Source organism: Shewanella sp. SM71, from assembly GCF_025653905.1.
GTDB classification, from domain to species: domain Bacteria; phylum Pseudomonadota; class Gammaproteobacteria; order Enterobacterales; family Shewanellaceae; genus Shewanella; species Shewanella oncorhynchi.
On the sequence record NZ_JAKKRW010000026.1, the window covers coordinates 1 to 57,671 of the forward strand.

The 57,671-nt window shown below is 44.8% G+C and carries 54 protein-coding genes and 8 pseudogenes (1 of these 62 running past the window's edge); 30 read left to right on the forward strand and 32 right to left on the reverse strand.

What is annotated here, in order from left to right:
- Positions 1-93: 93 nt before the first annotated feature.
- From L5L97_RS20105 to L5L97_RS20120, 4 genes are all read right to left on the reverse strand, one after another.
- Positions 94-1,221 carry a hypothetical protein gene (locus L5L97_RS20105; RefSeq protein WP_263143514.1) on the reverse strand — a complete coding sequence of 376 codons (1,128 nt, stop codon included), beginning with the start codon at positions 1,219-1,221 and terminating at the stop codon, positions 94-96.
- Positions 1,221-1,817 carry a hypothetical protein gene (locus L5L97_RS20110; protein ID WP_263143517.1) on the reverse strand — a complete coding sequence of 199 codons (597 nt, stop codon included), beginning with the start codon at positions 1,815-1,817 and terminating at the stop codon, positions 1,221-1,223. Before L5L97_RS20110 ends, L5L97_RS20105 begins: the two co-directional genes overlap by 1 nt.
- A gap of 557 nt (positions 1,818-2,374) precedes the next feature.
- Positions 2,375-3,472, reverse strand: coding sequence for a ParB family protein (locus tag L5L97_RS20115; protein ID WP_263183687.1), 1,098 nt, complete (start codon positions 3,470-3,472; stop codon positions 2,375-2,377).
- Positions 3,472-4,671: a ParA family protein gene (locus L5L97_RS20120; protein WP_263183689.1), complete on the reverse strand. Its 1,200-nt coding sequence runs from the start codon at positions 4,669-4,671 to the stop codon at positions 3,472-3,474. Before L5L97_RS20120 ends, L5L97_RS20115 begins: the two co-directional genes overlap by 1 nt.
- 165 nt (positions 4,672-4,836) lie before the next feature.
- Here L5L97_RS20120 and L5L97_RS20125 point away from each other — a divergent pair, with 165 nt between their 5' ends.
- Positions 4,837-5,067 carry a hypothetical protein gene (locus tag L5L97_RS20125; protein ID WP_190273090.1) on the forward strand — a complete coding sequence of 77 codons (231 nt, stop codon included), beginning with the start codon at positions 4,837-4,839 and terminating at the stop codon, positions 5,065-5,067.
- A gap of 659 nt (positions 5,068-5,726) precedes the next feature.
- On the opposite strand, the gene L5L97_RS20130 is transcribed toward L5L97_RS20125, so the two are convergent.
- The gene (locus tag L5L97_RS20130) at positions 5,727-6,458 is read right to left on the reverse strand and encodes a hypothetical protein (RefSeq protein WP_012197907.1); all 732 of its coding nucleotides are present in this window, start codon (positions 6,456-6,458) and stop codon (positions 5,727-5,729) included.
- A 446-nt stretch (positions 6,459-6,904) separates the two neighbouring features.
- Positions 6,905-7,087 carry a ribbon-helix-helix domain-containing protein gene (locus tag L5L97_RS20135; protein WP_263183696.1) on the reverse strand — a complete coding sequence of 61 codons (183 nt, stop codon included), beginning with the start codon at positions 7,085-7,087 and terminating at the stop codon, positions 6,905-6,907.
- Between the two features lie 118 nt (positions 7,088-7,205).
- Between L5L97_RS20135 and L5L97_RS20140 the strand changes: the two genes are divergently transcribed.
- The 23 genes from L5L97_RS20140 (at position 7,206) to traI (ending at position 33,751) form a co-directional block, all read left to right on the forward strand.
- Positions 7,206-7,463, forward strand: a complete 258-nt coding sequence (locus L5L97_RS20140; protein WP_012197905.1) for a hypothetical protein — start codon at positions 7,206-7,208, stop codon at positions 7,461-7,463.
- A gap of 101 nt (positions 7,464-7,564) precedes the next feature.
- The gene (locus L5L97_RS20145; RefSeq protein WP_263183698.1) at positions 7,565-7,765 is read left to right on the forward strand and encodes a TraY domain-containing protein; all 201 of its coding nucleotides are present in this window, start codon (positions 7,565-7,567) and stop codon (positions 7,763-7,765) included.
- Positions 7,766-7,824: 59 nt separating this feature from the next.
- Positions 7,825-8,196, forward strand: a complete 372-nt coding sequence (locus L5L97_RS20150) for a hypothetical protein (RefSeq protein ID WP_131525431.1) — start codon at positions 7,825-7,827, stop codon at positions 8,194-8,196.
- A gap of 3 nt (positions 8,197-8,199) precedes the next feature.
- Positions 8,200-8,502, forward strand: a complete 303-nt coding sequence (gene traL / locus L5L97_RS20155) for a type IV conjugative transfer system protein TraL (protein ID WP_263183700.1) — start codon at positions 8,200-8,202, stop codon at positions 8,500-8,502.
- 41 nt (positions 8,503-8,543) lie between these two features.
- Entirely contained in the window at positions 8,544-9,110 is a 567-nt protein-coding gene (gene traE, locus L5L97_RS20160; protein WP_263183701.1) for a type IV conjugative transfer system protein TraE, read from the forward strand.
- Positions 9,110-9,925, forward strand: coding sequence for a type-F conjugative transfer system secretin TraK (gene traK, locus L5L97_RS20165; RefSeq protein WP_263183702.1), 816 nt, complete (start codon positions 9,110-9,112; stop codon positions 9,923-9,925). Before traE ends, traK begins: the two co-directional genes overlap by 1 nt.
- A complete protein-coding gene (locus L5L97_RS20170; protein ID WP_263183704.1) occupies positions 9,922-11,445 on the forward strand; it encodes a TrbI/VirB10 family protein in 1,524 nt (507 codons plus the stop codon). Before traK ends, L5L97_RS20170 begins: the two co-directional genes overlap by 4 nt.
- Before the next feature lie 20 nt (positions 11,446-11,465).
- The gene (gene traV / locus L5L97_RS20175) at positions 11,466-11,921 is read left to right on the forward strand and encodes a type IV conjugative transfer system lipoprotein TraV (RefSeq protein WP_263183705.1); all 456 of its coding nucleotides are present in this window, start codon (positions 11,466-11,468) and stop codon (positions 11,919-11,921) included.
- A 3-nt stretch (positions 11,922-11,924) separates the two neighbouring features.
- Positions 11,925-14,513, forward strand: a complete 2,589-nt coding sequence (gene traC / locus L5L97_RS20180) for a type IV secretion system protein TraC (RefSeq protein ID WP_263183706.1) — start codon at positions 11,925-11,927, stop codon at positions 14,511-14,513.
- 1 nt (position 14,514) lies between these two features.
- Entirely contained in the window at positions 14,515-14,886 is a 372-nt protein-coding gene (locus L5L97_RS20185) for a TrbI F-type domain-containing protein (RefSeq protein WP_263183707.1), read from the forward strand.
- Positions 14,883-15,587: a type-F conjugative transfer system protein TraW gene (gene traW, locus L5L97_RS20190; RefSeq protein WP_263183708.1), complete on the forward strand. Its 705-nt coding sequence runs from the start codon at positions 14,883-14,885 to the stop codon at positions 15,585-15,587. The genes L5L97_RS20185 and traW overlap by 4 nt, the downstream gene beginning before the upstream one ends.
- Positions 15,574-16,581, forward strand: a complete 1,008-nt coding sequence (traU, locus tag L5L97_RS20195) for a conjugal transfer pilus assembly protein TraU (RefSeq protein WP_263143029.1) — start codon at positions 15,574-15,576, stop codon at positions 16,579-16,581. Before traW ends, traU begins: the two co-directional genes overlap by 14 nt.
- Positions 16,582-16,603: 22 nt before the next feature.
- Positions 16,604-17,338 (forward strand): type-F conjugative transfer system pilin assembly protein TrbC, encoded by a 735-nt coding sequence (trbC, locus tag L5L97_RS20200; RefSeq protein WP_263183711.1) that lies wholly within the window; start codon positions 16,604-16,606, stop codon positions 17,336-17,338.
- Positions 17,335-19,152, forward strand: coding sequence for a type-F conjugative transfer system mating-pair stabilization protein TraN (traN, locus tag L5L97_RS20205; RefSeq protein WP_263183715.1), 1,818 nt, complete (start codon positions 17,335-17,337; stop codon positions 19,150-19,152). Before trbC ends, traN begins: the two co-directional genes overlap by 4 nt.
- Positions 19,149-20,024 carry a type-F conjugative transfer system pilin assembly protein TraF gene (gene traF / locus L5L97_RS20210; RefSeq protein ID WP_263183717.1) on the forward strand — a complete coding sequence of 292 codons (876 nt, stop codon included), beginning with the start codon at positions 19,149-19,151 and terminating at the stop codon, positions 20,022-20,024. The genes traN and traF overlap by 4 nt, the downstream gene beginning before the upstream one ends.
- A 14-nt stretch (positions 20,025-20,038) precedes the next feature.
- Positions 20,039-20,476, forward strand: a complete 438-nt coding sequence (trbB, locus tag L5L97_RS20215; RefSeq protein WP_263183720.1) for a type-F conjugative transfer system pilin assembly thiol-disulfide isomerase TrbB — start codon at positions 20,039-20,041, stop codon at positions 20,474-20,476.
- 9 nt (positions 20,477-20,485) lie between these two features.
- On the forward strand, positions 20,486-20,638 hold the full coding sequence (locus tag L5L97_RS20220) for a hypothetical protein (RefSeq protein ID WP_263183722.1): 153 nt from the start codon (positions 20,486-20,488) through the stop codon (positions 20,636-20,638).
- Positions 20,635-22,023: a conjugal transfer protein TraH gene (locus L5L97_RS20225; RefSeq protein ID WP_263183725.1), complete on the forward strand. Its 1,389-nt coding sequence runs from the start codon at positions 20,635-20,637 to the stop codon at positions 22,021-22,023. The genes L5L97_RS20220 and L5L97_RS20225 overlap by 4 nt, the downstream gene beginning before the upstream one ends.
- Before the next feature lie 2 nt (positions 22,024-22,025).
- Positions 22,026-24,839, forward strand: coding sequence for a conjugal transfer mating-pair stabilization protein TraG (traG, locus tag L5L97_RS20230; protein WP_263183727.1), 2,814 nt, complete (start codon positions 22,026-22,028; stop codon positions 24,837-24,839).
- 37 nt (positions 24,840-24,876) lie between these two features.
- The gene (locus L5L97_RS20235; RefSeq protein ID WP_263183728.1) at positions 24,877-25,410 is read left to right on the forward strand and encodes a hypothetical protein; all 534 of its coding nucleotides are present in this window, start codon (positions 24,877-24,879) and stop codon (positions 25,408-25,410) included.
- A 2-nt stretch (positions 25,411-25,412) separates the two neighbouring features.
- Positions 25,413-27,539, forward strand: a complete 2,127-nt coding sequence (gene traD, locus L5L97_RS20240) for a type IV conjugative transfer system coupling protein TraD (RefSeq protein ID WP_263183731.1) — start codon at positions 25,413-25,415, stop codon at positions 27,537-27,539.
- A gap of 13 nt (positions 27,540-27,552) precedes the next feature.
- Positions 27,553-27,732: a hypothetical protein gene (locus L5L97_RS20245; RefSeq protein WP_006087381.1), complete on the forward strand. Its 180-nt coding sequence runs from the start codon at positions 27,553-27,555 to the stop codon at positions 27,730-27,732.
- A 58-nt stretch (positions 27,733-27,790) separates the two neighbouring features.
- Positions 27,791-33,751: a conjugative transfer relaxase/helicase TraI gene (gene traI / locus L5L97_RS20250; RefSeq protein WP_263183734.1), complete on the forward strand. Its 5,961-nt coding sequence runs from the start codon at positions 27,791-27,793 to the stop codon at positions 33,749-33,751.
- Positions 33,752-33,771: 20 nt separating this feature from the next.
- On the opposite strand, the gene L5L97_RS20255 is transcribed toward traI, so the two are convergent.
- From L5L97_RS20255 to L5L97_RS20330, 16 genes are all read right to left on the reverse strand, one after another.
- Positions 33,772-34,131 carry a hypothetical protein gene (locus L5L97_RS20255; protein WP_006087379.1) on the reverse strand — a complete coding sequence of 120 codons (360 nt, stop codon included), beginning with the start codon at positions 34,129-34,131 and terminating at the stop codon, positions 33,772-33,774.
- A 558-nt stretch (positions 34,132-34,689) separates the two neighbouring features.
- The gene (locus L5L97_RS20260; RefSeq protein WP_263183738.1) at positions 34,690-34,917 is read right to left on the reverse strand and encodes a hypothetical protein; all 228 of its coding nucleotides are present in this window, start codon (positions 34,915-34,917) and stop codon (positions 34,690-34,692) included.
- Positions 34,918-35,039: 122 nt separating this feature from the next.
- On the reverse strand, positions 35,040-36,068 hold the full coding sequence (locus L5L97_RS20265; RefSeq protein ID WP_263183739.1) for an ArdC family protein: 1,029 nt from the start codon (positions 36,066-36,068) through the stop codon (positions 35,040-35,042).
- A gap of 528 nt (positions 36,069-36,596) precedes the next feature.
- On the reverse strand, positions 36,597-36,935 hold the full coding sequence (locus L5L97_RS20270) for a type II toxin-antitoxin system HicB family antitoxin (RefSeq protein ID WP_263183741.1): 339 nt from the start codon (positions 36,933-36,935) through the stop codon (positions 36,597-36,599).
- Complete coding sequence (locus L5L97_RS20275; protein WP_263183742.1) at positions 36,932-37,177, reverse strand: type II toxin-antitoxin system HicA family toxin; 246 nt, start codon at positions 37,175-37,177, stop codon at positions 36,932-36,934. The genes L5L97_RS20270 and L5L97_RS20275 overlap by 4 nt, the downstream gene beginning before the upstream one ends.
- Positions 37,178-37,297: 120 nt before the next feature.
- Positions 37,298-37,483 carry a hypothetical protein gene (locus L5L97_RS20280; RefSeq protein ID WP_263183743.1) on the reverse strand — a complete coding sequence of 62 codons (186 nt, stop codon included), beginning with the start codon at positions 37,481-37,483 and terminating at the stop codon, positions 37,298-37,300.
- Positions 37,480-38,208, reverse strand: a complete 729-nt coding sequence (locus L5L97_RS20285; RefSeq protein ID WP_263183744.1) for a hypothetical protein — start codon at positions 38,206-38,208, stop codon at positions 37,480-37,482. Before L5L97_RS20285 ends, L5L97_RS20280 begins: the two co-directional genes overlap by 4 nt.
- A 650-nt stretch (positions 38,209-38,858) precedes the next feature.
- Positions 38,859-39,080 (reverse strand): hypothetical protein, encoded by a 222-nt coding sequence (locus L5L97_RS20290; protein WP_263183746.1) that lies wholly within the window; start codon positions 39,078-39,080, stop codon positions 38,859-38,861.
- 68 nt (positions 39,081-39,148) lie between these two features.
- Complete coding sequence (locus tag L5L97_RS20295) at positions 39,149-39,493, reverse strand: hypothetical protein (protein WP_263183749.1); 345 nt, start codon at positions 39,491-39,493, stop codon at positions 39,149-39,151.
- Between the two features lie 168 nt (positions 39,494-39,661).
- Complete coding sequence (locus L5L97_RS20300; RefSeq protein ID WP_263183753.1) at positions 39,662-41,527, reverse strand: ParB/RepB/Spo0J family partition protein; 1,866 nt, start codon at positions 41,525-41,527, stop codon at positions 39,662-39,664.
- 363 nt (positions 41,528-41,890) lie between these two features.
- Positions 41,891-42,199: a hypothetical protein gene (locus L5L97_RS20305; RefSeq protein ID WP_263183755.1), complete on the reverse strand. Its 309-nt coding sequence runs from the start codon at positions 42,197-42,199 to the stop codon at positions 41,891-41,893.
- A gap of 146 nt (positions 42,200-42,345) precedes the next feature.
- Positions 42,346-42,528, reverse strand: a complete 183-nt coding sequence (locus L5L97_RS20310) for a hypothetical protein (RefSeq protein ID WP_263183756.1) — start codon at positions 42,526-42,528, stop codon at positions 42,346-42,348.
- Positions 42,529-42,541: 13 nt separating this feature from the next.
- A complete protein-coding gene (locus L5L97_RS20315; RefSeq protein ID WP_012197931.1) occupies positions 42,542-42,802 on the reverse strand; it encodes a DUF2442 domain-containing protein in 261 nt (86 codons plus the stop codon).
- Positions 42,765-43,001, reverse strand: a complete 237-nt coding sequence (locus L5L97_RS20320) for a DUF4160 domain-containing protein (protein WP_012197930.1) — start codon at positions 42,999-43,001, stop codon at positions 42,765-42,767. The genes L5L97_RS20315 and L5L97_RS20320 overlap by 38 nt, the downstream gene beginning before the upstream one ends.
- 81 nt (positions 43,002-43,082) lie before the next feature.
- Positions 43,083-43,265, reverse strand: a complete 183-nt coding sequence (locus L5L97_RS20325; RefSeq protein WP_048908703.1) for a hypothetical protein — start codon at positions 43,263-43,265, stop codon at positions 43,083-43,085.
- Positions 43,266-43,334: 69 nt separating this feature from the next.
- A complete protein-coding gene (locus tag L5L97_RS20330) occupies positions 43,335-44,000 on the reverse strand; it encodes a tyrosine-type recombinase/integrase (RefSeq protein WP_012197929.1) in 666 nt (221 codons plus the stop codon).
- A 210-nt stretch (positions 44,001-44,210) separates the two neighbouring features.
- On the opposite strand from L5L97_RS20330, the gene L5L97_RS20335 reads away from it, so the two are divergent.
- Positions 44,211-44,453, forward strand: a complete 243-nt coding sequence (locus tag L5L97_RS20335) for a hypothetical protein (protein ID WP_263183758.1) — start codon at positions 44,211-44,213, stop codon at positions 44,451-44,453.
- Positions 44,454-44,694: 241 nt separating this feature from the next.
- On the opposite strand, the gene L5L97_RS20340 is transcribed toward L5L97_RS20335, so the two are convergent.
- The 3 genes and pseudogenes from L5L97_RS20340 to L5L97_RS20350 form a co-directional block, all read right to left on the reverse strand.
- Positions 44,695-44,880 (reverse strand): hypothetical protein, encoded by a 186-nt coding sequence (locus L5L97_RS20340; RefSeq protein WP_263183759.1) that lies wholly within the window; start codon positions 44,878-44,880, stop codon positions 44,695-44,697.
- Positions 44,881-44,914: 34 nt separating this feature from the next.
- Positions 44,915-46,191 (reverse strand): annotated as a pseudogene (locus tag L5L97_RS20345) (Y-family DNA polymerase).
- Positions 46,179-46,593, reverse strand: a pseudogene (locus L5L97_RS20350) (S24 family peptidase). Before L5L97_RS20350 ends, L5L97_RS20345 begins: the two co-directional pseudogenes overlap by 13 nt.
- Positions 46,594-47,141: 548 nt before the next feature.
- Here L5L97_RS20350 and L5L97_RS20355 point away from each other — a divergent pair.
- The 3 genes and pseudogenes from L5L97_RS20355 to L5L97_RS20365 all read left to right on the forward strand — a co-directional run.
- Positions 47,142-47,845 (forward strand): annotated as a pseudogene (locus L5L97_RS20355) (transposase); the annotation flags it as partial.
- A 106-nt stretch (positions 47,846-47,951) separates the two neighbouring features.
- Positions 47,952-48,296, forward strand: coding sequence for a hypothetical protein (locus L5L97_RS20360; protein WP_263183762.1), 345 nt, complete (start codon positions 47,952-47,954; stop codon positions 48,294-48,296).
- A 105-nt stretch (positions 48,297-48,401) separates the two neighbouring features.
- Positions 48,402-48,908 (forward strand): annotated as a pseudogene (locus tag L5L97_RS20365) (IS3 family transposase); the annotation flags it as partial.
- Between the two features lie 7 nt (positions 48,909-48,915).
- On the opposite strand, the pseudogene L5L97_RS20370 reads toward L5L97_RS20365, so the two are convergent.
- The 5 genes and pseudogenes from L5L97_RS20370 to L5L97_RS20390 form a co-directional block, all read right to left on the reverse strand.
- A pseudogene (locus L5L97_RS20370) lies at positions 48,916-49,065 on the reverse strand (IS110 family transposase); the annotation flags it as partial.
- Between the two features lie 129 nt (positions 49,066-49,194).
- A complete protein-coding gene (locus tag L5L97_RS20375) occupies positions 49,195-49,797 on the reverse strand; it encodes a hypothetical protein (RefSeq protein WP_263183763.1) in 603 nt (200 codons plus the stop codon).
- A 157-nt stretch (positions 49,798-49,954) separates the two neighbouring features.
- Positions 49,955-50,637 (reverse strand): annotated as a pseudogene (locus L5L97_RS20380) (IS5/IS1182 family transposase); the annotation flags it as partial.
- A 72-nt stretch (positions 50,638-50,709) separates the two neighbouring features.
- Positions 50,710-51,633: a phosphatidylinositol-specific phospholipase C gene (locus tag L5L97_RS20385; RefSeq protein ID WP_263183766.1), complete on the reverse strand. Its 924-nt coding sequence runs from the start codon at positions 51,631-51,633 to the stop codon at positions 50,710-50,712.
- Positions 51,634-51,778: 145 nt separating this feature from the next.
- Entirely contained in the window at positions 51,779-52,432 is a 654-nt protein-coding gene (locus L5L97_RS20390) for a hypothetical protein (protein WP_263183768.1), read from the reverse strand.
- Positions 52,433-53,040: 608 nt separating this feature from the next.
- Here L5L97_RS20390 and L5L97_RS20395 point away from each other — a divergent pair.
- Entirely contained in the window at positions 53,041-56,157 is a 3,117-nt protein-coding gene (locus L5L97_RS20395) for a M9 family metallopeptidase (protein ID WP_263183769.1), read from the forward strand.
- 330 nt (positions 56,158-56,487) lie between these two features.
- A pseudogene (locus L5L97_RS20400) lies at positions 56,488-56,907 on the forward strand (IS4 family transposase); the annotation flags it as partial.
- 204 nt (positions 56,908-57,111) lie between these two features.
- Here the strand turns inward: L5L97_RS20400 and L5L97_RS20405 are convergent.
- Both L5L97_RS20405 and ltrA read right to left on the reverse strand, forming a co-directional pair.
- A pseudogene (locus L5L97_RS20405) lies at positions 57,112-57,566 on the reverse strand (IS3 family transposase); the annotation flags it as partial.
- Positions 57,567-57,646: 80 nt separating this feature from the next.
- Positions 57,647-57,671, reverse strand: partial view of a group II intron reverse transcriptase/maturase gene (gene ltrA, locus L5L97_RS20410; protein WP_411568960.1) — the end only. 1,499 nt of this gene lie beyond the right edge of the window; only the last 25 of its 1,524 coding nucleotides appear in the window; its start codon lies off the right edge, out of view; it ends in the stop codon at positions 57,647-57,649.

The window sequence follows — 57,671 nt, forward strand, 5'->3', positions numbered from 1 at the left end:
AGAGTGATTCACTCGCTCATTTTTGACAACGCCCGCATTTGCGGCTGATTTGGAGCGCAGCGGAAAACCAGTATCAACATGCGTTTGTTAGGGCTAAAAGACTGACTTATTGAGGATGACATTTGCATCATAACCCGTACTAAAAGGACGGAGTTCCTCATAAATTGCTTTAGCTAAGTCTGAAACTTCATTTGTAAGAATTTCTAATGCTTCAGTCTTATTTTCTTCATTAAATATTTTTCGGCTACCATCAGGAACATTGAGAGTATCACGATAAGCTTTTACAGAATTAAGAAAAGCTAAATGCGCTCGAGTTTTCTCCACAAGCGCCAACTTCATGTAGCTAGGTACATTTAAATCTGCATTCATATGAAATGCGATTGCGGCCAAATCATAGCTACTCAAACTTTTCACAGTTCTCTTTTTGTAGTCAGGCATATCAGCAATCATGTTCTTTAATAGTCTGATTACGGATTTCAAATTTCCAGCGTACAATGAATCTTTATCATTTATCATTTTTATGTGGGTAAACGGATAATTAAGATGAAATTCATGATTTGACTTATGATATATTTTAATACCTCGGTCGCTTTCTTGGTCTGAACGCTGATATTTTGTTGTATCAAACCAAATGGCAGGAACAATATCAACCTTCCGTTTCAAGCTTCCACCTTCTAAAGCAATTGACTTATTCCCAGAAATATCCACTTCTGCTTTGGGAAAATTAACGGGCAGAATACGTTCTGATTTTGACCTCACATCTTTAACAATATCAATTAAATTTCTAGGATCTGTTGCTGGAGAGTATCTATTTGGATTAACCTTCGGAAGTTCAATATTTACAGGATTAGTAACAATAATCAGCATATCAACATCGGAATGCCCTTTAATATGAATATCTAAAGCCACTGAGCCTTGAAGCCGTTTTGTGACTGTTTCACCACTATTCTGCAAGCTGTTCATAAGACTGTCAGCAACTCGATTACCCTCGCTAATAGATACCTTAGTAGATGCAGGTTCAACAGCGGCCATTGCGCCTATTGTGTATTTGACACCAGCGACTTCATTCAGGCTTTCAAATGATTCTGATTTCCTGACATCGACTCCACGCTGTATTGCATTGTTGGCAGACAAAGATTCCATAGACTCATAAATAGCTCGTTCACGAGTTCCTTGTCTGCGCTCTTTTAGCGATTTCAATCGCTTTTCAAAATCAATCATTATTTAACCCTTTTTAAATTCATTACACCAAATGTCTTTCTTCCTGCACTATTGAAATAGGAGGCTTTGCCAACTGTAAGTTCTTTATTAAATTCAACTTCGCAGTAACCTTTATGAGAATTTAATTCGTGGCTCTGCTCTATTTCTGGCTCATTTTTATAACTATATGAGAGAAGCCAGCCACCTGTTGGACCGAATCGCTTAGAAAGCGTTGCCGTATAACTTACGCTTTGACTGTTTTTTGTTTTTAGGTGTATTTGAATGTTCTTCCAAGTTTGCTCAATTCCGATAGATCCTTCCCAGTCGTATTTAGTAGTCCCATCATCATTTAGCGTTTGCCCCTTTAGCTCCCATGTCCCATTTATGTTTGGCACTTCAAAAAATGAAATTTTCCATACCCATTTATTGAATATCCAGTGGAGCAAAAAATATACTAAACCAGTGGTAATTGTTGCTTTTGTAAATGCATCAATGCCACTTAGATTACTAGCAATAGCAAATAGTTGAGAGATCCCACCTGAGAGGGCAATAGATAGAAACCCCAACCACCTTCCAATAGCAGATCTATCATGTCCAAATACAGCATAATCGTGCATAAATTTCTCCGTGATTTAATCGGGGCACTAACATCTTAGATCACTTGTTGGACTTGGCGGCTACCACATCCATGTCAATTGGTATAAATGATGCTATAGAATTTTGCTTTTTTGCGGAAGCGGTTTTTTATACCGTTTGATCTGTCTCTCAAAGTTCATCTGAGTTAGAACCGACCATAATGGCGCCACTCTAGATGTTGGGCCTGCTAGGGCGGCGTGACAAGCTGTGGTAAATGGCAACAGCAGCGGTAAGTCTATCAATTATCTCCATTTTATTACCCGTCATCCTGCGGCTCTCTTTGCCCCACTGTAGGGGGGATTGCCCAAACCGGTATCTGCGCAGTAGTGCAAATAACTCAGTCGCAACTTTTGTACACCTCGGTTCGAGTCTCATACAGCAAAATAATCAATAACAGTAGATAATTCGGAGTTATCTACTGCTATAAATCGGCAATATTAAATATGTAGCTAAGGCGTTTTAGTATGTAAGAAGTGTACTTATTACATACCATGATCGAAGAAATAATCAAATTAGAGTGACGTAAAACAAAATTTTTTTAAAAATCAGATGTTGTGTTAAATTTATTTTTTTTCAAAACATCTGCAATAGCAACATCTAACTGCTGTTGAACATCTAGAGACAATCGTCCAAATTCATAAGCGAAGTTTCGCCCTTTGATACGCTTTCTTGCATAAATGCCAGAGCTGTCAAATGTCGCAATATTAGTAACGCTATCCAGTACTTTATTTTTCATATCCTTAGCAATCTGAAGTTCTGCTTTTATCGCTTTGGTGATAGCTGATTTACGTTCTTCCCTTGAATATTCAGCCTGAATAATGACAACTTTTTTAGTCAAATCATTGATGAATGATAGTAATTCATCTTCAAATTCATATGCTTCCATAACTTTATTCAGCAAAGCGTAGTCAGTATGTGACAAATCATTAGCCACAGGAAAAAGCTTCACCAAACGTTCATCGACCTTAGCGGCTTTTAAAGCTTTACTAACACCAGCCTGACTCATTCCAAGTTGAGCTGCTACTTCAGCCTGTGTAATCTTAGGATTCGCCTTTTCCAAAGATAAACATTGTTGGCCAATTTCACGTAGGTTATGTTCTTTTGCGGTTTGGAGTTGTTTAGCTAGAGCTTTAGCATCTGAAAGTGAAATATCATCTTTAGTTACCAATATGCGAAATATATCAACTTCACCATTTTGCAGTAAAAACCAAGCTCTGCGTCGAGAACCATCTAGCACATCGAGTTTACCATTCACTTCTCTAGCGACGGCTGGGTAAAATTGCTGGAAGGCTAATGAATCGAGATCTTGTAGAGAATCTGCATTTAATAATGCCTGGTCACGCCCGTTAACATCAAAAGTCACATAGGTACTATCGCGAACTTGTTCATATGATAACGTTGCTTCGGTAAATGTAGCGGTAGCACCAGAAGCTAATTGCCATAAGAAACTTTTACCTACAGATTCAAGACCAAATAGATTTTGAAGAGATAACGTAACGTCTTCACTTACTTTTTCTATTTCAGTTGTAATTTGGCGTTTTAAAGATTCAATATTAGCTTTGGCTGCATTTATTTGTGCTTCTTCTGCACCAACAGCATTGCCTAGAGGGCTCATTACCCCACGTTTTTTAGCCATTATGCTTGCTCCTGTTCACGCCAGACGTTCACAATATCTCTTAGGACTTGGCTGGTTACTTCATAACAATTTTGCTGTGCACTTTGGAACGTCGCTTTACTCTTAGGGTATTCACTCTTAGACATATCAAACACGGTAGAAAGCAACGAAGATGACTGACGAATAGCTTCACTATGTTTAAATTCATTTGAGTACATATAAGGCGCAAAATGATCGTATAAACTATTCATTAGATCGGTTGTAGTAGCGCTATCACGATGATTTGTAATTAAAATCTTCATAAAATCATAACCACGATGATTAGCATTAGCCAATAAAGCCCACACTTGAGGGATATAACTAAAATAGGAACAAGTAGCATCAATGTCGTTTTCTGTGATGGACAACGGGAAAACTACACTGGTAGCAGCAAAATATGCATTATAAGTTGCATACCCTAATGAGGGAGGGGTATCGATAATGATGATATCAAATTCATCTTGAACAGCATTGATGATCGTGTTCAAAAGAGAGTAAGGAGACTTTAACTTTTGACCAAATACTTGTTCATGAAACCAACCTTCAATAGCTCTATCACTTTGTGATGCCGGCAAAATACGGAGATTAGGTATAGTTGTAGGTAAGAATGCGTTTGAAACGACTTGTTCAAGAGTCTCACCTTCATCTAGATCAAAATTATTCATCATGAGATCGCCTACAGATAAACAACCTTCTAGATCCGCTTCTGGTGCGTAATACATGGACAAAGTAGCTTGACCATCCATATCGATAAGGCCTACCCGATACTCTTGATGAAACTCAGTAGCCAAGCCTGAAGCAATTGTTGCAGCAGAAACGGTTTTACCAACACCACCTTTTTGATTTTGTATAACAATAACCTGCGTTTTCTGGTTATCACTGCGCTTAAATTTAGATGCTTTACGCAAGTTTTCTGGCAGCAAATCTCGTAACTGATACATTTCTTCTATGTTGATTAGCCATTGAGAATCTTCATGCCGCCTTGGATCAAAATCCGCTGTAGATACATATTTATCAAGTGTTTTTGCGTCAATATCCAAATAGGTAAAGGCTTCTGCCCGCGTAAATTTTCGCAACTCTTTCCGGTGATTAGACAATAAGCGTTGGTTACGTCGCTTAATATAGGCATCAGCCCCCATTTTAAGCACTTGAAAAGTCTCTGTAGTCTGCATGCTATCCATGAAATCCTCCTTAAATAATTAAATATAAGTGTATACCTTAATATTTAAGGTGTATACTCATATTCGATGGAATCACTATTTTAAAGGTAAAAGTACCTGAATTTGGTCAGACTGTTAATGTGGCCAAACAACGAAATACGGAAGTTGAGGGTATTGAAATGAGAAATGATGGATAAAAATACGGCCAATGATGATGGTCAAGATCATCACTGGCCTGTGCCACAACCTAGAATAAAGGTAACTAAACTTATGTCACAATTTCAGTATAACCAAATTGAAAAAGCGCGTCTAATTGACTTACCAATGATCCCATCGGGATTGTTGATTCAATGGTTAGTAACGAAACCTGATTGGTTACAACAGCGAGTATTTAAACAACTAACACTTCAACAATAAACCATAGAGAGCAGGGATTAAGTTCCTGCTCTTTAATGCCAGGTCTAAATATCTTTATCAATTTTAAACTTTCTTACTCTTCGCTCATACTCAAGTGATCTTACAATAAAATGGTTCAACCATTTTATATGAATCAACTCCTCTTGCTTTTGGAAATCTCAGTTTTACTCCGTTTCTTCGCTACTTTGGCACTTAGCTTGCTAATTCCTTCTGCTAGACGCTTTTTCTTTAGCGACTGACTATACAGCGCGTTTGAATTTTAACGGTCGTAGACAAAATTTACTTACAGCACTGCTTTTAGATATCGCCCCTAGCGTTAGCTAGGAATTGGCGAGGCATTATGTGTTTAGTGGATTTATCCACTGCTTTTGATTCCTTTTAATAAGTTATCTTTTACTAATAAGTAAGCTCTTAAAAGAAAAAAGCTTTTGGACTCCCGAATTTTACTCCTTTTTCTTACTCCCAATTTAATAAGGATATACATACCTTATCCACAAGAGATACGAACCTATGAGAAAAACATACGAAATAACGTCAATCACTATCAGAGAGAGATGAAAATTTAGTGAAATTTAAGCCTTTAACTAGCAAAATTAGCTGTTATTTATCGTTGGGGTAGGGAAGGGCGCCGCCATATGACGGTAAGCTTAAAACAGCGATTAATGCGTACTGGGGGGATTAACGTTAGAGGAGAAAAACATATCTGCCGTAAATCGTTGCCTCAATGGCAGCTGCCGCTTGAAGCAACGCCACGTAAACGATAAACCATTATCAAGAGCTTTCTGATACGAAAACTTAATTTGCGCTCTTATATCATCGGAATAAACACCGATCGATTGCAAAAATTGAGGTGATAGCCACTTATAAGCAGCGCGAGAACGAATCGTACCTTCTTCATCGGCTTTTTTAACTTCTTGAACCAGGTAGACGCCAGCAAGTTTAAGCATATCTATAAAACGATACCAAGTTGAGCTTGGTATCGCTTCACCCCAGCGCTTAGCATGAGCAAGCATGAGTGCATCATGGCTGGTAGGATCGAACCCTATGTTTTTAGCTTTACCCACTTGCCCACTCATAAGATCGCATGTAGTTATCAACGTAACTGATATCTCAAATAGCTTTCTCTTAGTACGTTCAGACATTGTTCGTGATACGCCACCATTATCAACGTCTAACTTTCGGCTATAAATCAGCCGGCGCGCATTGTTGATCACCACATTAAAATATCGAGGTAAACGGCTACCTTTAAGTTTAAAACCGTCAAGACTAGCTTTATAGGCATTCGAGCCCACATCATGCTTATTATTTTTGACATGAAGAGCAGCCGCGCGTTTTTCGTTTCGTAGTCTCTGACGCTTCTGACGTGCTTTATCTGCGTTAGATTTTTGCATGAGACACTACCACAACGCACGCACGAAAAGATGATCTCAAGATCAACTGACGCTGGCATATGGGGTTTAAGTGTCTCAAATTTTGGTGCTGCAAAGGTACGCAGCCATTGAAATAATTAGGCATTATATTGATTCCACATGTTTTAGGGCTGTTTGAATGGTTAGTTCAAACATTGCTGATCACTATAATCTGATCGATCGCAAAGATCAACGATCTTTCAATGGCTTGAATTTTAGGCACAAAAAAGCCGACCCATGTGGTAAGTCGGCTTTGTTGTCGAATGCTTCACGTCAGGGAACCACCCCCAACACACTCTAATTTTGAAAAATACACTACATAGAAAACTATGTAGTAGCGTGCTATGTAATGCACTTTTGCTTCAAAATCTACTTCGTATTTTAATAGCTCATCAAAAAAATTGCAAGGCCAATGCAAAACAGATCAACTATGCATCTGAATCGGGGTCGAATTGCAATTTCTCCTTAACAGCCTCAACAGTTAAAGCCGTAATTGTTTGATATTTACCATCTTTTACTGCTTGGTCCATCAATTCTTTAAGTTTCTTTGGGCACCTAAATGTCACAAGCTCAGTTTTAGACGAAGTAGGAGGGTTATAATTTTTTTTCATAATAATTCATTTTGTATTGACCACCCTACTGTAATACAGTAAGTTTCTGTAATACAGTAATCTTGTAATTTTATTCATGATAGAACATATCGATTTTTCAATAAAGAAGTAAAAAATTATGCCTCTAAATAAAAGCGAGATCACTATTTTCCGCGAGTTGTTCCCAACTCTTACGCAACGGCAGCTGGAAGTAATGAAGGATTTTTCACTAGGGATGACGCCATCTCAATTACAAGCCAAAGCTGACTGCTCACGCACTGCAATTGAACGGCACCTTGCAGATCTTAGAGCTGAATTTGGATGCACATCATCTAATGAAATTAGAACAATATTTTTGAATAAACTATTAATACAAGTATTACGTAACTCAATTTAAATCATATTTCAAGTTAGGAATTTCCTAACTAATAACGAGATCTGTTTTCATTTATTATCTTCGCCGCGATAGTCGCACAACTAGATATAAATGAGGATTACATGTCCGATGGGAAAATTAACAAAAACCACTCAAGAATAACAGTCGTTCTTGAAGGTGATTATCACCATAAATTAGTTAATTCATGTGAACGCTCAGCACGTAGTAAACGAGCTGAAATACAGCTTCGAATTGAACATAGTTTATTAACTTTTGTCGATGCTCCACCCAAACCAATTAACCAATTAACCAACAATGATTAAACAAGTAATTATATTTAATTACATAAATCTCACCTAAATATATACAAAGGAAGTGTTATATGACCACCAAAACCCAACAACCTAGCGCACAACAAAGTGAAGTAAACGAAGAAATTCTAAGACTCGCAAAACATATACCCAGTGATAGCACCATATTTATAATGCGCTGCACCTTCCTATTCATCATTTGTGTCGTCGCTACCTTGCTGTTGTCTTGGGATGTACATGCTGCAGACCCGTTTGCACCGGCTAAATCAGAAATTGTTGACACAGTTGGCACCGGCTCAACTGCACAGTTCGCCATTCTCGTCGTGGGTTTATGTGCCGCTGCGATTACTGGCTTTTTAACCAAAAACTGGGGCGCAGCTATTGGGGCTTTTGTCGTTGGTATGATCTTCGTCAACGTGGCCTTAAAGGTTGTAGGTCTATAGACCGTGGATAACCCCACTCAGTTTTTTAGCATCCCTAAACACCTCAACAACACCCCTACGCTATTAGGGTTCGCGATGGATGAACTGGCCCCTGCCCTAGTGTTTTTTGGTGTGTTGTTCATGATGAATCACGCGCTCATTGGCATGGTACTAGCCTCATCATGGTTTTTAGGGATGCGCAGAATGAAATCGCAATACGGCATGAGCGTATTACGCCTCACCGCTTATTGGTACGCCCCAGCAGAATTTAGCGCTTCATTTTTAAAACGAACGCCTGCGGCATGTCGCCGCTATTGGTTACGTTAAATGATGTGAATTAGGGGGCCAATCCCCCTAAGGATGCTCCCATGTTACAAAAGAACAAGATCGACTTTATCCGCATTGCAAAATCCCTCAACACGCTTCTGTTAATCGGCTTTACCGTTGCCATGATCAGTAACACAGTCCTAGCAAGTATTGTATGGAAGGCTTACTTCAATAAAAGCCGCACCGTTGTGCCACCGACCATCAGCGCTGCCTTTACCGTATCAGACACGTCTATAGATGAACCGTATTTACAGCAAATGGCCGAATACTTTGCCTTTCTAAAACTCAATGTCACACCCGCTTCGGTAGACCATCAGTACAAGCAGCTCGCAACCTATATCGATGAAGCTGATTGGCATCAAATGCAACCTTTACTGGTTGAAGATGCAGCCATGATTAAAAAACAAAACATCAGCAGTCACTTCACCATCAATGAAACCCAAATTGCCCTTGATGATCGTCTCGTCAAAATAACGGGCACGTTAAACAAATATGTGGGCAAACGCGCGCTAGAACCCGAAACCATCAGCTACATCATTGCCATGAATTATGACCATGGCCAACTGTCGCTCAAAGCCATTAAGAAAGTGCAAAAGGACGTTAAATAATGAAGATTGCTAACCCACTTGTTTTCGCAGCCTGCGCGCTTTTTCCTATGAGCGTGTTAGCGGCAAATACGCCCCCAAAACACTACGGATTCAATGACAGCGAAACGGTTCCTATTGAGCTGTCGAGTGTTGATATCAACCGCTTAGTCGTTGAAGGTGACAAAATCACCTCGATTGATTGCCCCGAAGGGTTTTGTGTTGTCACGGGCACTAAATCGGATAAATCCGGTGCAGCGCGCGTTAACCTCAATCTGGCCATGCCATTCACCGCCTATGTATCAACTGAAAAGGGCAGACATTTCGGCTTATTCATCAGCCCTAAAGCCATTCCTGCCGTGACCTCCATCTTCACAGCAGAACATTATCGCGAAGAACAGCCCTCCGTTTTCGATAAGAAAACCCCTTATCCAACCATGATGACCGAGTTCACCGCGCAAATGATCCGCTACCTGAACACAGGCAAACCGATTGACGGTTATCGTGTGCATGTCGTCAATGGTGGCCTTGAACGTACCACAGTAAACAGTGAGCCTAGAGGCACGGAAACATCTATCGATGACGCGATGTTTATCCGCTTAAATGAGCAAATGCCCAAACCGAAAGGACTGACAACAGAGCCCACCGTTGTGTTCACCGGCAAGCATTTCAACGGCATCATTTATCGCGTAACCAATCACGCAGCACTCCCAGTCACCCTCACCACGGCGCAGTTCTACTCCCCAACGACGCGCGCAGCGGCATTATCTACATATGATTTAGCGCCACAACAGACAGGCCACTTATTCATTGTGTCTGGTGGGGAGAGCATGCAATGAAGCAACTCCTGGACTACTTCAAGAATGATCCCGAGGCCGACTTTGAGCAAGGCAGTGCCTTAAATGAAGCCAATAAAAAACGCAATTGGGTGATTGCAGGGGTGGGGGCCACGGTACTCGGTGCCCTCTATTTAGCTGGCGACGCCTATATGTCTGCCCCTAAACGTGCTCCTGAAACAGCAGCGGGTAATCCTATCGATTTTGGTGCCGTGATTGATAAAGATTTCACCGAGAAAGACAATCAGTCTGCACTCACCGCACAACAAATTGCCTTAGATAAGCAGCAGAAAGCGATTGATAAAATGCTGAAAAGCATGGAAGCCATTGAGCGCAATAATGAAGCTAATCGACTTGATTTAAAACGTAATTTAGAGACGTTCCAACTGACCATCACTGAAAGAATTGATGATAAGATTAATGCCGCTACCGCAAATGCAATACAGCATAGCAATGTCACCGATGATTTTGCGACGGACGGCATCGATGCATCAGCCTATCCGGTTAGGCAATCCACACGCTACTTGGGTGAACAAACGCTGCCGCCACGCCCAAGCGTAGGTGACGGACAAAGCTATTCTGCCCCCTATCAAGGCGGCGCTATCCCGCCACCTGCAACCCAAAATGGCATCGATTCCTTTGCACTAAATTGGGAAACGCCAGACCAAAACCTGCCCAAAAAACGCACCCCTGAGAACTATGTTCCTGCAGGTTCATTTGTGACAGCTGTCGTTACTGGCGGCGCAGATGCCAATGCGGGTGTGAATGGCCAAGGCGATACCGTACCAATGGTATTCCAAACCATTAACCAAGGTGTACTGCCTAACGGCAAGCCCTCGAAACTCAATAACTGCACGGTATTGGGCGCAGCTTACGGCGAAATCTCATCGAGTCGCGGCATTGTGCGCACCACTCGCCTCAGCTGTATTTTTGAAGATGAAATCATCGACATTCCCGTCGAGGCGACCGTATTTAACTATGGCCGCAATGGCATTCGCGGTACTGCCATTATGAAGAACGGCAAAATCGTTCAAATGGCGGGCATTAGCGGCATTTTGACGGGCATTGGTGAGACAGGTAAAGCACTGAGCCAAACCACATCGAACTCAGCGCTAGGGTCAACTTCAAGCGTCAATGGCAGTGATGCACTGCTCAACTTAGCCGGCAGTGCCAGTTCAAGCGTGGGTAGCAAGCTTGCTGATTACTACATCAAATTAGCTGAGCAATACCACCCGATTATTGAGCTCAATCCGGGCAATACCGTCAACATCGTTTTCTTGAAAGGCTTCCCGCTCGATCCGGTTGGCATTCAAGAATACGAAGAAGCGCTCGCGCAGCAAGCCCAAAATCCTGTCAGTGCCACAGCGCAAATCCTCAACACCATCAGCAACCCACTGTTAGAACAGATGCCAGGGAATATTAAGCCGCAGGCCCAAGGCACAAACACGCCGACACCACAGCAGCAATATAACCAACAAGGCCAGCGCCCCCCTGTTAACTCAGCCTTTGGCCGTGCGAACTAATTCAGTTAAGGAGTGACATTTTGAACACAATCATGAGCAAAAACGCATTACGTAACACCGTTATGATGGCACTGGCTTCATGGCTATTAAGTGGCTGTGCAGCAGGGCTAGATAGTGACTATTCCTGCGATAAAGTCGGCGGCATCAATGGCTGTACTAACATGATGGAAGTGAGGCAACTCACTGACAGTGGCGTGTTCAATCAGCCACAAGCACAAAGCCCTGCGGTGACGGCCTTAAGCGGCCAAAGCGCAACAACACTCCCCAAGCTTGCGAGCCAACAACAAGATTTCATCCCTTTGCCACGCCGCGACCGCCACGGTGTACCGCTGCGCACCTCTGAGTCAGTCCAAAAAGTAACAATATTCCCCTACCTCAATGAGCAAGGTGATTACGTTGATACCAGTGATGTGTACATCGTGGTCGATAAGAGCCGTTGGACGGGTCGCCCTGCTAAATACATCAAGCAGGATTAAGCCATGAAACAACGTATTAAAAACGATCTCGGCGCACTCTATGCCAGCAGCAAACATCAGCACAACCATCTGCATCATGAATTGCCCTATCGCATTTATGATGATGCTGAACAAGTCTTTGAAAATGCTAATTCGCTTGGCTTTGGCTTTGCCATTTCGCTGTTTGGCGGGGCAAATGACGACTTGATCAAAACCATGAACGCCTTAGTGGGCACACTGCCAGAAGGCGACAAATGGCATTATCAATTCGTCACGGTGGGTAACAATCAAGTCGGTGAACTCATTGAGCAAAATCAAGCGCTGCTCAGTGGCCGCAATGCCATTTGCGATAAATTTGCCTCAAATGAAGCTATCTATGCCAAGCACAGCGCCACCAAAGGCTTTGGCACCAAGCTCAGCAGTGCTTACCACTACGATTTAAAGAACACCAAAGGGTTTTTCTTTGTTTCAACCACCGAAGACATGCCCGCACTGCTGGATATGCGTCTTGGCGTTGAGTCAGAACTCGCGCAAACAGGCATGCACATTCGCCGCTTAGGCGCTGACGATCTGATTGAACATTGCCGCGAGCATTTAAATTTCTCGCATCAACAAGATCGCGTTTCGCCCGCTAAATATAACGAATATCAACCATTAAACACCCAAATTCTCAGCCCTGACAGTGAGTTCATCATTAATCGTGATTCGGTCAATATCCGTCACACACCGATGAAATCTGATAACAGTGTCGATACCACCTTAATCAATCTTGGCCTTAAGGGGCTGCCGAACGACTTTCGGCTATATGCGTTTCCAAACTGCATTGCCTCACTCAGTTACACCATGAACAGTGTTCAATGCCCTTACCGTGTCAGCGTGTCTTTTTATATTAATAAAACCGGCGAGCAAACAACGCGTAATGACAGCAAAATTAGCTCTTTGACGAAAACGGTCGGTTCACCAATGCGACTGTTGATCCCCAGCGCCGCGGATGAACTGGCTGAACGCAAGGAGATACAAAAAGGACTCAGCTCACACGCCTTTAAAATCACCACCATGACATTGAATGTCACCCTGTATACGACCGAAGAGAAGCACCGCCACGACACCTCAAAGGCGATTGCGACATTTCGCACCGCAGGCATTGATTTAATCCGAAACAATAAACTGCAAGGCATGTGCACCCTGTCCACACTTCCGTTTTCAATGAGCGAAGGCTTTATGAAAGACAGCCAAAAAGCGGGTCTGTGTTTCATGATGAAAACCTCAAATTTGGTCAACTTTTTACCGATTGTTGCAGACTACAAACGCTTATCAGCAGGGTTACTCTTGCCAACCATGCGCCATCAAATTAGCTATTTCGATCCGTTTAACTGCGGCAGTGATAACTACAACATGGCGATTACGGGCGGCTCAGGGGCAGGGAAGTCATTCTTCATGCAAGCCTTGGTGAAATCCATTTTTGCCAAAGGGGGCAAGGCATGGATTTTAGACAAGGGTCAGAGTTACAAAAAACTCACTCAAACATTAGGCGGCGTCTATCTCGATAGTTCACAGATTTTCCTTAACCCGTTTACCCACTTAGGCAAAGTATTAAGCGTGCGGGATGCGGGCACCTTTGGCCCTATCCTCGATGAGGAAGGTCAAACCATTGATCCCATCACCGAAGTGTTGGGAAACATCACCGCGCTTATCGCCACCATGGCATCACCTGATGAAAAGCTCACCGGATTTCAGACGGCATTACTCGGCGATGCTATTTTGCTGGCATGGCAAAAATGCGGTAACGACACGCTGATTGACGATGTGCAAAAGGCACTCTATGACATTGCCGCGCAAAAAAATGACGATACCCGTATCAGTGATATCGCCGCGCAATTAAACAAGTTCTGTTCAAGCGGTATTCATGGCGCGATTTTCAATAAGCCCTCGATGCTCGATCCCAATATCGATATCACCACGCTTGAACTCGATGGATTTAAAGGCGAGCTACAACGTCCAGTGATTTTCGCGTTGATGGTGACGATTAGCCAACAAATGTACTTATCGGGCCAACGTTCTATTCCGAAAATCTGTGTGATTGAAGAAGCGTGGTCACTCATGAGCGGCGCGAATGCGCAAAGTAAGGATTTCATCAACGAAGGTTATCGCACAGTGCGTAAGTTCGGCGGCAGCTTTGCCACAGTAACGCAAGGCATGAACGACTTCTTTGCCAACGCCGAGGCCGAAGCGGCACTGAACAGTTCAGATATTCATATCACCTTGCGCCAAGGTGATGGCTTTGGGGATTTCTTGAACAAGCATCCTGACCACTTCTCGCCCTTCGAGCAACACATGATCAAGTCATTCCCCCGCGCCAATGATGCGGGTCATTCCTGCGTCATGCTCAAAGCGGGCGGGCTAGTGTCCTTTCACCGGATTTTTGCCGATCCATGGTCGCGCGCCATGCTCTCAACTGAACCCAAAGAGTTTGAATATTGCGAAAACTTGATTAAAGGCGGCATGCCGTTACTCGATGCCATTGAACTGACAGCCCAACATTTCTATCCCGATGATATGGCCCGCTTTGATGCCATTTTGTCCGCCGCAGCAACCCACAAAGAGGCCGCATAAAATGGAAAAAACCATCATACAATCAATTTTATGGCTGGTGACGCTGGGCGTCATGATCACCCTCTGGGTGACGCGCGAACCCAGTGTTGTCGAGTATGACATTAACGAAACCGTGGCCAGCTTTCACCAATCTATCGGTCAAAGCGAGCTATCCGACGAACAACGCGAAAAAGAAATCACGCGATTTACCCAAACACTCGATGATGTGGTGCAGCAATACGCCATTGATAACCATGTCGTGGTGTTAGTCAGCCCCGCCGTCGTCAGTGGCGCCGTGAATGTCACCCAAGAAATTCAGCAGTCACTACTGCAAACCCTTCAAGCGCAAAACAAGGCGAACCGCGCCCAAGCGAGCGAGGTCACGGCTAAATGAATAAATTCGCGCTTCTGATGCTAGCACTATGCCCACTCTTACCACTCAAGGCTGCGTCCATCGGCACCGTGGGGCTGGTGTTCCCCATAGCTGAAATTGACATGCTGCAGTGGATTGAAAACCGTCTGCAGACCTTAGAGAAAACGGGTGAGCTAGACAGTATGCGCGAGCAATTCCAAGAGAATGTCAAAGCCGGTGTTAAGCGCCCTCGTCCAGTTGGACTTATCACCACTAAAACACCAGAAGTGTTTTTAGTCGATCCCACTTTAACGCTGGCCAAAGATATCAATGATGCTAATGGCAACCTGATTTATCCCAAAGGGACGCGCGTAAACCCATTTGACACCAAGACATGGCCAGCATTGCAAAAAGCCAACGTCGGCAAGTTTGAGTTCAGTAAAACGCTGGTGTTTTTTGATGGGGATGATGTGCAGCAAGTGTTATGGGCCAAAGAGTTTGCAACAACCCATGACAAGCCACACACCATCAAATGGATTTTAACGGGCGGCGAACCCGAAACACTGCATGGCCAATTAGATGCGCGCGTTTACTTTGACCAGCAAGGAAACCTCAGCCGCGCATTAACACTTAAGCGCGTTCCGAGTGTCGTTAAGCAAGCAGGGGTGATGTGGCAAGTGCGCGAAATAGATGTGTCAAATTTCCCCGTATTCATGGAGGAAACAAACCATGCGACACATTAAACCTGCGCTGCTATTAGCATTATTAATGGGAGTCATTCCCGCACAAGTCAACGCGCAAGCGGCCTGTACGGGCACGTTCGTTAACCCGATGACCGACATTTGTTGGTCGTGTATCTTCCCGATGACCATTGGCAGTGTGCCTATTATTCCTGGGAGCCTACCCGATACGCGCAACCCCGTATCACCCATTTCATTTTGTCCCAAACCGCCGCCTATTTTTATGCAAATTGGCTTGAATATCGGCTACTGGGAGCCTGATACCTTAGTGGACGTGACGCGCGTTCCTTACTGCATGGTCAACATGGGCATGAAGCTCGACATGAGTAATTCCCCCCAAATTGGCGGTCGCGTTACAAGTCGCGATAACGATGCCAGTGATGGCGCGTTTTATCATGGGCACTGGTACAAATACCCTGTGATCTATTGGCTGCAAATTATGCAAAGCGCAGCCTGTATGGCCACGGACAATTTTGATATCGCTTACCTAACAGAGATAGATCCACTGTGGGATGACGATGAGTTGTCTTTTATTCTCAATCCTGAAGCCATCTTATTTGGCAATATCGTGTCACAACTCGCTTGTGCCACCGAAGCCGTGGCCACTTCGACAAACAGTGTGTTGCCCTTTGATTTTCTGTTTTGGTGTATGGGCTCACAAGGCAGTGCTTACCCCCTGACTGGCACCACCAATTACCGCGACACGCCAATTCAGGCGGGTACGTTGATTTTAGAGCGCTTGAACTACAAATTGCATCGCCAAGGCATCGTTTGGGAATCCCACGGTGAAGATGGCGCGATTTGCTATCAAACGCCGATGCCCCTCATGCCCAAATCCCGCTATCGCTATCAAATGACCAACACCATACCCGATGCGCTATGGGCGCACCCTTACACCACGACAACGGTGATCTGGGAAAGTGGCCACGACAACCCTGTGTCGGGTGACAACTTTGGTTTTATCAACTTCAAAAAACGCAATTGCGTGTTTTTGTGACCAATAAGGAGAGGGATTTTCGATGAAAAAGTTTGAGACCAAATTACCAACAACATATACCGCTTTATGCACAAAAATTGTGGATAACAGCCTATTTTCACGTTCATTTAAAAGCTTAGCCCTGCTCGTGAGCTTATGGTGCCTTGGATCAATTTCACAGGTGTTCGCCCAAACTAATTACAGTATTGACGAACTCAAAGCGCTGTCACAACAAGAGCACCACACGTTACCCCCGCTGAACCTCGACCAAGCCGCGCTGTTTGATAAAGCCCGTCAGTTCGAAGCGCAAAGCAAAGGCCAGTTAGACAACGCACTATCACCGTTGCTCGATGCCAAGCCCAGTGCCGATGCCAAGGGTGTGATGGTATTTGTGTCCTTGGGTATGCCTGCGACCAGTTTGCAGCAGTTACTCATGCAAAGCGCAGACTTACAGGTGCCACTCATTGTGCGCGGTGTACTGCCTCAAGGCTTTACCGCCACCGTTAAACAGATGAATCACCTCATCGATAACAAGGGTAAAACCATACAGAGCGGTTTTGCGATTAATCCCCAGTGGTTTACGCAATTCGGCATTACCCAAGTACCCGCCTTTGTTGCTGTAAGACCCAACAAATGTCAGGCAAAACAGCCCTGCAGTACCGATGACTTTGACGTGATTTATGGCAACGTTTCGTTGTATGACGCGCTGAACTTACTTGCACAACACGGCAGCATTCCCGATGTGGCAGCTAAGACATTAGCAAAGGGGGCGAAATGACTCAGTTGAATAATGCCTTAATCCTCAGTGCCATCCTCACATTGAGCGCCGCCTTGCCTGTTATAGCGGCCAACAGCGAAAAGGATTACCGCGATAATGTGCAGTGGGCCAAAGACAGTATCAAGCAGAATCAGAACAAAGCGGGTTACACCGGCTTTGACGTTAACAGCCTATGCAAAGATGCGGCATGTCAGCAAGAAGTCGCTAACCCAAGCGAAAGCCGTTACTACAACAACCCGAGCGCCATGGACAGTGCCAAAATGCAAGGCATGAGCACGGATGGCCAAGCCCAAGCCGTGACGAGTGGCTTTAATAATGGCCGCCCGACGATTGATGAAAACGATCCGGCATACCATACCGCCGTTGGCTATCAAAATGATGCTTACAATATCAGCCACGGCATTTCATCTAAATATCATGACTGTGAAAAAGGGCTCGTTTGTGAAGTCGATTCTCAGCCTCGTTCTTGCACGTTGCCCACCAATAATCCGGTGCAATGTTACCTGACGCCCTTTGTCAAAAGCACGTCAACGCGTGAAAAAGAGCACTCATTCCGGTTGTCAGGTAAGCCGCCATTTACCATTACACTGCCTAATCCCAACGCTGAAATTAAACGGATACGATTCAACGGCGATTACTCAAGTTGGGGTGGCGCGACAAAACTTGAAATCAAACTTAATGACATCTATATCGGCCACATTCCTTCACAACGCGCCGCTGGTGACTGCATTGTAAATGGCTTTTGTCCCTCAAGTGTCAACGCCACCTTAAGCACTGATAACTATCAAGGCGGTACATCACCACTTACAGTCAATATTGGCACTATTCTGGGTGGCACATGGGATTGGGCTTTTTACCTCCCAATCGAAAATCTACCGATCACATTCGTGACAACAGAAAGCGACGTTGAAATTGGCTACAACAACAGTTGCGGCGCAGTCCTCCCCGAGTGCCAACAAGTCCAATCTCAATGTATTGAGGGTAAAGAAACACGCATGATTAATGGGATTAGCGTGACATTGGATTGCTGGAAAGAACAAACCACCTATCAATGCGCGTTTCCCAATACCTGCACCACCCTCGCAGATTGCAGCATTCAATCGACCAGTTGTGACACCCAACTTGGCGGCGTTTGCATTAAAGATAAACAACAACGCCTATGTGATAAACAGCAATGTCGAGATACAGGCCTTATCTGCGGTGCAGACAGCTTTGCGCTCAGTGGTGACTATTACGATCCTGCGGCCACTCGCAGCACTGACTTTAACCATGCTGCGGCAGGACTGGCCGCCGTCAGTGACGCAGCCGGTGATGTGAAAGACAAAGCCAACATCAACGAAAACAGCGCCATCATTTTCAAAGGCAACATCATGGAGTGCAGCGATAAAGCGCTGGGGATCAGCAATTGTTGTCAGGACAGCGGTTGGGGTAACGGCATCGGCTTAACGTCCTGCAGTGAAGAAGAAAAAGCGCTGGGTACCGCCAAAGAAGACAAGCTCACCGTATCGCTTGGCCAATATTGTGCAGAGAAAGTGCTTGGTGTGTGTATCCGCAAGAAAAAAGCCTATTGCGCGTTTGATAGCAAGCTCGCGCGCATTGTGCAGGTTGAGGGCCGCGCGCAATTGGGCAAAAACTTCGGCAGCGCTAAACATCCTGATTGCAGCGCCTTTTCACCTAACGAACTACAACGCATTGATATGTCGTCAATGGACTTTTCTGATTTTTATGAAGACATGTACGACGCCATCGAACTGCCCAACACTGATGAAATTCAAAAACGCTTACAACAGTCGGTTGGAGGAGCCAAACCATGATGACGTTGCTAAATGACCGCTTACAACATGCCGCCGCTGTGCCTTTTTTTCGGTGGTCAAGCCGCGCGCCGTTGGCGTGGTTGTCCACAAAAAAAGGCTCTGCGGTGGTCAACAAGCGCAGCGCGTTAGTGCTCCTTATGCTGACAATGTTTTGCCACGGCGCAAACGCTGCGGATGCACAAGGGTGGCGCTGGTATAACGAACCGACAGCCCCTAAAAAGCAAGCGCCCAAAAAAGCCGAAACGCCAAGTGTCACACTCACGCGCACCCAAACACTGACACCTACCGAACAGATGGATTGGTTTCACAGCTATTACCAAGACACGCTCAATGATGCGGCGATTAACAGTCAAGACAGCCAGAAAGTCGAAAAGGCCATGCTGCTTAATCAGTACGTCAGCAACAAGTCGTCTGAGTTTGGCATGACGTTTAAAAAGGTATTACTCGACAATCCTGAGCTGTCTTACACCAAAGACAGGCCAACAGAGCAAGCGGCAAGAAGCACGTATTTATCATTAGAGCGCAACAAGAAAATGCGCGCGGTACGCACCCTTGCCGATGCGGGATGGGGCCTGTTCTTTGTCTACAAAGGCCAAGAAGAAATGGACATTGCACTGGCGCCCAGCGTGCAGCAGTTCGCTACGCAGCATGGCATTGAGCTACTGGGCGTCACGCTCGATGGCGTTGCACTGCCAGCTATCGTGCAGAACCGTCAAAACGATCAGCACATAAACGTCCCGTTTAGTCCCGCACTCGTGTTAGTTAATCCTGGCACGGGGGAAATGAAACCGCTCGCTTATGGCTTTATCTCTCAAGACGATTTACTTGGCCGCTTCCTGAACGTGGCCACCGATTTCGCCCCTGACTTTTAAACGGAAAAATACCCATGAAACGCATCATCACTGTAATGTTAATGACTCTTTTATTCTCTTTCAGCGCGAAAGCTAACCCCATGAGGGAGGCTGTTGCAGCCAATCCGAATGATTACGCGTTAGTGTTTTTCTTTCGCTCTGATTGCCCGTTTTGTCATAAGTTCGCCCCGAAACTGAAACAGCTTGCGGCGCAAACAGGCACCTATACCTATGCCTTTTCGCTCGACAACCAAGGGATAGCAGGTTTTGAAGTGCCTATTCCTTCCACGCCAGACATTGCCGCCACCTTCTTTGAGAATCCGCGCAGCGTGACAGTGCCCGCGACATTTTTAATCAACGTCAATACTCGTAAGTTTGTCCGTTTAACGGTCGGGGATGTGACGCCCTCGCAGCTTCAACAAAGTTACCTTCAATCCCTCAATGACCCACAAGTCATTGCAAGCATGCGCTAGGAGCACCCCATGGACACGATGTTAATCATCAATATTTTACTGGCCTTAGCCATCTATAAATTCGTACTCGTCCCCGTGCATGCATTGTTAAGTGCTGTTTGCTTGCGTGGGCTACGCACGCTACACCAACGGATTAATGGCAACGCAGGAAGTCAATCATGAAGCATTTAGCATTAACACGCACACTACTGGGCGTTACGATTTCATTCATGCTGACAACAAACGCCTATAGCGCAGGGGTTTCAGGTTCGCTAAACGATTTCTTCAATGGCCTAGGCTATGGTACGAACGTGACCAATCCGGGCTCATTCAAAGGCCAAAGCGCCAACTACTACAGCGGCGGCAATCTCTTTGTGCGTAGCCCCATTCGCGACGCGCAGCTAGTGAGCGTGCAAATGCCCAGCATTGCCGCAGGCTGTGGCGGTATTGATATGTTTATGGGCGGTTTCAGTCACATTAACTCTGACGCGCTGGTGCAACAAGGCAAAGCTATTATCGCCAACGCCGCACCGTTCGCCGTCGATTTAGCCCTGCAGACGTGGGCACCACAAATCAAGCAGATTAAGGACACGCTAACGGCCATTGCGGATAAATATCTCAATCAGTCTATCAATTCTTGCGAGAGTGCCCAAGCGGGCGTCTCGGCACTGGCGGGGTTTGCGGGGGTAGGCAGTCAAAAATACATTTGTGCCACTATGGGCACACAAAATAACGCCTTTGCGGATTGGGTATCAGGCCAGCAAGAATGCGGCGCGGGCGGTCAAGCTAACAATCAGCTCGATAACGCCAAGAAAGATCCCGCACTAAAAGACATGGTGCGCAAAAACACCAATATTGTGTGGGCCGCCATTTTAAAAAACACCTTCCTTGCCAGTGATCCCACCTTGGCAGAATTTTTAATGTCGATTTCGGGCACGTATATCTATGACGCGACCGGCAATGCGCGCGGCTATGGCTCACTGCTGACCGACAACAATAACCTGATTAATAGTCTGTTAGAGGGCGGCAAAGCAGAAACCTATCAGTGCACCAATAAAGCGATTGATCAATGCTTAGCACCGACACAACAAACGATCACCATCCAAAGTAATCACGGCCTGCAATACCGCGTAGAAACTTTACTCAGAGGTATCGCCAGTAAGATGCAAAACGACCAGCCACTAACAGATAACGACAAGTCGCTGCTCGAATACACGACACTCCCCATCATGACCTTTTTACGCACCGAATTGGAGGCAGGACTTGCGCCCCAAACCAATACTTACGCCAAAATCATCAGCGTGCAGTTTATTACCCTGTATCTGCAAAACATGCTGTCGATTGTGAAATCCTCTATCACGGCAACGAACAATGATCCCAAAGACATTGACCGCATCGAGAAAGACATTATCAACGCTAACCGTTTCTTAGCGGGACTGGCAACCAAAGCTCAAGAAGATGCGATATCACAGCACCAACTCATTATGCAAAACCAGCAAATCAAACAGCAAATCACCGGTGCCATGAGTGCTAAAGCTAAGGCCAACTTGAATTTTGGGGAGCGATAACCATGGCGGTTGAGATATTTACCTACAGCAACGGTGACGTGGCCAAGCAAGTGATGAATGCCATTGCCGTGCTGTTCAAGTCCGATTCATTTGCCAGCATGATAAGCATCTGCGCACTGTTTGCCGTTGTGGCCACTGCGCTGCACTTTTTCATCAAACGTGACCATAACGCAATTATGAAATGGTTCGCGGTTTACTTTGCCGTGCCATTGCTTGCAATGAACACCACCGCCACAGTGCAAATTACCGATTTAACCAATCCGACGGGTAACTATCGCGTGGACAATGTGCCGGCGATTGTGGCGTATCCAGCCTCATGGGCGTCGCATTATATGTATGCCACCACCCAAACGGTGGAAGATATTTTTCACGTACCGGACGACCAACAATACAGTAAAACGGGCATGATGTTTGGCTCTGAGCTGTACAAATTATCCAGACAAAGCGAGATAGAAAACACCCAACTTAAAGGCTATTGGCAGCACTACATCAGCAGTTGTATTCGCGGAGATATGCTACTCAATGGTAAATACACATGGCGAGATTTAGCCAGTGCGCCGGACATTTGGGACTTTCTAGCGACTCACAACCCTTCGCCGCTACGGGCGATTCAAATGGGTTTTGATGATTACCCCACTTGCAAAGAAGCCCTTCCGCGCCTCAAGCAACTTTTCCAAGCAGACAGCGCAAAAAGCATCAAGTTACTGGGCAGTTGGATTTATGGTGAAAAGGCCACAAGCCAACAAAGCTTTTTGAATACCAGCATCAGCAGTGGTTATCAAAAGTACGCGAATATCAGTCAAAGCGCGTCGCAAATCACGCTGCAAAACATGACGATTAACGCCCTGCGAAATGGCCTCGCGGATGATGCAGCGGTGAGCAACAACACTGCCGCCGCATTCAACTACGCCTATACGCAAAACAAAATGCAAACCACATCGATGTGGGCGGGAATGGCCCTGCAGGCGCGGGAATTTTTGCCCATGCTGCAATCGATTTTGTTTTTGCTGTTTAGCTCTGTCGCCTTTTTAGTTGTGGCGATTGCCATGATCCCCTCGCTCACGTTTCAAGTGTTCGGCAACTATTTCAAAGGCTTTATCTACCTTGGCACATGGCCGGTGATGTTTGCTCTCATTAACTTCATCATGACCACACGCTTATCCCTTAACGCCACCGAAATCACTAACATTTACGGCGGGATCACCTTAAGCAACGTTGATCCATTACAAGAAATGCATTCCCGCTATGCGGCCATGACCGGCTTTTTAATGATGAGCGTCCCAACCGTGATTGTGCCGTTAATCATGAAAGGCGGCGCGTCGGTAATGAGCAGTATGTCGCATCAGTTCGCGGGCATGATGAGCAGCGTTAACGCGCGCACCTCTGCGAGTGCGGCAAGTGGTGATATCAATTTGGGTAATGCTCAGGTGGATAACTACAGCTACAACAACACCAACGGCAATAAAATAGACACCACAGGCGTTGAACGCATTCATGGCAATACCAAACAAGATGCAACCGGCTATGAGACCACCACCTTTGATGATGGCAGACAAGTCATTAATGGCCAAAATGCCTTAAGCCGTAGCTTGCCAGTGAATATCAGCAGTAACGATGTGGTCTCAAACTCCTTATCGCAATCTGGATCAAACGCGATGAGCGCGAGCAAAATTGAGAGTGAGCTAGCAAGCGAAAGTCTCGCTACCGTCAAGAATGCCGCGTTAAGTCAAATGAGCGGGGTCAATACCTCGAACAGTTATGGCAGCAATAGCGCCACGGGCGATAGCGGCACCCATAACAAAGGCTTCGCAGATATGCGTAGTACGGTTAAGTCTTTTGCTAAGGACTTCAACCTGACAGAAGACCAAGCTACAAGTACCTTATTATCGATGTATGTCGGAGCAGAAGCAGGGGTGAAACTCGGCACACCAGGGAGTGGATTTCTTGGTTCTAGTGCGCACGTATCCGCCAATACTGGCACTAAAGGCTCAACCGATGATGTCAGCACAGCCCGTACCAGTGAAAGCGAACGTGACAGTCTACAGCAAAGCTACCTTGACCAGTTCAGCGCTAACGTTAACACAGTCAAATCCTATAACAGCGGCGAGCAAGCCAGTACAACCAACAGTAAAAACGAAGGTGAAACACAAACCTTCCTACAAGGACTTAACGAAGCGACTACCCACGCCAAAAACTCCCAATCCCAGCTCACTGAAGCCCAAAGCTACACCGATGCGGCTAATAGCGTGAAAAGTGGATCTAGCAGTATCAGTCACGATTTAAATCAAGACTTTGTGGAGTTCGTACAAGAAGCAAGAGGTGAGCAAGGTGATTTCATGGAGGTGATCAGGGGGCAAACACCAGAAATGCAGCAAGAGCGAAACCAACTCGCGGCCGAATTTACGAACAGTCCTAAAGTCAAAGCGATTGCTGAGCAATACAAGAACAATGAATTACCGCAAAACCGAGATGACATTGTGCAAGCTCAGGAGCGTTACGCCGCCGATATTGATTTCAATAAACAGCAATCACCACAGTATGCCCCAGCGCCGTTCAATGACAGCCTCTATCAAACGGGCGAATTTGAGCGCATCCAAGGCCATGCGGCGCAAGGCAATGCGGAAATTAGACAAGATGTGTTGCACGAAGAACAGACTCATAACGCATCAAGCGTCCCGAGCATTGATATGGAACAAGCCCGTGCAGACGTAAAAGCTGCGCACGCGCTAACACCGCCAGACAATCGAAATGACGATGAAAAAATGGCAGAAACAGTGCGTCAATCAAGTCCCTTTAATACAGGACCAAAAATGTGATAATAGCCATGACTTTCAATCACAAAGAGATAACCTCATGAACATCATTAAAACAGGTGCACTGTTACTGTGCTTATTAAGCCCCTTGGCTCAGGCTGATACCACCCTGTTTGGCCTCACCTTGGGCAAATCCACGAGGCAAGAGGTTGAGCAAACCTACACCCTCCAAGACAAAAATACCGCATCGGGATTGCCTGATAGCTGGAATTATTATCGTGTGAGTGGTGAGCAGTTTAATGAGCCGTTGCTTAAGCATGCCACCCTCTATTTTGATGACACTCAAATGTTGGGGCGCATTATGTTTACCTTCCCTAGCTCCTTAGAAAAGTATAAGGCGCTAGAAGAACAACTTGGCCGCCAATACCCACGCCTTAACACAGCCCCTTTCGTATCGGAGCCATTACGCCTCGATAAAGCCGAATTTCAAAATGACACCACCCATATCCGACTGGAGCACAACGTTTACAACACCAACTTATCCTTTACTGACCTCAAGTATCGCGCTGCCGCCCAAAAACGCCTCGCTGAAAAGAAAGCCCTCGAAGCCAATAAACCGAAAAAGGAACCCTAGACGTGACCTTAAACCCCAAACGTACTAAAGGCAGTAACTACACCCGTGGTGGCCAGATTTTATTTCACAATTTGCGGATGTTCCTGCAGATTAACGCCGTGCTTATTCGCTGGACGTGTTATGGCGTGCTCATCTTAACAGCGCTGCTATGCTACCTATTCATTGATAAAGATACCTTAACAGGCGCTTATTATTACTGGATAAACCAAACGGTTAGCATGTTTAGACCAGAAAGCCATATCATGCAAACTGAGTGGCAAGGCACTGTCTATACCAGTACGTTAGGGTCTCAATTAGAAAACCCGATACTGATTGCGGCCAACAGCCGCTTTTGGTTATGGACACAAATTTACCTACTCATAAGCAGTGTAATTGGCATCGTTTTTCTGTCCGTGGCCATGTGGTATTTCAAGAAAAAAGGGGACGAGCAAACCGAGGAACACTTCATTAGAGGGATGCAAAAAGCCACACCGAAGGAATTAGCAAAGCAGCTTAAAAAAGACAAGCGCCAATCTGACTTCAAACTCGATGGCATCGGTATTTTCAAAGAACGCTTTGAAGTACAGCACTTGTTACTTGATGGCACCACGGGCGCGGGAAAGTCCGTGGCGCTGCGTAAGTTTTTAACGTGGATACGTGAACGAGGCGACAAAGCCATTATCTATGACAAAGGCTGTACCTTTGTCAGTAAATTTTATAATCCTGCTACCGATGTGCTGCTGAACCCGTTTGATGAACGCTGTGCTTACTGGGATGTGTGGTGTGATGCGCATGAGCCCTCAGATTTTGAGAACATGGCGAGCGCGCTCATTCCCCAACACGGCGAGGGCGATCCATTCTGGGTGCAATCTGCTCGCACCATTTTTTCATCTACTGCATTTAAGATGCAAGATGAACCTAAAAAGAACCAAACCACTGAACGACTGCTTGAACTCATGCTGACCAGCGAGCTTGAGTCCTTAAGTGAGTATCTTAAAGGGACCGAATCGGCCTCACTGGTATCAGATAAAATCCAAAAAACGGCGATATCCATTAAATCGGTCCTCGCGGCCTACATCAAATCATTACGATTCCTTGCCGGACTGGATGAAAAGGACGAACAGGGAAAACTCCTTCGCCGCAAATTTTCAATTCGTGAGTGGGTGAAAAACGATGCCGAAAATGGCTTTCTATTTCTATCCAGTAACGCACAGCAACATGCATCATTGCGCCCCTTGATCTCAATGTGGCTATCCATTGCCTCGACCGCCATTTTAGAACAAGACGAAGATCCGGACCGCAGAATTTGGGTGTTGATGGATGAAGCACCAAGCTTGCACAAGTTACCTGAACTTGCAGAAACAATCGCCGAAGTGCGTAAGTTCGGCGGCTGTTATGTCATAGGCATTCAGTCATTCGCGCAGCTTAAAAAAGTCTATGGCGAAAATGCGGCACTTGAAATGTTCGACTTGCTCAACACTCGCTTATTTTTCCGCTCACCCTCTAACGAAATGGCCAAAATCTCGTCTCACGATTTAGGTGAGCAAGAAGTCGATGTCTCTAAAGAGCAATACAGCTACGGCGCTAATGAAATCAGGGATGGCGTATCACTGGGCCATCAAACCATTACCCGCCCTGTGGTCACGCCCTCTGAAATCATGCAGCTTGAAGATTTACAATTTTGGCTGCGCACGCCTGGCAATTATCCCGTGGTGAGAGTGGATTTAGTCTTTAACCAAATGCGCTCACTGTGCGCCCCGTTTATTAAGCGAGATTACACCCCGTCTGAAAACATAAAGCAGATTGAATGGAGTCTGAACTATCACCAGTTCAGTGCGGTTCAACACGTCGATAAGGCAGATAAAACCAAGCTCCAAAGCATTCATGACACCATGTATGAAGGGGATGAAAACAATGATGAACGCAGCGCGGAAGCGCAGCGCATGACCAAACTTGCTGAAAAAACCGATGCGGTCGCCCAAAGCCTCATCGATGCGAAAAAGGCCAAACCGACTGAGCTAGCGCTCAAGGATGCAGAGAAGAAAAAAGCCGCTGAAAAACAAAAGGCCAATGACCAGCACATTGAGGATGCACAGCGACTTGAAGAGCAACAAATAGCCTCAGTACACGAAGAAATATCGCTCGACTAAAGGAGCTAAAACGATGACCTCATTCAACGCCACGACACGAGTGCCCGAATTGTCGGCGAAAAAGCCCTCACGTAAAGCCTCTAAAAATGACCATGAACGGATGAATGTCATGCGTCGAATTGAAGCCATCGCGGAACTCAAAGCGCTGGGCTTCACGTCTGACGAAATCAAAGCCCAACTCGACTCAGAATAAACCTACCGGATTAGTTCACCTCGCGCCCCGCGCGAGGTCCCTCTAAAGGAATATCATTATGCTTTCCATCAGTCCCATTGCGTCGAGCGCTGGCGGCGCGGCCAGCTACTACCTCAGTGAAGAAAAGAACCTCAATTTACCTGACGTGTCGTTAGAAAAAGCAGCGGACGCCAAAGAAGGAGAAGCCAACTATTACTTGAAAGAGCAGAGCGCCGAGCCCAATACCCAATGGTTTGGCAAACTGGCTGAACTTGAGGGAATGCTAGGCAAGCCCGTTGAAGAGTTCCAACTCAAAGATGTGTTAGCCGGTAGCCTGAACGACCAAACGCTTAAAACCCAAAACAGCAACGCCCGCAACGGTTTTGACTTTACCTTTTCGGCGCCTAAATCCGTCAGTTTACTTGCACTCGTGGGCGGCGATAAACGCTTAATGACAGCACACGATGACGCGGTAAAATTCGCGTTATCGCATATCGAGAAAGATGCGGCGCAGGCCAGACAAACTAACCCTGATACCAAAGCGACGTCCTTTGAAAACACGGGCAATTTGCTGTTTGCAATGGTACGCCACAAAACCAGCCGTGAAGAAGATCCGCAGCTGCACACCCACTCACTCACCGCCAACATGACCAAGGACAGCGAGGGCACATTGCGCGCTCTGGCAAGCAGCTTTAAACAAAAAGGCGGCATCATCAATGGCACAGGTGAGCGGGTTTATAACCATCAAAAATACTATACATCGCTCTATCAAAGCGCCTTAGCCCGCAGTGTTGAACAAGCGGGTTATCAAACCCGGGCACTGGGGAATAATTTGTTTGAAGTGGAAGGTGTGCCGCAGTCCTTACTCGATACCTTTTCAACCCGTAGCCAGCAAATCAACGAACAAACCCAAAGCTTAGGTTTAGACTCACAAGCCGCGCGGGACGTGGCCGCAAAGGACACCCGCAAGAGCAAAGCCTATACCAGCGAAGCCACCTTGTTTGAACAGTGGAAGAACAAAGCCAATGACAGCGGCTTTAACCTGACGGGCTTTGTAACGGACAGCATGTCGCGAGAAACATCACTCAATGCGTTAGCGCTCAAACCCGCCGCTATCGATGCGGTGAGTCGCGCGATTGAGCACGCCAGTAACACCCAAAACCGTTTTAATTACGCGAAATTAGTCGAATCAGCCACGTTTGAATTTACACAGGGCCAAAAGCTCGATGCGCTCGATATTAAATTGGCACTGGATAAACATATTGAAGATGGCGCACTCATTCCGCTTGATAAAGAGTCTGCGACCTTTACCAGCGCGGCCCACCTCAAAGCCGAAACCAACCTGCTAGAGAGCATCAAGCCAAAAACGGCCAACATGCGCCAAGTTGTCGATACCAACACGCTTCAAGGCAAAGGCTTAAATGCGGACAACCAAAAGAAAGTCTCTGAACTGTTCGCCAGTACCAAACAAGTTAACCTAGTGAACGTCTTTGGTAGCAGTGAACAGCTCGCCACAGCCCTATTAAATGTCGGTGAAGCCAACGGTAAACGTATTCACATCATTACCCCTGACATGAAAAGCAAACTGCAGACCAGTGAACGAGTGCAACGGGATTCATCGACAGTGGTCAAATGGATAATGAACCACTTCAAACCCGACCACACCCATACACTCAGCAGCTTTACTAAAACAGCCAACAACACTAACCGCGATATTTTAGTGGTTGAGAACGCCAATAAACTCGGACTCAACGACTTCAATGCCCTGCTCGCGCAAGCCAAAGCGGGCAACAGTAAAGTGATTTTGCTCAATCACGCCAATGCCAAGCAAGGCATGAAAGCCGGTAACGCTATCGAGGTACTCAAGAAAGGCAACGTAAACGAAAGCAACTGGGTCGCCACCAAACAAAGCAACACCGCCATGCGACTGCATGAAAGCAAAGACAGTGACAGGGTTAACCTGATTGCAAAAACTTACGCGCAACTGCCCGAGAAGCAACACACCCAAGTCATTGCTGGCACCCATAAGGATGTGAAGCAGCTCAACAGCGCCATTCGCGCAGAACTGCAAAATCAAGGTGACGTATCGCGCCTTGGGCTCAACATCCCTACCCTTAACCCCGTGTTCTTATCCGCGCAGCAACGGGAAGTCGTCGGCCAGTACACCAAGGGCATGGTACTCACCCAATGGCAAAAAGTCGGTGGACGCAACCAACAGCAGCAATTGACGGTGGACAGCGTAAACCGCGATAACAACACCCTAACGCTGGTCGATAAAAACGGTAAATCGACAGCGATTGATCCCAGCAGCAAAGCCTTTAAAGCCGCAGAGTACGCGATCGCTAAACCGGACAATTTACATATCGCCAACGGCGACAAACTCATCATGGCCACAAACCATCAAGACAGTGGTTTGAGCAAACAAATTTATACAATCAACGCCCTGTCCAAAGAGTGGGTCACGCTCAAAGACGAAAGCGGCAAACAACACAGCGTTAAAGCCAGTGCATTGCACCATGCGCCGCTCAATCATGGTTACGCCACGACGCCAAGCAATGCCAGCCCTAATGCAAGTCACCACATCGTCAACATTAAAGCCTATAGCGCCTCAAAAGAGTGGTTACATGACACCCTGACACAAGGCATCAAACACATCGATATCTTTACTGACAAAGCTCAACAATTTGATGACCGGTTAGAAAAAAGTGAGGTGAAACCATCCAGTATTTCGCGCATCATGCAAGCCGCTGACATGCCAGAAAAGTTCGTGAATAGCCAAACCACGGCCCTGCTCACCCAAGATGTGACCGCAGCACTGAATGCCATTGGTGCCCAGCATCAAGACAAAGGGCTTATTCACAATGCCGTGGATTTTGCTATCCAGCACATTAGCGAGAAAGAAGCCGGTTACTCACAAAAAGAGCTGATTGTTAATGCGATCAAGTACGCTTTTGAAGAAAAAGGTGCCAGCATTACCCAAGCTGAAATCATCAACACCCTGCAACAGATGGCCACGCACAGCACAGACAAAAGCGCGCCCTCACTCCTGAGCGCCGAATACCACGACGGCACACGCTGGACAACCCAAGCCGCTATCGATACCGAAGTGCGTATTTTAGACAGACTGCAAGCGGGCAAAGATCAACTTGCGCCCCTGACCAGCATTGAACACGCCGCGCAGGTACTCAGCCAAAATCAAAACCTGACCGATGGCCAAAAAGACGCGACCTTGCTTATCACCACCACCAAAGACCGATTTGTAGGTGTTCAAGGGTTAGCGGGTACGGGTAAATCGACCATGCTTGAAACGGGTATCGATCTTGTTAAACAAAGCGAATCCATTCTCAACACACAACCCAATAAGACACCGACACAATTCATAGGTCTAGCGCCGACACACGCCGCCGTTAACGAACTCAAAGACAAGAACGTCGAAAGCCAAACGGTGCAATCACTCCTAAGCAACTTTTTAAGCCAAGAGGCGAAACCTGACCAATACGCCAACACCGTGTTCTTGCTCGATGAATCCTCGATGACCAGTAACGCCCAAATGGATAAATTTACCCATTTGATTGAGACAACAGGCGCGCGCGCCGTGTTCTTGGGTGACACTAAACAGTTAACGTCCCAAGAAGCGGGTAAACCTTTTGAACTCGCGTTAAACAAAGGCGCAATCAATAGCGTCACCATGAAAGACATTGTGCGCCAACAGAACAGCACGCTACTGAGTGCAGTTCACAATATTGTCGATCGCCAAGGCGAAAGCGCTATTGATAAAATTCAGCAACAATTACCTTTTGACCAATACACCGCGCCCACCGCGAACGACGCGGTAACACCCGAAAAGCAGGCGACAGCTAACATCAATCAAAGCTTGAATATCATTTCAACTTTGCAGCCGCTAACTGATAACCCAAAGAAAAACCAGCAACTGGCGACCGAAGCCCTGCCCGCCACGGTGGCACTGGAATACTTGGCCAGAACACCTAAAGCGCGTGAAAACACGCTGATTATTGCCTACACCAACAAAGAGCGCGACGACATTACCCACGAAATCCGCCAAGGATTACAGCAACAAAAAAGCCTCAGTGCCGAGCAATATAACGTACCAAGATTGCGCGGCGTTCATGCCAGCAAGGCCGAACTGGCGACCATGTTGCCCTATCAGCAGGGGTTAATCCTGACGACCGGCAAAGACAGTTATTTTGAAATTATGAAGGTCGATAAGCTCAATAACATGCTCACCCTCGCGGATATGAAAACCGGCGAGGAAAAGCATTTCTTCCCCAAAAATCATGGCCACAAATTCACGAACCTGTGGGCTAAGAGTGAGCAACCTCTCGCCCAAGGCGACAGTATCATGCTCCGCAAAAGCGATATTGACCGTGAAATGCAGGGCAACAAAACCTATACCGTTAGCCGCATTGACGATAAACAAATGCAGCTCAAATCCACGGATAACCACACATTAACGCTCTCAACCAAAGAGTTGAAAGATGCTCATTGGGATTACGCATACACCCGCACCGCCGATATGGCGCAAGGGGCAACCTATGAGAATGTCATTACTGCGATTAAGGGCCAAGGTGCATTAACTAACGTAAGGCGCGCGTATATCGATATCACCCGTGCCAGTAAGCACGTAAAAATCATCACCGATAACCCGCAAAAAATGATGCTTTCATGGGTCAATAACGATCCCAATAAAGTCTCTGCACTTGAGACAAGAGATAAGTATTACCCTGAACATACCCCGCTATTTAATGACAAACCCTTGCCGCAGGAAAACCCAAAGTACCTCGATGTGAATGGATATGTGGATCTAAAACTGATGGCCACTGAGCTAAATGCCAAGCTTCCGGCCTACAGTGAATCGCTGGCAACGCAGCTTTTAGGTGAGCCGAACCGCGATAAATCAGACAAAGATAACCTGACATTTGGCAAAGAGGGTAGCCTAACATTGACCACAACGGGCCAATATCGTGGCTATTTTAAAGACTGGAAAACCGGCGATAAAGGCACCCTAATTAACCTGATTATGGTCGCTGAAAAATGCAGTTATAAGGATGCACTTTATAAAGCCGATAAAATGATGAACGAACCCGATAAATATAATCTGGTAAAAAACCCACAGCATGAAGAATTAACACATGCCATTCCGGTTAAGCAAAGCCAATTAGAAGCGCGCGCGAAGCAATACTTTAACGAAGCTAAACCTATCGAAAACTCGCTCGCACAGACGTATTTAGCCAAGCAAGGCATTGACGTTAAGCAACATGAAAACTTACGTTTTCACGATGCCGTTTATTCGTCAGAAAAACGTGGAACCTTCCCCGCATTAATCGCGAATATCACCAATGATAAGAGTGAAACCAAGGCAGTAGAAATCACTTACCTTGATAAATCCAGTGGTGACATTGCAGCACTAAAAATAAATAAGCGCATACTCGGCTCTAAATCGGGGAACAGCACGACGATCAACAAAGGCAATAATTCAGACTATAGTATTGTCGCTGTCGGTGTAGAGAATGCGCTTAAGATAAATGCTGACAATAAAAATGGGGCTGACGTTATTGCGCTAAACAATAATAATGACACTAAAACATTCAATACAAATGAATTGCGCGAAAACGTGATCGTGGTACTTGATACTAACAATTCACAAGACACTGCAAAACTGGCTAATGACCTTACCGAAAAATTCAGCAAGGAAAATATACATGCGGTAATTATTGAACCCAGCCTGATACCTGACGGCTTAAACAAAGTCGAAACGACAAAGCAATTAGTCAATGAAGCGGTCTATAGCATAACGACAAAAGACAATACCCTATCTAAAGCCATTCAATCACTGAGTAATGATATTGCAGGCACCAACAATATAACGATTAAAGATGACAGCACTAACGTAGCGACGAATAGAATAAAGCACGATGAACACTATCAACATTTAGCAATGGATAGCCACCGTTCACCCACGAAAGAACATAGTCCCAATATCGACAATCCTAAATTGGATATTGGGGAAAAGACCATGTAATGAATATATAAAGAGGACACTTAGTCCTCTTTATTTTCGCCCGCTAAAATCTGCTCAACTTTTTCCTCTGCCTTTCTCATTGTGTCCTTATGCTTAATACCTGCATTCTGTATATCAACAGGTGCCGCATTGTATGTCTGGTAATAGACCAGACTGCTAGTGTGTTGCGCCTTAACTGTATAGGTCAGAATCACCTCTAACAGTTCGCGAGTAGATAACCCCTCGGCATCATCTTTATGCTCAAGAATACGCAGAGCAAACAAGATCAAATCTCGCGCGGCGGCAGCATCTTTTTCTAAACCCTTCTCTTCTCGATAAGCAACAATCTTGGCATAGAGATCTGCATCGCAGGGGACTTGCACAACTTTACTTCTGGCCATAGTGACATTATCCAATGTATTAAAAGTGTATTAACAACGTATATGTTTGCATTATAACTGTATTAACCAGTGTATTAAAGTTTAATACACTCACAAATTGAGTTAATGAGTAATTCCTTTATAAACATCACGTTAATACTAAATAATACACACGGTATTAATACTGTATTAATCCGCCTGAAACCATTGGTACAAGGGCTTTTAATACGATTGTATTATTTTATTAATACACCTTTAATACGATTTAGTGCAAAAACGAAATGAATTTTCAAAAAAAAATATTTAAACTATTTTGACATTTAAATATTTAATTTCAATAACTTACACCACAAACAACCATAAGAATTGATTTATCAATTCTTGCGTGGGGTGTGGTTCTTTTCTCAAGATTCCAACTTCACTATTCCGCCAGGATTTTGCACTTTTCATTTTTTGGGGATTTTTGGTGGATTTTCGATTTTTGCTAGGCGGCTGCCGTATGAAGCGGCAAAGGTATCGGGGGATTTTCAGGCCAAAAAAAACGCACTCAATGAGTGCGTTTTCTGCAAGCGTGGCGGCTTAATATTCGCTTGGCAATAATGCGGTGGTTCGTGCTCTGTCGGCCTCGGTGATGATCCATATTTCTACACCTTCAAACTGATAAGCTGAAAGGATACGACCGCCCTTAATTAACATCTCATTATTAAGCTGGTAATCTTCATCCTCTAAATCGCCCCAATCTCCGATCGCGTGACGATAGAACAAAGACGCTAACGCTAAACCATTACCATAGCCATTAATGACCAATTCATTTATCCCTTTAGATTTATATAATGCACCAAGCCACTTCTATTTTTTTATCCGACATATCTATTCCTATCTAATAAAAGGCTTAGTAAAAGGCTTAGTAAAAAACTAAGCCTATAAAATTAAGCGGCCTTTAACTGTTCGCATGTAACTTGCATTAAATACTGATGAGCCTTAGACGCGGCACTGGCGGCTTTAAAAATATAGCGCTTATCATTCTTTAACTGTGTTAACCAACTTGCGATATAAGACTCATGCTGAACGTCACCGCTAATATTTAACTCGGCCATTAAAAAACTTGCGCCTAGTTCGGCGATCAACTCTTCAAAGGCGTAATCATCCGAACCAAATCGAGATCCATTTATTCTGTCTAATCGGCTTTTTGCGCCTGTCCAATGCGTTAACTCATGTAATGCCGTGCAATAAAAATCAAGGCAATTTGAAAAGCGTTCACGAGTGGGTAAAACGATGTTGTCGGTGGAGGGTCTAAAAAATGCTTTGTCTCCTTGTTCTACAATATTGGCACCCGTTTTATTAATGAAGCTTTCAACATGATCAATGGCATCAAATGGATCGTTAATGTTGAGACTATTTATTTCCTCAATGTTCAATCCATCTATCTGCTCAACATTAAAAACTGTGAAACTTTTAATCATTGGAATGATTTCTTTTTCACCTTGTTCATTTTCTTTTTCCCAACTCTTATATAAAATAATTGAGGTGCCCTTCTCGCCTTTGCGAACCTGACCGCCTAAATTACTCGCTTGGTTATAAGTTAAGAATTGATTAGATGAAAATCCCGCATCAAATGCCGCAGCCCATAACAATAAAACATTGATACCGCTATAGGCTTTTTTAGTATCAAAGTTAATTGGTAAACCTGCACCGATTGAATTTTGCTGCCACGGACACACCCAAGGCTTTACGCCTTTATCCAATGCCGCAATAATTTGATCAGTGACGACCTGATACATATCCACTTTAATAAATGCTTTTGCACTTTTTCTTTTTGTTTTGCTTTTTGAGATATCGTCTTTGGAGAGCCTGCTTGTCGCTTGTAAGCTGGCTTGCTCATTGAAAGGCTTAGTGTGGCTTGCTGGGATAGTGATTGAGTGTGTCATGGCTGCTTGCTCCGTTTTGGGGTCTATCATCTTCGTTTTCGCCTGACGTCCTGCTCGCTCGCCATCGTTCTGACAGGCAAGGGCGCGCAGCGGCGAAGCTTCCCTTGACGGGCAGGTTGTGGTGAGTGACAGATTTGACGGAAGCGATAAACGAAAGGGATAGCACCAGGAGCGGCCATGATGCCGAACGAAACGACCAGCTTAGCCACACTTGCCGCGCAGTGAGCTAGGCTGTGCTTGGGGTTTTGGGTTTTGCTGTTGCGTTAGGGATTGGCAAGCAGGAACGTAGCGCCACGGCAAGCTTGCTTGCCATCAGTGGCTCACGTTATCGCGGGGAGCGAAGCGAAAAGCCCGACCGGAGGGAACGCCCAAGTTCATCAGTGGTATTTAGATTGGATAGCACCACAGCAGCCAATCGGCACTCAGAGAGAATAGATTAACCAGCACAGTACACTTCACAGCACACTAAGGGGGATGAACAGATAAACGATGCAGGGCGGCGTAGCCGCCGCTTGTTTCGCGTTTTACGGGGCGCTAACAGAGGGGGCATGGTGCAAACTATAACCCCACGCTTTTTTGAACCGCCCTTTTGATAAATTCATTCGTGCTAGTCGATGCCTGAAATGCCGCGATAGAAGCTGCTAAATGCAAGTCATGGCCTAATCGGACATTCAGCGAACCCTTGCAAGGTTTTTCAGGTTGAATGTCCTGTTGGGCACAATCAGCGAGGTAAGCATTAACCGCTTCCTGAAATGCTTGCTCTAACCCTTTGGCGGTTTCGGCTTCATAGTTGATCAACGGTGAAATAAACAACACCTGCCCAAAAAGAATATTATCCTCTGGGCTGATTTCTACAGAGCCGTGATAGCCCTTATATGTCATTGTATTTTGCATCATAGTTTCCCCCATTCGGTTAATTTGTCTCTGACTTGGCGCAATGCGTAAGCCTTCAATTCATTTTTAGGGTGGGGCTTATGCAAGTTGATTAACTCCTTTGGAATACCGTTATCAAACTTCACTCTTGAACCATCCCCCTCGACTTGTTGATAACCGAGCACTTTTAACGCCCCCGCTAATTCATTCCAAGTCAGTGTTTTGGCTGATTTGAGTTTCGCTAATAATTTGTCCGTTTTCGTCATATCGCCCCCGCCTAAATAGGGGATCATTATAACAAATCAACCCCATAGATTGCAACTAAATACAGTTGCACAAATGATAATAAGGGGAACTCATGTTCCCCTGTAAGCGATTAAAAAGGTTTATACAAACTGACCATTCAGATCTTTAATTCTTACAATCGGATAGCGATTTTCACTATCGAACCGTTTAGCGCGAGCCCTTTCGAGCGTGGTCGCTGAATCAATAAAATAGCATTGCTGCTGTGCAATATCGTATTCGGAGTCATAACCAACGATAAAAAAGCGGGGGGCATCTTGGTGCATCATAGCGCCCCCGCGTTATCGGCCAATTCTATACAACTCCCCTCCATCACAAACCAAAGGGCATCAAGTGTATAAGTATCAAATATAGCCCCGTCAGTATCCACCGACACATAGGCCGTTGACTTGATCCCCGAAGGTAGAGACCACATGATTAAAACGTGCTTATTTCGATACTGTTGGCTTAACGCGCTCATGAGTTCATCGAGTGAATGACAAAGCGTGTCATTGCCAAAATCCTTAATCACCACAGACGAGGCAACAGTAATCAGCTTTTTGTTAGTCGAGCACTCGCCTGTATCTGGAATACTGGGTTCAATGCTGTCAGCAATGCCTAATGCGTTGCGCTCGTTGTCAGCGTTAAACGCATTGAAACGCACGCGATAATCAATGCTTGCACCACAGCGGCGCGGTTGGTCTATTGATACAACATTGTGAGCCACTTTTGCCGCGACTAAGTACCGCTCGACCGCTTCAAACAATAACCCTTGTGAATAGGGATACCATGCCTCATTAGCCACCCCTTCAAGTCCGAGGCCGCAGAAGTGAAAGAAATTCATTTCGGTTAAAACAATGATCGTTAACTCGCCTCTGCTTTGCTGTTGAATATCGTCTTTGGAGAGCCTGCTTGTCGCTTGTAAGCTGGCTTGCTCGCTGAAAGGCTTAGTGTGGCTTGCTGGGATAGTGATTGAGTGTGTCATGGCTGCTTGCTCCGTTTTGGGGTCTATCATCTTCGTTTTCGCCTGACGTCCTGCTCGCTCACCATCGTTCTGACAGGCAAGGGCGCGCAGCGGCGAAGCTTCCCTTGACGGGCAGGTTGTGGTGAGTGACAGATTTGACGGAAGCGATAAACGAAAGGGATAGCACCAGGAGCGGCCATGATGCCGAATGAAACGACCAGCTTAGCCACACTTGCCGCGCAGTGAGCTAGGCTGTGCTTGGGGTTTTGGGTTTTGCTGTTGCGTTAGGGATTGGCAAGCAGGAACGTAGCGCCACGGCAAGCTTGCTTGCCATCAGTGGCTCACGTTATCGCGGGGAGCGAAGCGAAAAGCCCGACCGTCAGGGAACGCCCAAGTTCATCAGTTGGGTTTAGATTGGATAGCGCCACAGCCAATCGACACTCAGAGAGAATAGATGAACCAGCACAGTACACTTCACAGCACGCTAAGGGGAATGAACAGATAAACGATGCAGGGCGGCGTAGCCGCCGCTTGTTGCGCGTTTTGCGCAGAACTAACAGGGGATACTAGAGCAACTATTGGCGGCCAACCAAAACGAGTCTGAATGCGGCTGCGACGAAATATATGGCAGACATGGCAATAAACAGCCACATAACCACCAAGAGTAAATTATTAAAGAATGTCATCATCATATCACTCGCTTATTTTATCAATTCAAACACTTTGCGGTTAGCGGCGGTTTTTGTATTGCTGGTCAACGGCCAAATTTCCCACGGGGAATCGACGCCTGTCCGACTCCTTAGAAAATCATCCCCTGCGCGATATTGAAATTCTTCATAATCAATACACCACTCAAACACTTCGCCATGTTTAACTGACTTAAGATCTGATATTTTGACAATTTCAATCGCACGCTGAGACATTATTAATCCTTTTACTGGTATATCGACTTGGCTATCAATGAGTGACTTGCTACCTCCGCACAGCGGCCTTACGTTTCGTCATATTTCCATTCGATGACTTCTTGCTTTGTAAACTCGGGATGCTGGCGCAACTGTTCGTGGACATCAGCAGGGATATAAAAACTAAACTCTCCCGCTTCAATTGAGAACGTGATGTGTGCAAGGCCAGAGTAAAGCGGGGCTGATTCATCAATCATACGGGTAACTTGACTCGCAAGGCAACGATAGCGCCCCCCACCCACCACGATATTGACCGCGCCTGACGGGGTAAACGTCATGGTCACGGGGTAGTGCTGACCGCCGAACAGATTAACGAAACTAAACTCGGCTCTATTGTCTCCCCGAATACAGCTCACAATATTTTTGATATCCATTTATGTATCCTCTAGGGCTTCTATTCCTGCCACAACTAACAGTACGAAACCACTTAAAATAATGCCTAATTAAATCATACACAAAAACACGAAAATTGCAATGTATTCAACCACTTTTAGCCAAAATTTACCCTGTAAAGTCAGGGTAAATCGGCGGTATTATGAGGTTTAAAATCCCGCTGGCATTAGCGCATCAAAGTAAGCTTTTTGTGCATCATCCAGCCCCTTGCGCTCGCCATTCACTAAGCTATCAACCTGCGTGGCCAAATCCTTTTTCTTGAGCGTAGCGGCTTGTAATGCCCACTGTTCACCCATGACAGGCTGAGCCATATCAATCAATATCGGCACACTCACGCGCTTAAAGAAGGTTTCCGCTGTTGGACGCCAGTAGTTAGACCATTTCACATCGAGGGTCGATATCACAGCCTCAACCGCTTGATGGCTGCTATCAATGGATGCCTCGAACATCATGGCCGTGGCGTAAGCGACCTGCTTTTCTTTCTCTTTTACATCGAGAACGCAAAAAGCGTTAAAGCGCTCTGCGACCGTGGATAGACCAGCCCACACTAAATTAAAGCTCGCTTTAATATCCTCGATTAACTGCACCGCTTTGTTATCGGTGAGCTGCCCCGTTTTAGGGTGACAGGTGGTGTCGTTCACGCTCAAATGTAGCGGACGACTGCCATAACGAGAATCTGTAAACGCACTCGCGCACACAGAGAAATGCAGCGTATCAAGCGCAACGCTTGGCGCACTCATTAACGCATGTTTAGCGATAATCAACCGCTGTGCGCGTAGGTCGTCATTGAGCGCAGCGGAATAGCCGCTCGCGTCCTTATCTTCAATTTTTTTCACGTCACCATCGTGTAGTGAGTCTACTTGCGCACTGGCTTGTAATTGTGCCAGCGCCTTTTTATCGTCTTTACGCACCAAGCCCATATAGATACTGACGGGCTCACCATAACTTTTTAGCACTAATAAACACCCTGCGAGTGCCATTTCAGCGGCATCATACTCACCCGCTTTTCGGTCTAGCAGCCCAAAGCCTGCAAGTTCATCGTATTCAGATACGAGCTTAACATCCGCCCACTTCCAGCCACGCGCGATTAACTTTGCTGCTTCGATTTCCAATTTTGCGGTCGCTAATGCTTCGAGCAACGCTTTATCATCAAGATAGACTTCATCACTGAATAAATCTGAGGTCACAACCCCGCCCGCTTTTTCGTATTCGTCTTGGCCTACAAACTGAGCCAAATAGTGCTCTGCACTCACTGCGGCCTCTTTAAGCATGTTGCGAAACTGATTTTCGTTGTAACGTCTATCGCCTACCAGCTCCCACACTTCGACTTGTTTTTCGACACTGGCAATGGTGAACACCATTACGATATCAAGCGACACATTTCCCGCTTTGTACGCATCGAGCACAACAGGGGCGACCATGCTTAGCTTCATACGCTGCTGCACGAATTTCGCCTTTACACCAAACCGCGCCGCCACATCAGCAATGCTTGCGCCTTTATTTACCATGTCAGCAAAGGCGTGAAATTCATCAACTGGGTGCATATTGGCGCGCATAAAGTTTTCAGTGAGTGATAGCTCCGTGGCAAAGTTGGCCACATCTTCCGCTGTCAGCAATTTAACAGGCACAAGCGCTGTCGGTTTCAGCTTATTACTTTTAACCGCCTTAATGAGCTGTCTTAGTCTACGGCCTCCCCCAAGCACAGGGTATAAGCCTTGCGCGTTCATGGGCTCAACGATTAAATTTTGTAAAATGCCATGCGCCAAAATAGAGGCATACAACTGTTCATCATCTTCCTTCGCAGCATCCCCTTTACGCACGTTCAGTTCAGATAACACCAACTGATTAATCTGTAATTGCAGTAACACGGGCTTTGCAGTTGTCGCCAATGCCACCACAGCGTTAGCCGATTTTTGAGCGATATCGGGCTTGTGAGAGCCTGCTTTAGTCTTGTGGCTGGTAGGTGAAATGCTGGCTTTAGTGTGAGTTGCTTGCGCTTGAATTGAGTTTGTCATTGCTGGTTTTCCTGTCGTTTAAATATCGTTCTCGTCTTCGCCTAACTTCCTGACTCATTTCACGTTCTGACAGACAAGGGCGCGCAGCGGCGAAGCGAACCCTTTTCGGGCAGGTTGTTAAATGAGACAGATAAGAAGTGACAGCGCAGACGTGAACGGTATTGACAGGGAAACGATGACAAGCGAGAGGCCAGCGCAGGCTTACTCACACTTTAGCCGGCAATGAACCGGACAGTGCTTTAGGCCGTTGCGTTAGGGATTGGCAAGCAGGAACGTAGAGCCACGGCAAGCTTGCTTGCCATCAGTGGCTCACGTTATCGCGGGGAGCGAAGCGAAAAGCCCGACCGTCAGGGAACGCCCAGTTTAAGACCAATCTCCGGTGAGCTCAGCAGTCATATAGTCACGGTATGCGTTAACCACCGGTGCTGGCAATTCGGCCTCAGCCTCGTTTCCGATAAATGCCTCAACAAGACTTTTCGGAAAGCCTAGAAATGTGGGTTCCTGAAAACGCTTTGCTGCCTCAACCAGATTTAAGGCGGTTTCCAATGAAAGGCCAACACTCACGCCCATATAACCGAGTTCTTTAGCCGATTTTATCGCCTTTTCAGTTTCATCAACAAATCCTGTCAATGACTCGATAACTTGTGGTTCTGGCATATCAGGATCAAACATTTTTTAAACTCCGATAGTCTTATCGTTTAAATACAAACCAAATGCCCAATTTACAAGATTCCAACTAATATCAACAACTTGAAATTCATCTACTTCTTGCCGCGCAATCTTTGAGCGTTCGGCAGATCTATTTAGTTATTTTCCGCTCAGTTAACACTAATGATTGAGAAGCCTTTATGCTCCCCACATTCAAGACATGAATCAGGCACTTTGTCCCCTTCAAAATAATGCTTGTTATCACCGCATTTTTCACAATGAGAGCAATAAACAGCATCGTGCATTTTGGCCGCAACTTTATGAAGATCAGACAAATCTACATTTAATTTCATGCTTTATATTCCGTTAATGCTTCGCTTTAAGTGGGTATTTGTCAGGATTCTTGATGCCGTCCAGAGTCAAATCCACATCGAGATCAGGCCAACAAAAACCACTACGGCCTTGTTTTTCAACATTGAACACGGCCTTAACTGGCGCGCTCTGGAACCAAGGGAACTCTTCAAAACTTAAAAAGTGTTCCTCATTATCAGCCAACAGCCAAAGGCCAAGGGGGTTAACCCCTAAAACCCTAACCGAAGTGTCTTTGCCAAGCTGTTCTGATTTCATTTTCATGACTCCTTACGCTCTGTTCGAGCTTGTTCAGCTCTTTAACTGATAAGTTGTAACTCTTGGCTAGCATGATTTCTGGCTCTAACCAAAACTTTGCTTCACCGTCCTCGCCTACAACGTGAACGTGCATGCGCTGTTCTTCGTTGGAATAGAAAAAGAACTTGTAGCCTTTTTCTCTGTAAACCGCTGGACTCATTTTCAATTCCTTACCGCCTTAATACGCAGTTATTATGCGCGGTATTCGCTCAAAAATCAACAAACAATGTGCGATATCCACTCATTTTTTTTGACGAAACTTAATCCCGTCTACGATCAATTCAACTGCGGGGCGTCTCGTTTTCCACCAGTCATAAAACGTGCGCCGAGGCACCTTTGCAATATCTGCAACTTCTTGTGCATCTAGCCCTACCTTAGCGCGGCAGTATGCCGAAAAAGCATCTTTATCAGCGGATTCCGCCATAATTTCCTCTTAAATTTACCAAACTATCAACTTTACAGTGTGCGCTATTCGCTCAGAAATGGCAATAAGTCAAACCCAATCAAGACCGCACATTTCTTCAATCCGCTTTGATTGAATCACAATATAGTCAATGGTTGTTTCGGCGCTGGCATGGCCGAGGATTCGCGCAACAGATTCAATATCAACACCACTGATCACAGCGTTAGTACAAAGCGATTTACGCCCACTATGGGACGATGCCGAGGGCAAGCCGCATTTCTTATAAATTTCACGCATAGCCTGTTCTAGCGAGTCGCAAGCCCAATACTCCCGTACCTCTCCTGATTCGAGCTTCCTTGGTTTCGGCTGTATCGAGTATGGAGCGCCACGTAAGGTATACAGAAAACGTGATTCGGGGATCAACCCCTGATACTCGGAGCGTCCAGAGACACCCCATTTTTTGGTTAAGCGATGATTTACCCACTCTTGGATTATTGCCCTCGATGTGCGATTTGAAAGCCAAACTGTGCGGGGTTTTAAAAATTTACAGATATTGGCGGGAAGGTGGATTTCATCCCTAATTTTGCCGTTTGCAAATAGAACGTGTTCCGTTCTGAGTAGAGCGATCTCAGTCACGCGCATAGCAGCATGTGATAATACCAAGGCGCAGCGTTTAGCTTCACTGTGGGGCATTAAAACACACGTTCTTAGGACTCGGTTTATTTCTGCGGGGGTAAGTGCGTCAGCGCGGCTCATTGTCTGTATATCCTCTTATAAGTGGAATATGCAGACAATGCGATTTAGTCACTGCCTAGTCAGTGTAACACGGCATTACGCCGAACTTTCACGGAAAGCAATTTACACAGGTAAGAGAATAAAAATTCATCAGTGGTAACTTGAGATCCAGCCGAATGCCCATATTTATATCATGGGTAATTTCGCCCTGTCCTAGTACGGTAAAGATCAATGGCTTTAGTTAGAAATGGTAATAAAGATCAAGTAAAAGAGGCCAACACTGAGTCCAACAAAGCTTTCGATAAAATACATAAGCCTGGCGAAAAGTGTGTTCATGAAGGCATCTATAAGTGTGTTGGCTGCAACAAAGAAGTAACCGTTGCCGGAGGGAAAACAATCCCCCCACAAAATCACCATCAGCACACGTCGGCGCAGGGTGATATTCGTTGGAAGCTTTTTGTTTTCGCACAGTAATGATAGAAATCGTCCCCCCTGTGTTCTCTTGACACTCGCGGACAAGACAGAATATCCATACTAATAGCGCGAAAATATGATTATTCAGATAAATAACGCACAAGCGGAACCTTTGGCTCCGCTTTTTTGTACTTTAAATTCATCGTTTCCGTGATGCTTAACCAAAAGTCCAGACACCACGGAATCAAAATTTGATTCCGTGCCTAATTAACATTAAACCCGTAAATTTCATACTTTCTGATTAAACTTCTAAAAAATCAGACAGCGAACCAAAGCCCAGTCGGTCAGAAATAACTGCACATATTAAAAATATAGCCGGTGGTAAATACCACATACCAAGCGTCATACCTGCTGCAATCCACAGTGTTAACTCACAAGATAAGGAAGCAATCAAGGCAATCATACAAATTTTTGTCATATTCAACATGCGTTTCTCTCTAGCTATATGATTAGTAAAATGGTTAGGTTTTTAGTGTGGGTATATCAGACCAACGAGTGGTGTACTGCGGCGACAAAAACTCGCGGCGCATGGACCAATGTTGCTCGCTGCCTTGAGACGCAATATACAACATATCACGGCCATACCGATTATTCAGACTATCAAAGATTTGCATTAAGTTAGAGTCACTCTTTGGTGTATTAAATAAGTCATATTGCACTGACGTTTTATGACAAAGATCAAGCAGGCCTACACCAATCAGGTAATAGCGCACACCAGGGCGATAGAGGTTTGATAGCTCGCGGCTAACCGCGGCGCACAGTTCACGACTGTCATCAGTGGCACAGGCAAACTTAATAACTCTTTTAAAATAAACAGGCTGTGGGTCATGCGGTGAGTTTGCGGCAAACACGACCATCGTTTTACATAACGAACCTTGTTCACGCGCCTTCGCCGCCGCTATGGCGGCATGTTTAGCTAACGCTTGTTGTAAATTATCACAAGAAGTTATACGTTCGCCAAGGCTGCGAGTGGAAAAAATTTGTAATTTATCTGCTTTGGTTTCATCCCATGTTTTACAGATCTGGCCATTGAGCTCCCGCACCGTTCGTTCAACTTCTATCGAAAAATGTTGTCGTGCAATTTTCGGCGCCAGTTGTGCCAAATCATATGCAGTATGCACACCCAGCAATCCCAGTTTTAACGTTAGTTTGCGGCCAATCCCCCAAACTTCATCAACTGGCATCAATTTTAAAATTTCAATCCGCAGTGCATCGTTATCGATCACGCATACCCCCTGATATTGCGGCAGTTGTTTCGCGGCATGATTAGCCAACTTCGCCAGGGTTAATGTCTCACCAACCCCCACGCAAACAGGTAAACGGCACTCACGCCAAACAGCACGGCGCAACAGGGTACAATGGGCGTTTAAATCTGGGATTGCTGCACAGTGTTGAAATGACACAAACGACTCATCAATGGAGTACACGTATTGCTCGGGCGCAAACCGTCCGATCACTTGCATCATTTTTGCCGACAGGTCGGCATAAAGTGCATACAGTTGGCTAATAATTCCTGCTAAAAATAGACGAGTAAGTGATCATCCTTTCTGCTACATAGATGTTGCTGCTCAAAGTAAGGAGCAAATTTCTTCACGCCAACGGACTTGGCCGCGCGGTTGATTGCCACACAACAGCCGTCGTTGTTGCTGAGTACAATCGCGGGAAGTCCGCGCAAGTCGGGCCTAAAGACCATTTCACAGCTTACATAAAACGAGTTGGCATCAATTAATCCGAACATGGTTGACTCAGATATTGTTCAAGTAAGCTTGAATGCTCATGAAGTCGGATTGATTTAATGATCACCCCTTCAACCGAGAAGGTATCCGCATCATCGATAGCAACGGACGTCATGTTTTGCTGTTGATCGATAGAAACCAGTAACCGGCGCTTTTCATCGAGGAGCTTTACTGGCCACGACGATAGCCATGTTGCTACGTTGAGCAGCGCGGTCTATCACTAAAATGTCGCCGTGATAAATGCCGACCCCTTCCATCGAGCGCCCCGCTGCGCGGCCAAACCACGTAGAACTAGGATTCTCAACCAACAGTTGATCAAGACTAAGGGGTAATTCAATGTAATCCGCAGCTGGACTTGGAAACCCCGAAATTCCCGCACTCGCATTGCATGTGATGAGTTTCACAACACTAAACCACTGTATAAATAATCAGTAACAATAGCAGTAAATAAATAAAAATCTAAAATTTCGATCCTGCTGCCAGTTCCTGACTTTTTTCGGTGGGTAATCACCGCGCTCTTTGCGATGTTATCCACAAAAAATCAGGGGTCGGTGGCGAGTGGCTTTTCTCTTAAATGGTAATGTGTGATAGAAAAACGGTAAACAATGGTAGATATAGCCGCTTTTGTTGCATAAATCTGGTCAATACCCGCAGATTATTGGTCACTTGTTGCATATTACTTGGTAAGCTCATGGCAACTGTCTAGATCCACGGTGAACAACTCCTAGACAGCCAGCCCCCTGCAAGGGGGCGCTCCATCTTTATAAACGCCAAAAGACGACAAAGGATACAAATGACTATTAAGAGTGAGTATCTTCGTGTCATTTTGGGATATTTCCGAGTTAGCAATGAAATCGAATTAGAATCTATTCAGCATATGAAGTGGCATAGTGAATTTGGCCACCTAATAAGAAATGTTATGATCTCATTCATAGCGAATTTAGGTGACAAAATGAATAAAAGTCAACGTGCTCGATATAGCGCTGCGATTAAACTCGAAACTGCCCAATTAGTCATTGACCAAGGCTATACACAAGAAGCGGCTGCCAAAGCCATGAACGTAGGTAAATCGACGGTCAGTAAGTGGTTAACGCAACTTCAGGTTGAACGCAAAGGGCTTGCTCCTAAAGCCTCACCCATGACGCCTGAACAGATAGAGATTAGGGCACTTAAACGAGAAATTGAGCGGATTAATCTTGAGAAAGAAATCCTAAAAATACCCAAGGGGCACGCCGAGGCTACAGCTCTCTTGATGTCGGACTCGCTGAACAATTCTCGATAATCGAGAAGCTCAATGAGAGCAGTAAATATCCTATTTCAGTGTTATGCCATGCATTTAGCGTGAACCGCAGTAGTTACCGTTATTGGGTGAGTCATGAGCATATTGTGACGTCAGAGCAGCGACGTTTAAAATGTGAAATCAAAGCGATACATGCACAAAGTAACCAGTCCGCTGGTGCGAGAAACATTGCCACTATTGCTTCTGAACGGGGTTTTGCACTAAGTCGTTATCGGGCTACTAGGCTAATGAAAAAGCTAGGATTAGTCAGTTGCCAACAACCGAAACATCACTACAAGAAGACTGGGAAGGAGCATGTCACTATCCCCAATATACTCGAACGACAATTTGCAGTGGTTGAACCAAACACCGTTTGGTTGTTGGCTGACAAAATAATTCTGAAATGCACAAAATATATCTAAACAGTGACAATAAAGTTCTAAACCACAATTTGATCACACGAGTAAAAATAGGATTATTTTCATGACACTAAATGCATTGATTGATAGCGATTTACATACAGATAATGTTGTGATCAGAACTAAAGTAGCAGTGTATTCTGTACCTGATAACCCTCATAAATCTGACATGTTGGCTTATGATGGGATCATGATGTATGGCTACAGAAAAGTTAGAGAAATCAATGGTATTGGGTTTGTTTTTGCTCACAAAATGAAGTTTGGAAATAGTGATTTATTGAAGCATAAAGGCAGATGGGTCTTAGTTGATGTGTCAGATTATTGGACAACAACAGCGAGAGTCGGCTTTAGTCATCCACATGATGGTGTTCAATACAGCGGAGTACGGTGTAAGGCGCTATCTGTGTAAGTGAGAAAAATATTTCTATTTTAGAATTATTTTGTCATTAAATCATGTTTAAGGCCGTACAAATGCGTCTTACAAATTGATTCACTTTAGAACATTTATGTAAGACAACATTGGTGTGGCGATGTCACTTACATTTTGGTGGGTAATCGCTGGTGCTATTTAGCGGTTGTACTGGACTTATTTTCCAGAAAAGCGGTGGGTTGGGCAATGTCATTTTCACCAGATACTGAGTTGACAGCAAAAGCACTGGAAATGGCATTTGAATCACGGGGTAAGCCTAAAAACCTGATATTTCACTCAGACCAAGGCAGTCATTACACTAGTCTTAAATACCGTCAACGGCTGTGGAAATATCAAATAACTCAGAGCATGAGTCGCCGAGGCAACTGCTGGGATAATGCGCCAATGGAGCGATTTTTCAGGAGTTTAAAAACAGAATGGGTGCCAACGCAAGACTATAAGAGTTTTATTGAAGCTAAACAAGATGTGACTGATTATATTATTGGTTATTACAGCCAAGTCAGACCACATCATTACAATGCAGGATTAAGCCCAAATGAATCCGAGCGAAGATTTTGGGAAGATTCTAAAACCGTGGCCAAATTTAGTTGACCACTTCAATAAGGCTACCTTCGGGGAGTTGTCTAATTTTATCGATCAGCTTGTTTCTGTTAACCTTTTTGTTACTCATAATTGAGTTATCCATAAGACAAATACAAACTTGAAAAACATTTTTGGCTAAATCGATACCAATAACTTTAATATCCATGATGGAAACCTCCTGAACTATTTGTCAGCTTCAAGCTTGGCATAATACTGCAAGCTTAGGTGCTGAGGCGTCCATCACATTACTATCAAGATATTCTCGCCCATATCGCAGAAAGAATGATAGAGTATATCATCTGTTTTTCTGCATGTATTTCAAAACATCTCCTAAACTAATTCTATATTTACTAACAAATTCCATTTTATCTTCTTTAAAATAACTGATTTTTACATAAAGCAGCTGGCCTGTAGATTGTTCTTTATAACTCATTGAATTAGTTATGTCGTATAACCCCTTCAAATTTAGAGGAACACCTCCTGCATCCGTGACTATATTTCCAGGTACAAATGCCGATGCCTGATTGACTGTCTGCACTAGAATATCTTGCAAAGGAAATAGGCCTACATATTTAGCTTTTTTTATATAGTTCGTTACCCCTATATATATATCAGGAAGTTCTTTTATTTTATTCTCAATAAAAACACTAGAGTTTTTCTCCAAAAAATTAAAAACTTGAACGGCGGTACCAATTAGCACAATGGCTTTAATGCCAGCGCCTACTTCTGAAAAGAGATATTGACCTTTACTATCCTTAATTGCCTTAGTCATATCATCTGTAACTTGCATAATAGAGAAGAAACTTCCTTGTATGACAATAGTAGAAGGGTCTCGCCAAAAAGTCACATAATTGACTTGTTCGACTCCACTTGTTCCAGTCGTTACATTGTGATTCATTATTCATACCCTCATTGTGTTGATAAATGGCATTGAACATATTTAGCCACTACTATAACTATTCTGACATTCCCCCCTCCACTAATCGTGATTAGGAACATGTAGTTAAATTTAAATAGTTGTAGTTAAGTAGACTCTGTTGAGCTCTGTTGTTCCGCAAATACTCTGGGAGCCACATTGACGTAAGCGTCAATGAAATCATACTGGCGCAATTTTTTTCCTTCTCATATCTTTCTTATATAACTCGACAATATTTAAATATTTATCTACTAAATATCAATAGACCCACTCCTGAAACGTATTTATATAGTGGTTCCTGAAACGTATTTATATAGTGGTGTTTTTGGATGATTGATGTCCAGCCTAGAGTTCCGATAACTTGACGAAAAACAGCACTGTCATAACCTTTCAACCTACATTAGGTGCTCAATTAGCTTGGGAGGGTGCATAGTATCGTATTCCTGGTCTTCTGATAATTCGAAATAAATAGGCAATCCTTCACTGCTCACTACTGAATAAATTTAGGTTGAACGCCTCGATATTTACCAATAAGCTGCAATATCGAGCCATCAATCAAGAGCAATTCTATATCAGCAAGGTTGGTTAAGGCTTTGAATAAATAAACCAGAATGCCTTTCTTCGACCATAAATAAACCGATTAAAAACCGTACTCAAATGACTAAGCTATTGGGGTAGGCTCGTCAAGGGATACCTGCTAGACGGCGGTAAATAATACCTTCAAGTGTTTGTCTATGTTCCGGTTTATTATAAACGCGTCCAGTGCTTTTTCATTAAATGAAATCGCTTCCCCTGCACATCGGTTAGCATAAGACTTGGCATGGCTCGAAGTTACTTTTTGGCGAAGCAAATTATAATATCTTGCCATACTGTCTAAAAAACACTCTCGAAAGATCAACAAACTCTAGCTTTAGTACCCGTTTCTAACATGACGTCAGGGTTGGTATTAATAATAAGTTCTGCGTTACTGTTATCTATATTACTCGCTTCATTATTATAAAAATCTAAAACGACAATACCGAACCGGTCCCCTTTTTGTTTACGCTGTAAGAATTCTGTAAGCCCTGGATTCATCATGGGATCGACTTTACCTAGCCCGCCGCCCCAACAGTATTGGTAGGGGGTGTGCCCACCTTGAGAGATACTATTATAGGTAATGTGCATGACCCCATCATTAGGGGTCTCTATGGCACGATTAATTGAAGATTCAACTGCCGCCATTTTCTTATGAGTATCATGCTCTTTATATTGATCTTCAATCTCAAAAACCTGGTTTTCAGGTGTTGTTAACGCAAAAGTTTCATCAACCTTCCAGCCATTTGACAAATCTATGCCTGAGCAGCCAGTAAAGCGCCTTAGTAAGACTATCTTACCTTGTGATTGCTGTAATGTTGGTACTCTCCCCCCCAAATAAAACAAATTCTGATATTTATCTTGCCCGACGTAATATTCGAACCTCTCTTGTACGCCTTCAACGCTGCTTGTTGCTGCGTTCATTAGCATTATTATTGTTTCACTTGGGTTTTCAGAGAAAAAACGGAGGCAATCATTAAGCACATCGCCTAGAGAAATGTCACAACTGATGATGCCATGATAAATATTTAGAGGATCAGATTTTGAACCGTTTGCTTTGACACGTATATCGAGAAAACGAATGCCATCACTTAACTGGGTATAAATATCAAAGTTTTGTGTTCTGGCTCCTATTGGTGGGGCCTTTTCTGTACCGGAGTCATGAGTACCGGGTATAGAAATTTTGTCTAATGTTAAACTTTTATCTAGCGCACTCATCCAATTCTTTGTGTTTACATGAGACATATTATTCTCCAATTTTGGCTATCTGTCGAAATAATATCTGATAGACTATGACCCACAGGTAATAGCCTATCAGTAAGTTTATTATATGAATGAACTAATTTAGTATAATAGTTCTAACCATCAGTTCGGCTTTATTTGATAAGACTTAAGGTGCTGCGTACTTACCTGTCATACTTGATTTAGTATCAGAATTGTCCATTTGGAATAAGAATAACTCTACTGTGGTATTTGAACCACTAATTAATGCAGCTATAGAACCGGAACCAACTTGATTGTGCTTTAAAATGTCGAGGATTAGTTGGCCACTCGCAGTAATAGCGCCTACGGGGTTCTCTGTAACTACATTTTTTACAATCTTTAACGTATCTTTCGCTAAGCCTTCAGCATACTTTAGGTCTACAGTGCCCCCCCACGTCACACCGATCATGTCCTTCGAGCCAATCCACCAGTTATTGTGGCTTAAATAACTACCTTGCCCTAAAAGGAAATCGTCGATAATATATTTAGTGCCATTAACGGTAAGGGTTAACTTTCCACGTACTGCAAAATTAAGTTCTGCAGGTTGGTGATCGTTAAATGTTTTAGCTATGACCCCACCTCCATGCGCGTTGTTCATAAACCAATGCGAAACATCGCTTGTTTTATGACGGCCAGCTTTTACTACTAGGGTTTTCCCGTGGCAAGTAACGCCTTCATAAGGTTGGCCATGGCTAATGCAATGGTCCTTTTCAGTAAAGGAAACGTCTGACAGTCCTTCAATGTTAAATACAAACTCATTATCGTGAATTTTAATTCCCATTATATTATTCTCCGTTATTTTTATAACTTTTTAACTAACTTAGGGTGTGAAATATTATTACCGAAAAATATGTTAAACAATTTTTAACGGTAAGTTACCTCAACAACAAAAATAGCAACTCAGCCAGTTAACGCAATACTACTTTAGAACTATTTAACACTATCATTAATATTTAGTGAGGTATGTAAATTTTGTCGCTAACTGAAATTTCGCCGCATTAACTTTATCGTACTAGAACCATTAAATACGATTTAGACTGCAAAGAATGAAAACATTACTACAGTGAGTTTTTTAAGTGCACCTCACCCTGTACCAAGACTATAGTATATTTGCAGCTAATTTAAAAACCCAAGCAAATAGTATGATGTTCTGTAATAGGGTTTAGGATAAATCAATGGATAAGTATAAAGGGATAATAGTTTTTTAAAAAACTGGATATATTGACTAATAACACCCATTCTTAATTTGTGTCATTTGCAGATCATACAGAGTTATAGCTATTTACCTCAGTGCTGATCTTAATCATATTTCATGCAAGCATGTATTACACGTATAAAATATCGCCCAAGGAAGATCTGCTTTGCAGACTAGATAACTAAGGATACACAATGAAAAAATCACTACTCTTCTTAGCTGTTAGCTTAGCCATTGTGACCCCTGTTCTCGCCCACAACACTCACACGAGTACTCCATTAATCGATAACATATCAAACCACCCACAAACGCAACCAGCACCGCTCCCCCCTTCAGCGCCAATTAGTATAATTGAATCACATAGACCGCTCCTGCGAGAGACGCCATTGATGGCATCGCCCAATGATCCGACGATGACTGAACCGCCTAAGATACACTCGCGCCAGAAGCGAGAGATATCGGAGCAACCGCTACTTAAGTTACAGAGTCGCAGCGCTACACTGCAGAGCAATGACTGCAGTGACTTTGTCGGTAAATCGGACCAAGCCCTAGTGGATCAATTGAGCCAATCGACACCCGAATGTGTCGGTAAACTCTATAGCCTCAAAGGCAGTAGCGCGACCGCACTATTTAGCGAGGCCAATGTGATCAGTGTCGCCAATGCCATTGCCACTAAAGCAAAGGGCTACACTGGGGTCGATATTCAGCATCTTGAGTCCCATATTTACTTTATTCGTGCCGCCCTTTATGTGCAGTTTTACAGCCCAAATGATGTGCCCGCTTACAGCAATGTTGCTAAGGTCAGCTTAAAATCTGCCCTTAATGCTTTATTTGCGAACAATGCGATTTGGACTGTCTCCGATGCTAATGCTGGTGTGTTGAAAGAAGCCTTAATCCTGATTGATTCTGCCGAGCTCGGCGCCGATTTCAATCATATAACCATTAAAGTGCTTACGGACTACGACGCAAACTGGCAAGCCAGTTTTGCCATGAACGCCGCTGCTAACTCAGTATTTACCACCTTATTCCGCGCTCAATGGAATAATGGCATGCAAGCACTGTTCGCTCGGGATCAAAGCATTTTAGATGTACTGAATAACTTCCAACTCGAACATCGCGACTTGTTAGGCACCAATGCGGAGTATCTTTTAGTCAACTCAGTCAAAGAGTTATCTAGACTGTATTATGTTGATGCTATGCGTCCGAGAGTAACCCAACTGGTCAAAAATATCCTTAACAGCTCCAGTAAAACCGAACCGAGCAAAGTGCTGTGGTACGCGGTAGCTGAAATGGCCGACTATTACGATCGTAGTCATTGTAACGATTACAATATCTGTGGTTTTAAGGCGCAATTAGAAGCCGATACTTTACCTTTCAATTGGAAATGTTCCGACAGCCTTAAGATCCGCGCCCAAGATTTATATCAAGATCAAGCTAAATGGGTCTGTGATGTGCTAACCAACCAAGAAAACTATTTTCACAGCAAACTCGAAACAGGGATGCAACCCGTAGAGCAAGATAATAACGATGACTTAGAGCTAGTGATCTTTGGCAGTTCGGTGGAGTATAAATCCTTAGCCAGCAGTATCTTTGGTATCAATACCGACAATGGCGGCATGTATCTCGAAGGTTCGCCAGCCGGACTCAAAAATCAGGCACGTTTTATCGCCTATGAAGCCGAATGGCGCACACCGGATTTCCACGTCTGGAACCTGCAACACGAATACGTACACTACCTCGACGGACGCTATAACTTGTTTGGTGACTTTAGCCGTGGCACTTCGGCCAATACCATTTGGTGGATTGAAGGCTTAGCGGAATACATCTCTTACCGTGACGCCAATACAACAGCCATTGCTATGGGTGAAACTGGCGAGTTTATGTTGTCGACTCTATTCAAAAACAACTATGAATCTGGTCAAGACCGCATCTATCGCTGGGGCTATCTGGCGGTGCGTTTCATGTTCGAACACCACAGGGACGATGTGAGACAGATTCTAGTCTACCTACGCAACGATCAATATGCAGAATATCAAGCCTTTATGGATAATATCGGCACACGTTACGATAACGAATGGCAGGGTTGGCTCGCCAGTGGTTTAAGCACTGCTGACGATGGCATAGTCGATAAGGGCCCGAGTGATGTCGACGCTGAGCCCAGTGGCCGGGAAGGCAACTGGATAGGACCAGCAGGCACTATCAGTAAGGATTACTCACCTTGCCAAGTGACTAATGAAGCCTACCGTTATACTGAATCGGCCAGCCTGAAAATTGATGTGCCGATGGAATGTATCGATTCAAAACTCGGCCGCGCCAGTTTCAGCTTCACCAATAGCGATCGCACAGCCCAAGAGCTTTGGATCAAGATTGGCGGCGGTTGGGGGGATGCCGACATTTATTTCGATTCTAGAGGCTGGGCAAGCCCTGAGCAAAACCAAGGCGCTGGTATCGGTAATGGTAATTATCAAGTGATTAAGGTGCAGTTAAACCCTAACGAGTATTGGCACTACATTACCTTATCGGGGGATTTTGGCGGCGTCGATATGCAAGTCAGCACCACTGAGCTATTTGCTGATATCGACCCCGATCTGGGGGATGGCGGCGTGGATCCTGAGCTACCAGCCAATTGCGGCGCAGTGACCTTAGATTACGGTAAGCTCACTCTAGGCAAAAATGAGTGCATCAGTGGCGGGCGTAACAGCTTCTATTTCTGGGTTGAGGAAGATAATACCCAGTTCACTGTCACCACTAAGGGCGGTTCAGGGGATGCCAATATTTACTTCAATGCCAGTCAGTGGGCCGACGCAGATAATGCCGATGCAAAGAGCGATCAAGCAGGAAATCAAGAATCGCTTAGCTTCAGCTCCAATCGTGGCTGGCGTTATATCACGATTGATACTGCCACTGAGTTTAGCGGCGTAACCCTCACCCTAAATACCAGTTCGAGCAATACTCCTAGTCCGGCGCAAATTGCGAATGCCTGTGCAACTCAAGCGCCCTTAAGTCAAGGTGTACTGAGTGCTGGCAAAGCCGTATGCATTGCCGATGGCCGTAGCGATTATTACCTCTGGATACCCGAGGGAACAAGTCAGTTAAGCATCAACTCGGCTCACGGCAGTGGTGATGTCAGCTTGTTTTCTGGAACAACTTGGGCTAATGCGCAACACTTTGATGCCGCGTCTGTAACACCCGGGAATACGCGGGAAAACATCACGGTCAATACACCAAACGAGGGTTGGTATTACATCACAGTGCAAAGTGAGCCCCAAAGTTCGGGTGTCGCACTGCAAATTAATTTACGTTACAATTGACCCAACATTTAAACATAATCATCCTTAACCAATACATAGTACGACACTCTGTAATGAAGCCGCTAACGGGTTAATTAACACAGTTAGCGGCTTAAACTACAGATTCATAGAATCTGTATTCTGGATATTCATCTATTTTGGCAACAACGCGGGTATATTAAAGATCTCGGTCGCTGACCTCTGATGATTTTCTGATAAATAATTAGAGTAGAGTGAACTTGCACCTTAACGTGTGATCAGATGGAAGTGCGAACAAACATCAATCACATGGCATCAACGCGTAAGTATTAACTATCTTAACATCAATATCTCTACCAACATTGTCCAAAAATTAACCAAAACTTACTCAATAGCCTCATGGTTGCTTGCCGAGCACTTATCAACGCGGATTGCCTCACCTTAACATATTTAGGACGGCACATTGATGACACCAGCACACAGACTAAACACTCAATAAAACGCATGGATATATTACTGGGCAAACCGTATCTTCACCATGAAAGACTGGCTGTTTATCAGTGGCATGCAAAGTGGCTACTGGCAGCACATACGATACCGACCATATTGGTGGATTGGTCAGATATGCGTGAAAGGCGGGAGATTATTGCGCCACGCGCCTCTATCGCTATCAAGGGTCGTTCTATCACGCTCTACGAACGAACATTTCCGTTAGTGCTGTAAGGAACTCAACCTGCCCATAATCTGTTTCTGAATAAACTCCATAGAGCACATTGTTCTGGTCTAATCCCATCGGACACTTAATTTTGAGACAGTAGGGTCAATAAATTAAGAGGCCTATATAAGTTTAAAATAAATAATTTCAATAGCCACTGATGATAAATATTGGCTCAAGCCAGAATTCAGATAATAACTGCGACACTCAAATTGAGGTGTAGAAGAAGCAAACTGCTGAAAAGTGGTACGCTTTATCTCGCCAAAGTAAAAGTGTACTGGTCAACCCAAACTGGACACTTTTACTTGAGAATTCTCAAACTCTACAGGTGACAGATCGTCATTAGCAGAATGAAGCCGCTCCAAGTTGTAATATTTCATGTAAGCCGTCACATTTTGCTTCATAAACTCCCTTGTTGGTTGAGCAACTTTAAAAATCCAATCGTGTTTCAAGCTACCAAAGAAACGCTCAACAACGGCATTATCCCAACACGCACCCACATCACCCATGCTGGCTCGGATACCATAAATTGCTTACTGGTATATTGCGAGCCTCGGTCACTGTGAAATACCAACCCTCTGGCCAGTTGGCGCAGGTTGTAGGCTTTTATTAATGCCTTAGATATCAAATCCGTGGTCATGCGTTTGTCTATGTGCCATCCCACAATCCGGCGTGAATATAAATCCATCACCACAGCTAAATACATCCAGCCCTCACCCGTCTTTAGTAGAGTAAGAGGCAGAGCGTAGTTAAACTATTTCTCTGCCTCTCCTCTCCGAACCGTACGTGCACCTTTCAGCGCATACGGCTCTCCGCCTAATTGTGACTAACAGCCATTGCA

Coding starts and splice junctions, on each gene's coding strand:
- trbC (WP_263183711.1), top strand. CDS start 16,604: ATGAAAAAGTTTGAGACCAAATTACCAACAACATATACCGCTTTATGC.
- L5L97_RS20280 (WP_263183743.1), bottom strand. CDS start 37,483: ATGATGCACCAAGATGCCCCCCGCTTTTTTATCGTTGGTTATGACTCC.
- L5L97_RS20390 (WP_263183768.1), bottom strand. CDS start 52,432: ATGGGAATTAAAATTCACGATAATGAGTTTGTATTTAACATTGAAGGA.
- L5L97_RS20135 (WP_263183696.1), bottom strand. CDS start 7,087: ATGAAAAAAAATTATAACCCTCCTACTTCGTCTAAAACTGAGCTTGTG.
- L5L97_RS20245 (WP_006087381.1), top strand. CDS start 27,553: ATGACCTCATTCAACGCCACGACACGAGTGCCCGAATTGTCGGCGAAA.
- L5L97_RS20290 (WP_263183746.1), bottom strand. CDS start 39,080: ATGTCTCAGCGTGCGATTGAAATTGTCAAAATATCAGATCTTAAGTCA.
- L5L97_RS20125 (WP_190273090.1), top strand. CDS start 4,837: ATGATGGATAAAAATACGGCCAATGATGATGGTCAAGATCATCACTGG.
- L5L97_RS20265 (WP_263183739.1), bottom strand. CDS start 36,068: ATGATAGACCCCAAAACGGAGCAAGCAGCCATGACACACTCAATCACT.
- L5L97_RS20295 (WP_263183749.1), bottom strand. CDS start 39,493: ATGGATATCAAAAATATTGTGAGCTGTATTCGGGGAGACAATAGAGCC.
- traC (WP_263183706.1), top strand. CDS start 11,925: ATGAAACAACGTATTAAAAACGATCTCGGCGCACTCTATGCCAGCAGC.
- L5L97_RS20220 (WP_263183722.1), top strand. CDS start 20,486: ATGGACACGATGTTAATCATCAATATTTTACTGGCCTTAGCCATCTAT.
- L5L97_RS20310 (WP_263183756.1), bottom strand. CDS start 42,528: ATGAAATTAAATGTAGATTTGTCTGATCTTCATAAAGTTGCGGCCAAA.
- L5L97_RS20145 (WP_263183698.1), top strand. CDS start 7,565: ATGTCCGATGGGAAAATTAACAAAAACCACTCAAGAATAACAGTCGTT.
- traF (WP_263183717.1), top strand. CDS start 19,149: ATGATGACGTTGCTAAATGACCGCTTACAACATGCCGCCGCTGTGCCT.
- traK (WP_263183702.1), top strand. CDS start 9,110: ATGAAGATTGCTAACCCACTTGTTTTCGCAGCCTGCGCGCTTTTTCCT.
- L5L97_RS20325 (WP_048908703.1), bottom strand. CDS start 43,265: ATGGCGGAATCCGCTGATAAAGATGCTTTTTCGGCATACTGCCGCGCT.
- L5L97_RS20170 (WP_263183704.1), top strand. CDS start 9,922: ATGAAGCAACTCCTGGACTACTTCAAGAATGATCCCGAGGCCGACTTT.
- L5L97_RS20120 (WP_263183689.1), bottom strand. CDS start 4,671: ATGGATAGCATGCAGACTACAGAGACTTTTCAAGTGCTTAAAATGGGG.
- traI (WP_263183734.1), top strand. CDS start 27,791: ATGCTTTCCATCAGTCCCATTGCGTCGAGCGCTGGCGGCGCGGCCAGC.
- L5L97_RS20320 (WP_012197930.1), bottom strand. CDS start 43,001: ATGAGTCCAGCGGTTTACAGAGAAAAAGGCTACAAGTTCTTTTTCTAT.
- L5L97_RS20285 (WP_263183744.1), bottom strand. CDS start 38,208: ATGATAGACCCCAAAACGGAGCAAGCAGCCATGACACACTCAATCACT.
- L5L97_RS20105 (WP_263143514.1), bottom strand. CDS start 1,221: ATGATTGATTTTGAAAAGCGATTGAAATCGCTAAAAGAGCGCAGACAA.
- L5L97_RS20315 (WP_012197931.1), bottom strand. CDS start 42,802: ATGAAATCAGAACAGCTTGGCAAAGACACTTCGGTTAGGGTTTTAGGG.
- L5L97_RS20305 (WP_263183755.1), bottom strand. CDS start 42,199: ATGTTTGATCCTGATATGCCAGAACCACAAGTTATCGAGTCATTGACA.
- traE (WP_263183701.1), top strand. CDS start 8,544: ATGTTACAAAAGAACAAGATCGACTTTATCCGCATTGCAAAATCCCTC.
- L5L97_RS20130 (WP_012197907.1), bottom strand. CDS start 6,458: ATGCAAAAATCTAACGCAGATAAAGCACGTCAGAAGCGTCAGAGACTA.
- L5L97_RS20395 (WP_263183769.1), top strand. CDS start 53,041: ATGAAAAAATCACTACTCTTCTTAGCTGTTAGCTTAGCCATTGTGACC.
- L5L97_RS20300 (WP_263183753.1), bottom strand. CDS start 41,527: ATGACAAACTCAATTCAAGCGCAAGCAACTCACACTAAAGCCAGCATT.
- L5L97_RS20335 (WP_263183758.1), top strand. CDS start 44,211: ATGGCTTTAGTTAGAAATGGTAATAAAGATCAAGTAAAAGAGGCCAAC.
- L5L97_RS20115 (WP_263183687.1), bottom strand. CDS start 3,472: ATGGCTAAAAAACGTGGGGTAATGAGCCCTCTAGGCAATGCTGTTGGT.
- traG (WP_263183727.1), top strand. CDS start 22,026: ATGGCGGTTGAGATATTTACCTACAGCAACGGTGACGTGGCCAAGCAA.
- L5L97_RS20185 (WP_263183707.1), top strand. CDS start 14,515: ATGGAAAAAACCATCATACAATCAATTTTATGGCTGGTGACGCTGGGC.
- trbB (WP_263183720.1), top strand. CDS start 20,039: ATGAAACGCATCATCACTGTAATGTTAATGACTCTTTTATTCTCTTTC.
- L5L97_RS20340 (WP_263183759.1), bottom strand. CDS start 44,880: ATGTTGAATATGACAAAAATTTGTATGATTGCCTTGATTGCTTCCTTA.
- L5L97_RS20140 (WP_012197905.1), top strand. CDS start 7,206: ATGCCTCTAAATAAAAGCGAGATCACTATTTTCCGCGAGTTGTTCCCA.
- L5L97_RS20235 (WP_263183728.1), top strand. CDS start 24,877: ATGAACATCATTAAAACAGGTGCACTGTTACTGTGCTTATTAAGCCCC.
- traN (WP_263183715.1), top strand. CDS start 17,335: ATGACTCAGTTGAATAATGCCTTAATCCTCAGTGCCATCCTCACATTG.
- L5L97_RS20225 (WP_263183725.1), top strand. CDS start 20,635: ATGAAGCATTTAGCATTAACACGCACACTACTGGGCGTTACGATTTCA.
- L5L97_RS20360 (WP_263183762.1), top strand. CDS start 47,952: ATGACACTAAATGCATTGATTGATAGCGATTTACATACAGATAATGTT.
- L5L97_RS20270 (WP_263183741.1), bottom strand. CDS start 36,935: ATGATGCAAAATACAATGACATATAAGGGCTATCACGGCTCTGTAGAA.
- L5L97_RS20255 (WP_006087379.1), bottom strand. CDS start 34,131: ATGGCCAGAAGTAAAGTTGTGCAAGTCCCCTGCGATGCAGATCTCTAT.
- L5L97_RS20330 (WP_012197929.1), bottom strand. CDS start 44,000: ATGAGCCGCGCTGACGCACTTACCCCCGCAGAAATAAACCGAGTCCTA.
- L5L97_RS20385 (WP_263183766.1), bottom strand. CDS start 51,633: ATGTCTCATGTAAACACAAAGAATTGGATGAGTGCGCTAGATAAAAGT.
- traU (WP_263143029.1), top strand. CDS start 15,574: ATGCGACACATTAAACCTGCGCTGCTATTAGCATTATTAATGGGAGTC.
- L5L97_RS20110 (WP_263143517.1), bottom strand. CDS start 1,817: ATGCACGATTATGCTGTATTTGGACATGATAGATCTGCTATTGGAAGG.
- L5L97_RS20150 (WP_131525431.1), top strand. CDS start 7,825: ATGACCACCAAAACCCAACAACCTAGCGCACAACAAAGTGAAGTAAAC.
- L5L97_RS20375 (WP_263183763.1), bottom strand. CDS start 49,797: ATGAATCACAATGTAACGACTGGAACAAGTGGAGTCGAACAAGTCAAT.
- traW (WP_263183708.1), top strand. CDS start 14,883: ATGAATAAATTCGCGCTTCTGATGCTAGCACTATGCCCACTCTTACCA.
- L5L97_RS20275 (WP_263183742.1), bottom strand. CDS start 37,177: ATGACGAAAACGGACAAATTATTAGCGAAACTCAAATCAGCCAAAACA.